The sequence below is a fragment of the Clostridium beijerinckii genome (genome assembly GCA_003129525.1).
In the GTDB taxonomy this organism is placed as follows: domain Bacteria; phylum Bacillota; class Clostridia; order Clostridiales; family Clostridiaceae; genus Clostridium; species Clostridium beijerinckii_D.
On sequence record CP029329.1, the window covers coordinates 1,205,172 to 1,262,842 of the forward strand.

Below are 57,671 nucleotides of genomic sequence, written 5' to 3' on the forward strand. Positions count from 1 at the left end.
CAGGAAGAGAAGCAGCTATAAGATCCTTACAAGCAGCAGGACTAGAGGTAACTTTAATTAAAGATGTTACTCCAATACCACATAATGGTTGTAGACCACCAAAGAGAAGAAGAGTCTAATTATAACTGTAATAGGAGGTGTAATTTAATGGCTAGATATACTGGCGCTACATGTAGATTATGTAGAAGAGAAGGTATGAAACTTTTCCTTAAGGGCGATAGATGTTTTACAGATAAATGTGCTTTTGTTAGAAGAAGCTATGCACCAGGACAACATGGAGCAAGTAAAAAGAAAATATCAAACTATGGAATTCAATTAAGAGAAAAGCAAAAAGCAAAAAGAATTTATGGAATATTAGAAAGCCAATTCAGTGCATATTATGAAAAAGCTGACCATATTCAAGGTATAACAGGTGAAAACTTACTTAGACTATTAGAAATGAGACTTGATAACGTAGTTTATAGATTAGGTTACGGTGCATCAAGAAATGAAGCTAGACAATTAGTAACTCATGGACATTTCTTAGTAAATGGCAGAAAAGTTGACATTTGTTCATACAAGGTTTCAATTAATGATGTTATTACTGTATGTGAAAAGAGCAAATCAAGTGAAAAGTTTAAAACTTTTATGGAAAATCCAAAAACTTTACCAAAATGGTTAGAAGCTAATGTTGATAATTATGAAGGAAAAGTAGTTGCAGAGCCATCAAGAGAAGATATAGATGTGCCTGTTAACGAAACACTTATTGTTGAGTTATACAGTAAATAATATATTTATATTTGTTAGAGAAATTTATCACAATATATGCAAATATAGAATCAGTTGCCCTCATAATAAGGTTGCCATTTATAAAATAAGGAGGGTTTGTCAATGTTAGAAATCGAAAAGCCGATAATAGAATGCATAGAAGCTAATGAAGATGGTACGTATGGTAAATATGTTGTTGAACCACTTGAAAGAGGATATGGTATTACATTAGGGAATGCTTTAAGAAGAATATTATTATCATCTCTTCCAGGAACTGCAACAACTTCTGTCAAAATCGATGGAGTACTTCATGAGTTTTCTACTGTTCAAGGAGTTAAAGAAGATGTTACTGAATTAATTCTTAACGTGAAATCATTAGCTCTAAAAATGAATGGTGAAGGTCCAAAAGTTATTTATATTGATGCTAAAGGACCAGGTGAAATTACTGGAGCTGATATAAAGACTGATGGAGATGTTGAAGTTGTTAATAAGGATTTACATATTGCAACTTTAGACAACGATGGAAGACTTTATATGGAATTAACAGTTAACAAGGGAAGAGGATATGTTACTCAAAATAAAAATAAGAGTGATGAGTTACCAATTTCAGCAATAGCAGTTGATTCTATTTATACACCAGTAAAAAGAGTTAATTTTACTGTTGACAACACAAGAGTTGGTCAAATTACTGATTATGATAAATTAACTTTAGAAATTTGGACTAATGGTACTGTGAAAATAGATGAAGCTATTAGTTTGTCAGCAAAAATACTTATTGAACATTTTAAGTTATTTATGTCATTGACAGATAACACCAATGATGTTGAAATAATGATAGAAAAAGAAGATGATAAGAAAGAAAAAGTCCTAGAGATGACTGTAGAAGAACTTGATTTATCAGTTAGATCATATAACTGTTTAAAAAGAGCGGGAATTAATACAGTTCAAGAACTTGCCACAAAATCTATGGATGATATGATGAAGGTAAGGAATCTAGGAAAGAAATCTTTAGAAGAAGTTGAAAGAAAGCTTAAAGAGTTAGGCTTATGTCTAACTCTATACGAGGAGTAAGGAGGTAAATCCATGGCAGGTTATCGTAAACTAGGTCTTCCAACAGACCAAAGAAAAGCTATGCTAAGAAATCTTGTTACTAGTCTTTTAAAACATGGTAAAATAGAAACAACTGATACAAGAGCTAAAGAAACTAGATCAATAGCAGAAAAAATGATTACTCTTGGAAAAAGAGGAGATCTTCATGCTAGAAGACAAGTTCTATCTTTTGTTCAAGAAGAATTAGTTGTTAAGAATTTATTTGATAATGTAGCTCCAAAGTACGCTGATAGAAATGGCGGATACACAAGAATAATTAAAAAAGGTCCTCGAAGAGGGGACGGAGCAGAGATAGTAATACTTGAATTAGTATAATACTAATGGGGATTAAGTTTAGACTTAATCCCCATTTTAACATAAAAAATTAAACTATTACCATTAAGTTAATATATTATAGAGCGGTTTTTTAAAATATTGATAAAAGTACATACTGTTTATTGAATAAATAAGATTTTCAGATATAATAGTATAATGTATATATAGTTATAGTTATTATTAAAAACATTTGTATAATATATTAACAATAAAACATTATGGAGGTATACTATGAATGATGCAATGATAAAGTGCACGGATGTATATTTTAAATATATAAGAAACTCAGAAGGAGTTAGTGAAGAAAAATATGCAGTGAAAGATGTTAATCTAGAAGTGAAAAAGGGAGAGTTTTTAGTTATATTAGGTCATAATGGTTCAGGTAAATCAACAATAGCTAAACATATGAATGCATTAGTATTACCAACGGCAGGTACAGTAGTAGTAGATGGACTTAATACTAGTGATCCAGAGAATGTATGGAATATTAGATCTAAAGCAGGAATGGTATTTCAAAACCCAGATAATCAACTAGTTGCTACTATAGTTGAAGAAGATGTAGCTTTTGGACCTGAAAATTTGGGTGTTGAACCATCAGAAATTCGTAGAAGAGTTGATGAAAGCTTAGAAAAAGTAGGAATGAGTAAGTATAAGAGACATGCACCTCATCTTTTATCAGGTGGACAAAAACAGAGAATTGCTATAGCAGGAATGCTTGCAATTCAACCACAATGTATAATTTTTGATGAACCAACAGCAATGCTAGATCCATCTGGAAGAAGAGATGTTTTAAAAACTATAAAAGACCTTAATGAAAATTTTGGAATGACTATTGTATTAATAACACATTATATGGACGAAGCAGCTCAAGCTGATAGAATTATAGTAATGGATGAAGGAAGCATTAAAATGGAAGGTACACCTAGGGAAATATTTCCGCAAGTGGAGCGTATGAAAAAGATAGGACTAGATGTTCCGCAAGTTACTGAATTAGCTTATGAATTAAAAAGGGCAGGATTGGATATAAATGAAAAAATATTAAATGTAGATGAGATGGTGAATGAGTTATGTCAATTAAGATAGAAAATTTAACACATATATATATGCCCAAAAGCCCATTTGAAAAAATTGCATTAGATAATGTGTCTTTAGATATAAAAGATGGAGAATTTATTGCTTTAATTGGGCACACTGGTTCAGGCAAATCAACTTTAATTCAACATTTTAATGGATTATTAGAAGCTACTAGTGGGAAAATAATTGTTGATGGAGTAGATATTACTGATAAAAAGGCTAAATTAACTAACATACGTAAGAAGGTTGGTTTGGTATTTCAGTATCCGGAATATCAAATTTTTGAAGAGACTATAGCTAAGGACATCGAGTTTGGGCCTAGAAATTTAGGTCTTTCTGATAAGGAAATTCATAATAGAGTTATTAAATCTATGGAAATGGTTGGATTAGATTATGAAACTTATAAGGACAAATCACCATTTGACTTAAGTGGTGGACAAAAGAGAAGAGTTGCGATTGCAGGTGTTGTAGCAATGCAACCTACAACATTAATACTGGATGAGCCCACAGCAGGGCTAGATCCTAAAGGTAGGGATGACATATTAGATCAAATAAGTAAGCTACATAAAGACTATAATATGACTATAGTTATAGTTAGTCATAGCATGGAGGATGTTGCAAAGATTGCAGAAAGGATTATCGTAATGAATGATGGAAAAGTTGCATTGCAGGGAACTCCATCAGAAGTTTTTAAAGAAGTAGACATGTTAGAGAAAATAGGATTGGGTGTACCACAAGTAACATATTTACTTCGAGAGTTAAGAAAAAAAGGTTTTGATCTTTCAGACAATATATTTACAATAGAAGAGGCGAAGAAAGAAATTTTGTCTATTCTAAAGATAAATAAGGAAAAGGGGGAATAGACAAAACTATGTTGAAGAATATTACAATAGGACAGTATTTACCAGGAGATTCCTTTATTCATAAGTTAGATCCTAGAACGAAAATTCTAATATCAATACTCTTTATTGCATGTCTATTTATTATAAATAAATTTGTTGGATACACAATTATTATTGCATTTTTGCTTGTAGTAATATTTATAGCCAAAATTCCACTTAGATTTATTTTTAATGGATTAAAGCCAGTTTTTTTATTGGTAGTGTTAACAGCGGCTTTGAATATATTTATGATTACTGGTGCAGAGGGCACAGAAGTTTTGAGGATAGGATTTCTAAAAGTGTATCCAGAAGGGTTAAGTATTGCAGCTTTTATGGCTATTAGGTTAATTTTGTTGATAATAGGAACATCATTGTTAACATTAACTACGTCTCCTATTGAATTGACAGATGGAATTGAAAGATTACTTAAGCCAATTGGAAGGGAAATAGCTCATGAGTTAGCTATGATGATGACAATAGCACTAAGATTTATTCCTACATTAATAGATGAAACCGATAAGATAATGAAAGCTCAAAAGGCTAGGGGCGCTGATTTTGAATCAGGTGGAGTTATAAAGAAAGCTAAAAGTTTAGTACCAATATTAGTGCCTTTATTTATAAGTTCATTTAGAAGAGCTGATGAACTTGCTATGGCAATGGAAGCAAGGGGTTATAGAGGTGGCTCTGGAAGAACTAGAATGAAAGTATTAATGTTTTCATCTAAGGATGTAATTGCTTTTGTTGTATTTGGTGTATTAGTTGTATGGTGTTTAGTCGTTAGATTTGTATTAAGTTAAGATTAAGAGGATATAAATGAGAAATATAAAATTAATAATTGAATTTGATGGAAGTAATTTTTCTGGATGGCAAAGGCAACCTATAGGAAGAACTGTTCAAAGCGTAATAGAAATAGCAATATTTAAGGCTACAGGAGAAAATATTATAATTAATGGAAGTTCTAGGACTGATGCGGGGGTACATGCAAGAGGACTGGTTGCAAGCTTTTTTACTAATAGTACTATACCAGGAGATAAATTTAGAGAGGCTATAAATACAAGATTACCTGAGGATGTATCTATTATTAAATCCGAAGAGGTTGATAAAAATTTTCATGCCAGGTATTCTTCAAAGGGAAAAACATATTCTTATACTATTGTTAATAGATATGAAAGATTGTCTTTAGGTCATCAATATTTATATCATTGTAGATATAAATTAGATGTTGATGAAATGAGAAAAGCTTGCAAGTATTTTATAGGTAAGCATGATTTTAAAGCATTTATGTCTCCGGGAAGCTCTATAAAAACAACTACACGAAATATTGAAGAATTGTATATAGAACAAAAGAGGGATAGAATAAAAATATTTATAACAGCTGATGGCTTTTTATACAATATGGTCAGAATAATAGTGGGAACTTTAATTAAAGTTGGAAATGGAAAATTGAAAGCTGAAGAGATAGAAAGCATAATAATAGAAGGCAATAGAAAAAGAGCAGGTATGTGTATATCACCAAATGGTTTAATATTAGAAAAAGTTTTTTATTAAATGGCAAAAAAATGTTGACACGCCCGTATGCGTGTATTATAATAAGTTTGTTTGTTAAAACATTTATGTATATAAGATCCACTAACCTCGGGTCTTGATATAAAAGAAATTTACCTTTAAAAGGTAAGGAAATAATGTAAGTTCAAGGAGGGAAACAGATGAAATCATACATTGCTAAAGCAAGTGAAATCGAAAGAAAATGGTATGTAGTTGATGCAGATGGTAAGACACTAGGTAGAGTTGCTAGCCAAATTGCTTCAATTTTAAGAGGTAAGAATAAACCAATATTTACACCTAATGTTGATTGCGGAGACTTCGTTATTGTAATCAATGCAGAAAAAGTTGTTTTAACTGGTAAGAAGTTAGATCAAAAATTAATGAGAAAACATAGTTTTTATCCAGGTGGATTAAAAGAAACTCCTTATAGAGTAGTATTAGACAAGAAACCTGAATTCGCTTTTGAAGAAGCTGTAAGAAGAATGCTTCCAAATGGTGTATTAGGAAGACAAATGTTAAAGAAATTAAACGTATATAGAGGCGCAGAACATAATCATGCAGCTCAAAAACCAGAAGTACTTGAGTTAAAGTACTAATACTATCTCGGGAGGAGGAATAAAAAATGGCAAAAGTTCAATATATGGGAACTGGAAGAAGAAAAAAATCAGTTGCAAGAGTAAGACTTGTACCAGGAAATGGTAATGTAGTTATAAATAAAAGAGAAATAGAAAACTTTTTTGGTTTAGAAACATTAAGAGTTATCGTAAACCAACCATTAGTTTTAACTGCAACTAAGGATAAGTTTGACGTGTTAGTAAATGTTCACGGTGGTGGATTTACAGGTCAAGCAGGAGCTATCAGACATGGTATAGCTAGAGCATTAGTTAAATCAGATGAAGCTTTAAAATCAGAATTAAAGAAGGCAGGTTTCTTAACTAGAGATCCAAGAATGACAGAAAGAAAGAAATACGGTCTTAAAAAAGCAAGAAGAGCTCCACAATTCTCAAAGAGATAGTATTTGGAGTACAAGAAAACCCACAAACTTATTGTTTGTGGGTTTTCTTTTTATATATGTATAATAAATCAAGTTATAGCAACAGTTAAAGGAATTATAAAATATTACTATTATTTTTTTACACCTATTTTTACACCATATAGAAATTTTACACCAGGATATAAAAAAATATAAAAATATTAAAGTTTGCAAAAATTAGGGTACTTAGGGTACTTTTTTAAAAAAACATTGATATGACTGAATTAGTACCGATTGAGTACCCTAAAAACATTAGAGTACTTAGAGTACTTAGGGTACTGGAATATATTTAAGCAAAAAAAAGAGGACTTATTTAGCCCTCATAGATACATACAGATCATTTAATTTTGATGCAGCCATAATCTTCATATCTTCAAGTACATGAGTGTATATATCTAAAGTAATAGATATATCGCTATGACCTAATAATTTTTGTACAGTCTTTGGAACTTCTCCAAGTTCAAATAGCCTTGTAGCATAAGTATGTCTTAAATCATGGAATTTTCTATTATTGATTATTTTAGTTTTATCAGTTTCAGCAGTATTAATATTATCTATTATTTTATTCATTCTTTTTCTTACACTACTACTATCTAAATATTTACCATATGAAGTACAGAATACTAAATTATTATCAGTATACAAATTAGCAAGCTTAAATTTTTTTTCTAGTTGCTTTAATCTATACTGTTTTAGTTGTTCAGACAGAGCAGAAGGAATTGAAACACGTCTGACACTATTTACAGTCTTTGGGGTTTGTATTATTGTCTTTAAAGGTTCACGTCCTTCTCTTGATACATCAGCCACACTTTTGACAGTCTTATTAACATCAATGTAACATTCTTCAAAATAAATATCTTCCCATGTAAGAGCAAATAATTCACCTTGCCGCATACCAGTATTTAGAGCCGTAAGAAATAACATTTCTAACTGATTATCCTTAATAGATGAAATAAACATTTGTTGTTCATCTAATGTAAATGGTTGAACTTTACCAGCTTTAGTTAATTTAGTTTGTTGATCTTCTTTAGGTAATACAATAGCACCAGTAAAATCTTTAATTAAAATATTATTGTTATAAGCATACTTTATGCAAGGGGCTATTAATTTATTTAATGTGGCTACACAATTTACAGATGATCCGCTTTTAATCAGTTCGTTGTAATAGCCTTGAATGTCAGTTAATGCTATATCTTTAATTTTAATTTTTGATAAAGAACTATCTTTTATATAGTTTCTATATATACTCTCATATCTTTCTTTGGTAGAAGGTTTTACAATTGAAAATTTTACATCAAAAAGCCAGTTAGCAAAAAAGGTTTCAAAAAAGTCTTTATTATTAACAATATTATTTTCAAGTTCATTTCTAATAGTTCTTATCTTTTGATCAAGTTCCTTAACAGTTGGAGCATATACATCTTTAGGCTTATTTAAATTTTTGTGCCTTAATCTAAAATAATAATATTCTTTACCATTGATGGTTCTTTTAAGATAATTAGTCTTAGCCATTTATTCACCTTCTTGTAAAGTTTTTGAAAGTTCAAGATTGTTATTGCTAAAATCGTCAAATATTGATATATCATTTTTTTTTGAACAAATCAATTGAATACTGTTATAAATGTCACGCTTTAAATCTCTTTGTTCTATTTTAGACAGTTCTTTATAATTTATATTAAATTCTTTTTTAAAGGCTCTAGTCTGAACTAAATAATGAACATAGTGTTTAAAATCATTACAATTGTTATCAACAGTCATGAAAGCTTCATATTCTATTGTATTTATTCTATCTATTGTAACTTCTTCTTCTGAATTATAGTGTTTTTCTGTAAGATCCATCATAGGAATATTTAATTTTTCACTTATGTCACAAATTGTAGTAAATGGAGCATCAACATTTCCAGCTTCGTATTTTCGTATAGTACTTTCACTTTTACCTATTATTTTGCCTAAAGCGGCTTGAGTAAGTTTTTTTTGTTTTCTGACCCTTTTTAAATTTTCGGAAAAATAAGAGTATGCCATAATATCACCTCATATAAAATAATATCACAACCGGTAATTAAAATACAATATAAAATAAAAAAATATTGACAGAGGTAATATAAAGGAATATAATCAAGAAAACAGGTAACTATATTACCGAAAAATAAGGGCGGTCAGATAGGGGGGAAGTAAAAATAAATAATTAGCAAGTTTTTAGTAAATAGAATGGAGGGATAACAAATGAATAATACAACAGTAGAAAAAATTGTGATTAGTCCTAAAGAAGCAATGCAATATTTAGGGTGCGGAAGAAATACAATGTATGAAGTTTTATTGAAGGATAAGAACTTCCCAAAATTTAAGATAGGAAGTAAATTTTATATCAATAAAGATAAGCTCCAAGAATGGGCAAATAAACAATGCAGATAAAAGTAGGTGATTAAGTGGACAAGGAAAATTTCATATCAATAAGTAAAGACATATTTCCAATAGTTCCACTGTTTGATAACTCAAAAATACCAAATGTGAAATGGAGCGATAGGAATTGTCAAATAAAAACAAAAGAAGAATTTAAAAATATATCATCAAGAGCATACAAAAAAGAAGTAACAGGTTTTTCTCTTTTAACTGGTAAAGATAGCAATATTATTGTTATAGATATTGATAAAAATCATGGTGATGGATCAGTTGACGGTGAAGAAAGTTTTAATGAATTGATAAAAGATTTATCAGAAGAAGATAAACAAAAGATAAAAGATACATTTACAGTTAAAACACCAAATGGTGGAAGTCATTTATATTTTAAATATAAAGAAGGATTAAAAAACAAAGCCGATTATTTACCTGGTGTTGACATAAGAACTGATGGAGGAATAATTGTATTACCTGGCAGTAAAGCCAAAGTTAAAGATGAAATTAGAGAATACAAACTATTAAATGATACAAATATTAATGAAATGCCAAAACCATTATTTGATAAGTTTATACAATTAGGACAACCAGTTAAAAAAAAAGCAACTCAAGTTGTAGGTCCAGCTGCAAGTTCTACTTATAAAGAAGGTGTTAGAAACCAGGAACTATTTAAAGAAGTTATTGGAATAGTAAGCAAATCAAGTATAAGAGATATTACAACAATTACATCAATAGCAAAAGGGTTAAATTTACTTAAATGTAATCTACCGTTAGATGATGAAGAAGTTGAAAATATTATTGGAAGTATATCACAAAGATTGAACCCTTCTTATTGTGATGAAAAAGGAAATATTAATAATTACTCATTATCTGAGTATATAATTCAAGATCAACCTAGTTATACAAAAGGTAACTTATGGTTTATGTATGATAATAAAAAAGGTTTTTATAAATATATGGAGTTTAGAGAAGTTCAAAGAATGTATTTCAAATATGCAATAAATGATAAAGATAAAACTATTATAAAATCAAAGAATTTTGCAGAATTATTAATGCTAAGTAGTGAAGACGCAAGAGAAATACATGACGAAAAAAGATATATTAATTGCTTAAATGGAGTTATTGATATTGGAAATAATACAATGTTGCCACATGATCCTAAGTACAAAACAGAAGTACAGTTCAAAGCTAATTTAATAACAGAGCCAACCAAGTACAAAGAATTATTTGATAAATCAGAGTTTAAGAAATTCTTAAATAGTACCTTAGATGAAGGAAGTATAAAAACACTTCAAGAATCATGGGGGCTTATGTTATCGCCACACGCTAGAGAAGTTCAAAATTGTTTTATATATAAGGGTGAAGGTAGTAATGGAAAATCCGTAACATTTGATATTCAAGAAGCTTTAATTGAAGATGATAATCATATTTGTAGTATTGGATTAGGTGATTTTGGAGAAACATTTGCAATATCAGTTGCAGAAGGAAAACACGTTAATATAGTTCGTGATGATGAATTAAGTGGGAAAACTGTTAGCAAAGCTTTTAAATCAATGTGTTGTGGTGAACCAGTTACAGTTAATCGAAAAAATAAAGATCTAGTTAGATTAGGATTTAACATGACAATGTTTTTTGGATTGAATAGACTACCAAGTGCAGCAGATAAGTCAACAGGATTTTTTAGAAGACCTATAATTATTCCGTTTAATAATTCCTTTGGTACAGATAAGGAAGTTTCAGAAGGTACAAGAGATAAAGTTAAAGATCCTAAAATTGCAGAGAGGATAATTGAGAATGAATTAGATATAGTTTTTACATTTGCTTATGTGGGACTTAATAGAGTTAAAAAAAATAATTGGAAAGTAACAGTAAGTAAAGCAGCAGAACATGAAATGGAAGAATACAGAGAAGAAGTTGATTCCGCATATGCTTTCTTTAAAGAAAAGATAACAAAAGTTCATAAGAAAAATATTAAAATTTCTAAAGGTGAAGTTTACAAAACTTATAATGATTGGTGTATATCAAATAGTATAATGCCAATGAATAAAACTCACTTTGGTAGGCAGCTATCTAGTTTTGGAGTTAAGCACATAAAGAGTAATAGTGTAGGTTATTACTTAGATATTGAAGTTGATGATCTGATATTAATTGAAGATAAACGAGGAATATTTAAATAAAAAAAGTAGCATTCCAAAAGGAACACCACAAATACTCACAATATTAGTGTATCTCTTTTGGAGTAAAATTGCAAGGACTTAAAGCATACCAAAATTAATTTATGGAGGGATACACAATGATTAATATTCAAGAATTAAAAAAGCAACTCCAAGAAGGCACATTCTATTATCATAAGTTCGGATTATTAGTTAAAGGCAAAGTAAACATTGTATTACAAGAAAGTGAGGACACTTTAAATGTTAATTTTGTCGGTGGAAATGTAGATGTATATATAGATAAGATTGAACCAGTTAAAAGACCAGGAAACATTATAGCAAAGTTTGAATGGTGTTATTTATTAAAAAATTATTATCATGATGTAATTGGGTATATAGGATTAAAAAAGGAGGATTAATTAATGAATTCAGTATTTGAGATAGATTTAGAGTTAATAAGGTTATTGGAAAAGTTAAAAGAGAGGTGTATAAATAATGATAAAACTACAAATGAGATATAAGACAGAAGAAGAAAAAGCTAAAATACTTGAAATGTTATCAACTGGAGTAACAATTAAAAAAATAAGTGATCCATATAAAAGCGGTCAATATTATAGAGTTTATTTAGATGTTGAATAATTAAAATAATGGAGGAATGTAAAAAATGAAAAGAGAAATAGAATTATTAATTAAAGGTGCTAATATAGAAATAATTAAGGTGTTAAGAGATTTTAATGACACTATGAATGCAACATTAGGTGATACAGTTACTATTACATCAAATACAGGCGTAATCACAAGAAAAGCAACATTGCGAGATACAATAGAATTTTATCAAGATGAATGGTGTAGGGTTTTAGAGAAATTAAATGAATTAGGAATTGAAATTTAAAAATATATCATTAAACCATTGAAAATGGTATGTTTAAACGTTTTTATATGGTATAATATAGGTATAGAAAATTAAATATTTAAGTACCCCATCATATGATGGAAAGCATTAAGAATTTTAATGGCTGCGGGAATATTTAGGAAAGCTCAATTTTGAGCCAACCTATTTATAACCGTAGCCTTTTTATTTTATTTAAGGAAGTGAAAAAGTGAATTTAATAGATAAATTATTCAAAAAGAATAAAGATCCAGCAAGTACAGAACACGTTGAAGTTATGAACGGAAGTGCAGCTATATTTACACCATTTAGCGGTAACGCATATGAAAGTGATATTTATAGAGCAGCAGTTGATTCAATAGCAAGAAATGCAGCAAAGCTTAAACCAGTTCACGTTGTAACAATAGCTGGTCAGAGAAAAGATGGAGATAGTTCACTTAATAGAATATTACAAGTTAGACCGAACCCGTATATGAGTGCATATGACCTTATATATAAGCTAGTTACACATTATTATCTATACAATAACGCATTCGCATATTTACAAAAAGATGATAAGGGCAATTTAACAGGTATATACCCATTAAGCCCCTTGAACATGGAATATATAACAGACCTAACAGGCATATTATATTGCAGATTCTTATTTATGGGTGGTAAGCAATTCATAGTGCCATTTACAGAAGTATTCACGATAAGAAGATTCTTTAATTCTAATGATTTACTAGGAGATACCAACACCGCAATATTACCAACTTTAGACCTGGCACATACACAAAGCGAAGGAATTGAAAACTCAATTAAATCTAGTGCAAGTATAAGAGGGCTATTAAAATATAATCAAATATTAAGCCCCGAAAACCTAAAGAAGGAAAAAGAAGCGTTTATATCTGATTATTTAACTATAAGCAATAATGGTGGAATTGTTGCATTAGATAGCAAGCTGGAATATGTGCCATTAGATTTAAAACCAACAATTATTAATGATAAGCAGATACTATCAATAAAGCAGAAGATATATGAGTATTTAGGAATATCAGAAAATATCGTAAATAGCACATATACAGAAAATGAATGGGCTGCATTTTATGAAAGTATTATTGAACCTTTAGGAGTGCAATTCTCATTGGAACTCACAGAGAAGTTATTTACACCAAGAGAACAAGCTTTTGGAAATTCTATTTTATTAGAAGCTAACAGGCTACAATTTGCAAGCAATACAACTAAAACACAGATATTAAAGGAATTAATGCCATTAGGATTATTTACAGTTAACCAGGCATTAGAAATATTAAACTTACCAAGCGTTGAAGATGGTGACAGAAGGGTACAAACCTTAAATGTTGCTAGTACGGATATAGTAGACAATTATCAGATGAAAGACAAGGGTGAAAATGATGGATAATTTAAAAGATACTATAAGCGAGTTAGAAGAAGAACTTAATGAGGTTAACAAAGATAAAGGAGGTCCCAAAAATGAAGGAAGTCAGAAATGCACAGATTCAGAGCAATGATGAACTTGAACTAATAGGAACACCTATTGTATTTGATGAAGTAACAACAATCAATGATCCTAACGGAAGTTATAACGAGATAATCAAGCGTGGTGCGTTAGATGGGGCAGATTTAACCGACATACGCCTATTATATAACCATGATACAAATAAAATACCATTAGCAAGAGTACCCAAGACAATGCAATTTAATGTTGATGATAAAGGGCTACATATGAGAGCAACTTTACCAGGTACAGAAGAAGCAAAGTCAGTACATACGGCAGTAAGTAGGGGTGATTTAACTGGCATGAGTTTTGCTTTTAAAGTTCCAAAAGGTGGCAGCCTTTATGATCCTAAAACAAACACCAGGACAATAACAAAGATAGAAAAAGTATATGAATGTAGTGTAGTTCCATATCCAGCATATCAAACTACATCTATTGAAGCTAGAAACCAAATAACAGAAGTTCAAAAGCTGGAATCACAAAAAGACCAAATAAAAATAAAAATAAATAAATTATTATTGAAGGAGTGTTAAAACATGAAATTTACAACAGTAGCAGAAGCATTTAATTATTATAGAAACTTTTCTTTAGAAGGTATTGAAACAAGAGCAGCACAAATCAAAGGGACAATTGACAATGATCCAAACGCAGATGTTATGTCAATGAATATCGAAATTGAAGGATTAAACCAAGCAAAACAAAACATTCAACAAAAGAAACCAGGAGCACTAGCAGAAGGTGAAGCACCAGCACAAAGAAGTCAATTCAATCCAATAACAGGAATGAATTTTAATGGTGATGTAGAAGCCCCAAAAGGTGATGTATTCGCAAGTAACGAGTACAGAAGTGCATTCTTTAAGAATATGTTAGGGCAAAAGCTAACAGATCCCGAAGAAAGAACATATAAAAGAGCAATGGAAATTGTAGATACTGAAAAGAGAGCAGACGCATTTAGTACAACAACAAGTGCAGCCGCAGTACTGCCAACTCAAACATTGAACGAAGTTATTTCAAAAGCACGAACAATGGGAGGATTAATTGCAAGTTGTAGAAACTTCAATATTCCAACTAATTTATCAGTACCTATTGGAACACCAAGCACAAAAGCAGCATGGCACGTTGAAGGTGCAGCAGTTGCAAGTGAAGCAGCAGCAACAACAAGCGTATCATTTGCAGCATATGAAATTGTAAAAGTAATGTCAATGAGTGCAGCAGCTAAGAAAATGACAATATTAGCATTTGAAAGTTATATTACAGATGAATTAACAAATTGTGTAATGGAAACAATAGCAGATTCATTAGTAAATGGAACTGGAACAACACAAGGAACTGGATTATTAACAGGAGTTGTATGGAGTGCTTCAAATAGCTTTACATTTGCAAAAGCTGGTAATGTAGCTTATACAGACTTCACAAAAATGGTCGGAATGTTAAAGAGAGGTTATGGGGCTGGAGCAAAATTCGCAATGAATAATTCAACACTTTATAACCAAGTTTATAGCTTAGTTGATTTAAATAAAAGACCAATATTTATTGCAGACCCTAAGAATGAAGAAATAGGTTATATCCTAGGAAAACCAGTTGTAATTGATGATAATATTGCAGATGATGTTATATTATTAGGAAACTTTAATTATATGGGTTACAACATACCACAAGGAATAATAATCGAAACTTCAAGAGATAGCAGCTTTAAGAGTGGCTTAATTGATTATAGAGCATTAGCAATTGCAGATACAAAACCATTAGTTACAGAAGCATTTATAAAACTATCAAGAGCAACCGCATAATAAATAACAATAAGGGTGTAGCGAAAGTTATGCCCTTTAATTAAAAGGAAGTGATTACATGATAATAACATTAGAAGAAACAAAGAACCTATTAAGAGTTGACTTTTCAGAAGATGATAATTTAATACAAAACTTAATTGATACAATACCACAATACCTGGAGAATAAGACAGGCAAGGCATGGAACACAGAGCCTATCAATCCATTAGTTAAAACATTAGCTGGATTCTTATTACAGAGTTGGTATGAAGGAAGTACAGGAGCATTAGACAAAGTTATTGATAATATAATTGCAACACTAACACCAATGGCGAGGATATAAGGCAATGGCGAAGGAATATGCAAAGAGTTTCTATGAGAGTTCAGCGTGGAAGAAATGTCGAAAAGGATTTATGCAAAGTAAACATTATATATGTGAAAGGTGCGGAGGTAGTGCATACATAACACATCATAAGCAACATATAACACCAACAAATATAAATAATTTAAATATTATTTTAAATTGGGATAACCTTCAAGCCTTATGTTTAGATTGTCATAATGTAGTACATGGAAACAATGCAACAGTTAATGGAATAAGTTTTGATAACGAAGGAAATTTAATTTACACCGCCCCAGGTCAAGAAAAATGAGTGAGGTGGCTGGAACCGATGATGGACAACTAGAAACCCCTCTATGTAAATTTTATATTAAGGGTGGGATAAACAAAGTCCCACAACACAAAAGAAAGAGGTGATTTTATGGCAATAGCAATTTCAAAAGATATGAAGCAACTAAAAACATTACTAAAGCAGATACCAAAAGATAGACAACCAATAGCAGAAAGTATTTATAATGAACTTTCATTTATGCAAAAGACATTGAATAGCTTGAAAAAACAAGTTGAAGAAGAAGGTGCAGTTTCAATGTTTAAGCAAGGCAGACAGGAGTTTTTAAGAGAACACCCAGCACTCAAAGGATATAATACAACAGTTCAAAGATATAGCCTATTATATAAGCAATTAGTAGATTTATTACCACCAGTTGAAGTACCAAAAGAAACAGATCCTTTGCTGGAGTTCATAAAAGAATAATGAATTATGTTATTGAATATTTTGAAGCAATAAAAGCTGGTGAATGTATTGTATCAAAAAGAGTATATAAACAATATGAAAAGTTAGTAAATGAGATTAATAATCCAGGTAAATATATTTTTGATGAAGCCAAAGCCTTAAAGCCTATTAAATTTATTGAAACATTCTGTAAACATAGTAAGGGAGAATGGGCAACAAAACCAGTTCTATTGGAGTTATTCCAAAAAGCTTATATATCAGCCTTATTCGGTTTCATAGACAAGAATACAGGATTAAGAAGATATAAGGAAAGTATGTTTTATGTGGCACGTAAGAACGGAAAAAGTACAATGTTAAGTGGTATAGCTGCATATATGTTAGTTGCAGATGGAGAACCTGGAGCAGAAATATATTCATGTGCTACAAAGAAAGACCAGGCAAAGTTGGTATTTGATGAAACCTTAAATATGATAAAACAAAGCCCTTACCTATCGAAGCATATCAAGAAAAGAAAAACTGATTTATATTTCCCACTAACAATGAGTAAGTTCCAGCCATTGGGTAAAAATTCTGATACATTAGACGGATTAAACGCCCATTGTGTAATTATTGATGAATTACATGGAGTTAAAGACCGTAACCTATATGAGGTTATGAAGCAATCACAATCAGCAAGAAGGCAACCGCTATTACTTATGATAACAACCGCTGGAACTATTAGAGAATGTATATTTGACGATATGTATGATTATGCGTGTAATATCGTTGATGGGAATTTTGAAGATGAAACATTTCTTCCTATATTATATGAATTAGATAAAAAAGAAGAATGGCTTGAACCTGGAGCATGGGCGAAAGCTAATCCAGCACTAGGAACAATTAAAAAATTAGATGATTTAGAGAGAAAAGTTGAAAAGGCGAAGAATAGCCCTAAAGATTTAACTGGAGTATTAACAAAAGATTTTAATATAAGAGATACAATTTCAAGTGCATGGTTGACATTTGAGGACCTTAACAATGAAGAAACTTTTAATATTGAAGATTTTAAGAATTGTTATGCAATAGGTGGTGCAGATTTATCAATCACAACAGACTTAACTTGTGCAACTCTTTTATTAATAGATAAGGTTACTCAAAAAAGATATATTCATCAAATGTACTGGCTACCAAGTGATAATTTTGAACAGAGAGTAAAGCTAGAAAAGATACCATATGATATATGGCTTAAACGTGGATTGATAAGGCTATGTAGTGGCAATTCAATTAATTATAGTGATGTTACCGCATGGTTTGTTGAAATGCTTAACAATTATGGTATAACGCCATTATGGATATATTACGATAGTTATTCCGCTAAGTATTGGGTTGAAGAAATGGAACAGAACGGATTTAAGATGGTTAGAGCAATCCAGGGTGCAAGAACTCTATCACTACCAATGCAGCAGCTAGGGGCAGACCTAAAGGCAAATAAAATTAATTATAATAATAATCCTATTCTTAAATGGTGCTTAACTAATACAGGTATTCAAGAAGATAGGAACGGAAATATTGTACCTATTAAGAACCAGGCAGCAAAGCAGAGAATAGATGGACTTGCTTCAATGTTGGATTCATATGTCGGATTATATGAACACTTTGAAGAATTTATTAGAGCATTATAAAGGAGTGAAAACAAATGGGTAAGTATAGAAAAGATAAAAAGATAAGCATAATTAAATTGACAAGCTATCAAGATGAAATTGGAAACGATATTGAAGAAGAAGCACCAGTTCCAGGGTGTGAAAATATATGGGCTTATTATAGACATATATCTGGTACAGAATATTTTGCAGCAGCAACAACTAATACAAAAGTCGAGGTTACATTTCAAATAAACTGGAGAACTGGAATTGATACAAGCATGAAAATTTTATATAACAATAAAACATACTGTATAACTCATATTGATGATTTTGAAGGCAAAAAGACAGATTTAAAAATATATGCTTATAAAATTAATTAGGAGGTAAAATGATGAATATAGATGAGTTGGAAGAAAATTTAAGCGAATCATTAAATCAATTCTCAATGGAAATGCAAAATAAAATTGATAATGCAGTAGATGATTCATTAAATAAAAATGATATAGATGATTTAGCAAGGGAAGTCTTTTATACATTAAATGATTTTAAAGATAACATAATCAAATATTTAAATGATAATAAATAAATCAAAAGAAACATCTATAGGAATATAGGTGTTTTTTATTAGATGTTTTGTAATTCATAGGAGGAATTTACCAACTTGTGTATAATTGTATTATATGGAAGGGGATAAAATTATGATAGATAAAAAAACAGTTAAAATTATTAGTGTGGTTTTTGCAATATTATTGTTATTGTCAGTTGCATATAATTTTCCTAAAAAGGTTACTACGGAGAAAGAAATTAGCTATAACGAATTTATTAATCTATTAGATAAAAGTGAAATTTCACAAGTTGTAATAAATGAAGAGAATATTAAAATAATCCCCAAAAATAATTCGGAGTATAAGAACAAAATTTTATTTACAGCGAATATCAATGATGGGAAGTTAGTGTCAAAGCTTCAAGATTTACAGGTGAATTATAGCAGTGTAGAAAAAGCTAATGAAAATCCTTACTTAATTATATTTCTTATATTTATAGCTTTAGCAATATTTATATATATTGCTCATGTAACTAAATTTTTAAAACATAAAAGCAAATAGCTAAATAAATTATATTTTAGAACTCTAGTAATAGGGTTCTTTTATTATATAAAAAGGAGTTTAACTTTTTATGTAGAATATTGTATTTTATGAAAAGGAGGTTGTTTGCATGAGTGCTCAAGATGTTGCAACTATTATTTCCGCTGGAGGTGCAGTTATATCTGCGATAACTGCATTTGTTGCAGTTAAGTATCAAATAAAAAGTCAACAAGATTTAAATAGCGAAAAACAAAAGATTTCGCAAGCTAAATTTTGTTGTATAGGTTATAGGTCAAGTGGAAAAACAATTTATTTTGAAATTATAAATCAAAATTCGTATCCAGTAAGTGATATAAATGTTTCTTGGCGTGGAGAAGAAAAGCCAATATGTAACGTATATTATCCAAAATCACCTAATGATAAGTATGACTTTGAAGTTAGTTTGAATTTTAGCGAGTGCGATAATATTGTTTTAAACAACTTTATTAAAATCACATATAAGAATATTTATGATAATGAATTTATTGCTAAAAAGAAAATTAAATTTCCAATAAATGTACCAAATGAAAGTATAGATTGGGGAAACAAAATGTTTATTAATGAGTAAAATAAAGAAGGTATTCATCTATAAGGTGAGTGCCTTTTATTATATTAAATTCAGTACCCTAAGTACCCTGACAGTACCCTAAAAAAGTTAGAGTACTTATAAGCTAAAGCGTTGATATTACTTACTTTATACTATTTTAGTACCCTAAGTACCCTAAAAAATGATATTTTAAAAAATAGAATATATATAAATTAGAATATAAGAAAAGTGTAAAGATATAAATTTACACCGTTTTTTACACCGTATAAAATAACAATAGATAAAAATAAAAGTATTTGAATAATAAACAAATTACAATATAAGAGCGTTTGAGCATACTATAAAAAAGCATAAATTCAATAAGTACAAACTTATTGTTTGTGGGTTTTTTTATATATAAAAAAATATAAAAAAACACTATCATTATTTATGAGTGATACATATCGTTATTATTCAATTATGTATAATTACTTTTATAAATGATTACAAAGCTCTAATTAATTATAAAAGTATATAATTATGAAAAATGCTTTATTTGAAAATAATTAAATTTAAAATACTAATATTAGTATAATCAATCTGAATAATTAAAATTATATAGCAAACAATATTTTATATAATCTAAAATAATTGGAGGTATTAATTTAATGAAAATCAAAAAAGTCTTAATGCTATTTTGCATATTTTGTTTAATGTTTGGAATGCCAATAAGAGCTAATTCAGATGAAAATAATACTAAAAGCATAATACTAATAGATCCAGGCCATGGAGGCATTGATGGGGGAGCAAGATCAAAAAATGGAACCATAGAAAAAGATATAAATTTATTAATAGCTACAAAATTGAAAAAGGAATTAGAAGATGCAGGTCACACTGTGAATATGACAAGAGAAAAAGACTTACAGCTAGATTCTAAGAAAGTTAAGGATTTAAATGCAAGGTGTCAGATGAAAAAAGATACTAAATGTGATGTGTTTATTTCTATACACCAAAATATATTTCCACAAGCAAGCTGCTTTGGAGCTCAAGTTTGGTATGCATCTAATGATAATAGTAAACTTTTGGCAGATGAAATTCAAAATTCAATAAAGGAAACAGTGGATGATAAAAACAAGAGAGTTCCTAAAGCTGCAAAAGAGCAATATAGAATATTAAGAGATGGATATGAGGGGGCATGTGTTCTTGTAGAATGCGGTTTTCTATCAAATTATGAAGAAGAGCAAAAATTAAAAAGTGATGAACACCAAGATAAACTTGTTAAAGGTATAATGAATGGTGTTAATAAGTATTTTGAGAACAAAAACATTAATAGTTCTAATTAACAATAATAGGACCAACTTTTATACTATTTTCAAATGAGTTAGGGGAATAGTATGTTTGATTTATTAGTAAAAATAAATTATATAATATTAAAAATATTAGAAAAATAACTAAAAAATAAATTATTATTGTAATAAATTTATTTGAACTTTTATCATTCATATTCATACCTCTCAATATCTAATGTGCTTATATTTAAGTATAGTAATGAAAAATTGTAATTATGAAAGCCTAAAGTCAAAAAGTAAAAATAATTTTAAGTGGATTGGATAATAGGAAAAAGTTTATTAATAGATTCTATAATTTAAAAATTGATAGAGTATGATTTTTTTATGAGAAAATAAATACATTTATTTAGGGTTGTAAATAACAAGAAATAATTTTAAACTTATATGTAGTAATAAGAAGAAAATATATAAGCATAGAATTTAATTGATAATAATTGTTTCTATTCTTGTATTAAGTAATAAATGGAGGAGTTATTAGGATGAGGGAAGTAAATGTTGAAATCATTAGAGATGCAGTGAGGAATTTATCTATTGAGGCAAATTATTTTTTAGGCTCAGATATTAAAGAGGCATTACAAAAATCTAAGGAAGAAGAAACATGGAGATTAGCAGCTGAGGTTTTAGATAAGATAATTATTAATTCTGAAATTGCTAATAATGAAGAAATGCCTATGTGTCAGGATACAGGTATGGCATGCGTGTTTATTGAAATAGGACAAGATGTACATTTAGTTGGGGGTAAACTCGAAGATGCTATCAATGAAGGTGTACGAAGAGGTTATAAGGAAGGCTTTTTAAGAAAATCAGTTGTAGAGGATCCCATTAGAAGAATAAACACAAATGATAATACGCCAGCTATAATTTATTATGACATAGTAGATGGTGATAAGGTTAAAATAACTTTAGCACCAAAGGGATTCGGATCAGAAAACATGAGTAAAATAGGCATGCTTAAACCTTCAGATGGTTTAGACGGTGTTAAGAAATTTGTAATAGATACTGTTAAAGCAGCTGGGCCTAATCCATGTCCACCTATGGTTGTAGGTGTTGGAATTGGAGGAACTTTTGATAAGGCTGCTTATTTAGCTAAAAAAGCATTACTTAGACCTGTTAATATAAGGAATAAAGATGAATTCTACAAGGAGCTAGAAGTGGAATTGTTAGAGAGGATAAATCAATTAGGTATTGGACCACAAGGATTTGGTGGAAAGACTACCGCTTTGGGATTGAATATAGAAACGTACCCAACACATATTGCAGGATTACCTGTAGCAGTAAATATAAATTGTCATGCCACTAGGCATAAAGAAACTATAATATAAAGTAAAAAGTGGCTTTAGATGGAATTTTATGATTTACTAAAGGTCAGTTCAAATCATATCTTGGAGGGATACCATGTCTAGGGTAGTACTGCTATTATATATTCCACATTAATATAAAAATATACAACTAAAAGTGAAAGTCCTAATTTTGTATTTAGTTATCAAAACATTGATACCGTAGAATATTTGACTTTGTGTGACTCACTTTCTTGTTTAAATCGGATAGAGATTTATATTGGCTAAACATCAGAAAATTAAAACTTATCAAATAAAAATTTTATATTAAAATTAAATTCAGTTCAACTTACACATATTATTAAAGTTGATGTTATCTGAAATTATGGAATTATTAATTCTAAAGTGATGATATGAAAAGAATAGAATGACGAGATATTAGATAGGGAAATAAAATATTGGAGGAAAAATTGAATGGAAATTAAATTACATACACCGCTTACAGAAGATAAAATATTAAATTTAAAAGCTGGGGATAGTGTTTTATTAAGTGGAGTTATTTATTCTGCGAGGGATGCTGCTCATAAAAGATTGATAGATTTGCTACAAGAAGGAAAAGAACTACCTTTAAATATAAAGGATGAAATAATATATTATGTTGGACCATCTCCAGCAAAACCAGGGAATGTAATAGGGTCAGCGGGACCTACAACGAGTTATAGAATGGATGCATATGCACCAACATTAATGGAGCTTGGCTTAAAAGGGATGATAGGTAAGGGCGCAAGGAATGAAGAAGTAATTGATGCAATTAAAAGCAATAAAGCAGTCTATTTTGGTGCTATTGGGGGTGCGGCTGCATTAATAGGAAAAAGTGTTATTAAATCTGAAATAATTGCATATGAAGATTTAGGTGCTGAGGCCATAAGAAAAATGGAAGTTAAAGATATGCCATTAGTTGTTATTATAGATGCACAAGGAAATAATCTTTATGAAATTGGACAACAAGAATATTTAAATTCAGTTAGATAGAATATTTAAGCATCAAAGTTCTATTAATTAACAAGGAGAAATATATGAATAGAATTAAATTGCCAGGAAAAGAAAATAACAAGAAAATACTATTAATAGTTCTAGTTATAGCAGCAATAGGAATATTATCTTATGAAGGTTGGAGAAATATAAATAATAAAAACATCAAAAGCGAAAATAATGAACAAAAAGAAATGGTAAAACCTATAAATTCAGAAGAAACATATATTAACAATACAACTAATACAGAAACAGAAAAATCTGATGGCAATAATTATAAAACTAATAATAATGAGAAGATTAAAAAAAATGAAAAAGAAAAGAATTATACAGCTAGAGAAAATGAGTTATATAATGAGGCATATGGATTATTTTTTTCATATGAATATGATAATGCAATTAGCAAAGCTGATACACTTATAAGTGAGTTCCCAAGCAATGCTATGGGATATAACATAAGAGGTATTGCGAAATCTTACAATGGAGATTATGATGGTGGCATGAAGGATATAGACACCGCATTAAATATTGATGAAAATTATGGCTATGCAAAGTTTAATAAAGCACTTACATATGAATTATATGAAAATATGGATGCAGCATTAGAATGGTATAATAAAGCTTTAGAAATCGAGGATTATGTATGGAGCTATTATGGTATAGCATCTATTTATGGAAGAAGAGGGGATGTAGCTAATACAATGACATACTTAAACAAGGCAATAAAAATAGATTCAGGTGTTAAAGAGGTAGCAAAAAAAGAACATGATTTTGATCCGGTTAAGAATTCAGAAGAATTTAAAATGGCAATATATAATTAAGTTCACAAAGTTTAATATTATACTATAAAAAGTGAAATCTAGGAGGATGTAGTATGTTTAATGTATTAGTAGCTGATGACGAAAAGGAAATAAGAGATGCAATTGAAATATATTTAAGAGGAGAAAACTTAAAAGTATTTAAGGCGGAAGATGGATTAGAAGCTTTAGATATTCTTGAGAAGGAAAAGATACATTTAATTATATTAGATATAATGATGCCTAGACTTGATGGAATAAGGACTTGTTTAAAAGTTAGAGAAAAGCAGAATTTGCCTATAATAATGCTATCTGCAAAAGGTGAAGATTCGGATAAAATATTGGGATTAAATGTAGGTGCAGATGATTATATAACGAAGCCATTTAATCATTTGGAATTAGTGGCAAGAGTTAAATCGCAATTACGACGATATGAAAAACCATTAAGTGTTGAGGAAGGCAAAGATATAATTAAAGTTAAAGATTTGGTCATAGATACTATTGCTAAAAAAATTACTTTAAGAGGAGAAGAGGTTAAAGTAACAGCTACAGAATATAAAATACTATATTTATTGGCTTCAAATTCAGGAAAGGTATTTTCTATAAAAGAAATATATGAAAATGTATGGGAAGAGATATTTTATAAGAGTGAAAATACTGTAACTGTACATATTAGAAGAATAAGAGAAAAGATTGAAATAAACACAAAAGAGCCTGAATATATTAAGGTGGTGTGGGGAATTGGATATAAGATTGAAAAGGAAGATTAAAATATATTTTAGTAGTATCTACTTAATTGATATAGTAGTCATAGCTTTAATAACAGCAATTTTATTTTCAATATTAGGAGATTATATACAAATAAATAAAGTACAGCATGATTTAACTGCATATGATATTAGAAATAATGCATTAGAGCTAATGTTAGTATGTACTATATATATAAGTTTCATTATGAAAATCATTCTTGTAATAAAAAGAAATCCTAAATCACCTAAAATTCAATCTAATCTAATTAATAATATAATTTTTGTAATAAAAAATGGATTTCATTATAAAGAAACAAGGAACACATTATTAATATCCATAGCATTAGTACTTATAATATTAATTACATATTTGTATTTTCTTGCAACAGGTGGATATGAAAATAATATATTTGTTAGATTTTTTCAGACGTATCCATTTAAAGGAAGTGTATTTATTATAATAATTTTATTTTTAACTTTGATGTATGCATTAAAAAAGACTTTGGATATAGTTGTTGTAAATGATGCACTTAGAAAAGTTAATGAGGGTAATTTGCAAGAAGATATTAAACTTGATGGTTCTCCAGCAATAAAAGAATTAGTTAAAAATATTAATTTGATAAAAGCTGGATATAAAGAGATTTTAGAAAATGGTATGCATAACGAGAAATTAAAAACTGAATTAATATCAAATGTATCTCATGACTTAAAAACACCATTAACATCAATAATAAATTATGTAAATATATTAAAGAGTAAAGATATAACAGAGGAAGAAAAAGCAGAATATCTATTAATATTAGAAAAGAAATCTTTAAAATTGAAAGTTCTAATTGAAGATTTATTTGAAATGTCAAAGATTAATAGTGGTAAGATTAAATTAAACAGAGATTTAATTGATATATTATCATTAATACACCAGGGGTTAGGTGAATATAGTACGTTATACGAGGAAAAAAATATTTCTTTTAAAGTTACAACTGAAGAAGATGCAATATATATGGAACTTGATGGAAAACTTATGTCTAGAGCATTAGAAAATATAATAATTAATGCTTTAAAATACTCATTAAATAACACTCGAGTTTATATTAATATTAAATTAGAAGACGAGTGTGTAAAAATTGGAGTAAAAAATGTTGCGAATTATGAAATGGATTTTAATGAAGAGGAAATGTTTGAAAGATTTGCAAGGGGCGACAAATCTAGAAATTCAAAAGTTGAAGGTTCAGGACTAGGTCTTGCAATAACTAAGAGTATAGTTGAACTTCATGGTGGAGAAGTTAAGATAAAAAAAGAAGGCGATATGTTTAAAATTTATTTAATACTTCCTATAAAAAAGGAATAAAACATATTAATAAATAAAAGTTATCAATTAGTTAGTTAATCTGTGAGAAATCGAAGATTAACTACTTTTTATATATAAATCTATAAATTTTGGTATTTTACAATTATTCTAGTAGGAATTATAATATACAATATATTGTATAAAAATTTTAATTCATATACAAAAAACACAAGATATAGTGGGGGAAATAAGATGTCGGACTTGAATCAATTATGTGAAGATGCAATTTCTAGAATTAGAGATAAAGAAGGAATTTATACTAAAGAAAGATTATTAACTGCTTTTGACAATATTATAAGAGATGGCATGAGTAGCAGTGAAATAAGAAAATCATTAATTCAAATTTCATTGGAGTTAACTACAGATATGGAACCAAATTGGCAATATGCTGCGGCTAAGATGTATACTTACGAGCTGTATGATAAGATTAGAGATATTAGAAACTTAAATACAAATGAAGATTTATATAAGAACTATTATGAGTTCATTAAAGATTTAACAGAGAAACATCTTTATGGAGAATATATTTTGGAGAATTATTCTCAAAATGATATTTTAGAATTAGAAAAAGAGATAAAAGTTGAAAGAGACTTTTTATTTAATTATAGTGGAATAAATCTTTTAACAAATAGATATTTGGTTCAAGATTATAATAGAAATCCTATAGAACTTCCACAACAAATGTTTATGGGAATAGCTATGCATCTTGCAATTCCAGAAAAAAAAGAAAATAGGGTATATTGGGCAAAGAGGTTTTATAATGTTTTAAGCTCATTAAAAGCAACTATGGCAACACCAACTATGTCTAATGCAAGAAAGCCATTTTATCAATTAAGTTCATGTTTTGTAGATTCAGTAGAAGATAGTTTAGATGGAATTTATAAATCTCTTGATAATTTTGCTAAAGTATCTAAACTTGGCGGTGGAATGGGGATTTACATGGGAAAAATTAGAGCATTAGGTTCTTCAATTAGAGGATTTAAAGGAGCATCAGGTGGAATAATACCATGGGTCAAACTATTTAATGATACTGCAATAGCTGTAGATCAATTAGGCGTTAGAAATGGTTCTGTTGCCATATGGATTGACGCATGGCATAAGGATATTCCTGAATTTCTTCAAATAAAGACTAATAATGGAGATGATAGAAAAAAGGCTCATGATGTATTTCCAGGTCTTTGTTATCCAGATTTATTTTGGAGACTTGCAGAAAACAATATAGATGCTAATTGGTATATGATGTGTCCGCATGAAATTAAATCTGTTAAAGGATATGCATTAGAAGATTTTTATGGTGAAGAATGGGAAGAAAAATATTATGAATGTGTAAATGATGAAAGAATAGAAAAAAGAATAATGTCAATAAAAGATTTAGTAAGATTAATTATAAAGAGTGCAGCTGAAACAGGAGCACCATTTGCTTTTTATAGAGATACTGCTAACAAAATGAACCCTAATAAACATAAAGGGATGATATATTCTTCAAATCTATGTAGCGAAATAATGCAAAATATGAGTCCTATGCAAATACAAAAGAGTGAAATTTTAAAAGGTAAAGATAGTTATACTGTAGTTGAAAAAGTAATACCTGGAGATTTTGTTGTCTGCAATCTTTCATCAATTTTACTTGGGAATATAGATGTAATAAATGATGAAGAAATGGAATATGTTATAGAAACTCAGATTAGAGCTATGGATAATGTTATTGATTTAAATTATTATTCTGTTCCTTTTGCAGAGATCACAAATAAGAGATACAGAGCAATAGGACTTGGAACAAGTGGATATCATCATATGCTTGCTAATAATAAAATACATTGGACTGAAGACAAGCATAAAACATTTGTAGATAAAGTCTACGAAAAGATTAATTATTATGCAATAAAATCTAGTATGAAAATATCAAAGGAAAAAGGAAATTATGAATTATTTAAAGGTTCTGATTGGGATAATGGTAATTATTTTGAATTAAGAAATTATAAAGATAATAAATGGAATGAGCTAAGAGATGAAGTACATGAATTTGGAATGAGAAATGGTTATTTAATAGCAGTTGCACCAAATGGCTCAACAGCAACTATAGCAGGAACTTCAGAAGGAATTGATCCTGTTATGGCTAGATTTTATTTAGATGAAAAGAAGGGAAGCATAATTCCTAAGACAGCACCAAATCTTTCGGAAGATAATTATTGGTATTATAATTCAGCATATAATATAGAACAATCTTGGTCAGTTAAAATGAATGGAATACGTCAAAGGCATATAGATCAAGGCCAATCCTTTAATTTGTATATAACAAATAATTATACTATGAGACAAATAATGAACTTATATATAGAAGCATGTAAAAGTGGTGTTAAGTCAATTTATTATGTTAGATCAAAATCACTTGAAGTGACTGAATGTGAAAATTGTTCAGCGTAAGTGAGTCGGGTTTCATAAAAAAGAAAACCCAAAGTTATGGTCTAAATCTTATATTAAGATAGTAGAACCTATACATAGTGAAAGCAAATAATTGAGAGTTGAAATTTCACATTTGGTTCTTCGAGCTTAGTTAACTCGTGCATATGAATTAACTTACTTAAAGAATGATTTGGTGTGGCTCATTTGCCAAATGAACTCATGTGAGTCATATTCTAAAATGTTATAAAGAATAGGAGAATAAAAATGAAGATGAGTAAAAAACCTCTTTTTAATGAATTTGGAGATAGAGATATTAATAAAAAGAGAATTATAAATGGTAATACTACAAATTTAAATGATTTTAATAATATGAAATACAGTTGGGTTTCAGATTGGTATAGACAAGGCATGAATAACTTTTGGATTCCTGAAGAAGTTAATCTTTCACAGGATTTAAAGGATTACCAAAATTTATTAGACGAAGAAAGAATCGCATATGATAAGATATTATCATTTTTAATATTTTTAGACTCTATTCAAACAGCTAATTTAAGTAATGTAAATAATTATATAACAGCAAGCGAAATTAACCTTTGTTTGACAATTCAAAGCTTTCAAGAAGCAGTACATTCACAAAGTTATAGTTATATGCTTGATAGTATATGTTCACCAGAAAAAAGAAATGAAATACTTTATCAATGGAAAGATGATGAGATACTTTTAAATAGAAATAAATTCATAGGAGATTTATATAATGAATTTATAAATGAACCTACAACACACAATTTATTAAAGACACTTATGGCTAACTATATTTTAGAAGGTATATATTTTTACTCTGGGTTTATGTTTTTTTATAATCTAGAGAGAAATGGTAAGATGCCAGGTTCAGCACAAGAAATCAGATATATAAATAGAGATGAAAATACTCATCTTTGGCTGTTTAGAAATATTATAAAAGAATTACAAAATGAAAATCCTGAATTATTTACACAAGAAGTAAAAGATGAATTAAGAGAAATGATGAAGAATGGTGTAGAGCAAGAAATTTTGTGGGGACATTATGTTATAGGAGATAAAATACAGGGTATAAATAAAAAGTTAATAGAAGATTATATAAAATATTTAGGAAATAAAAGATTAAAAGAAATAAACTTAGAACTATTATTTGATGAGTATAATGAAAATCCAGCTTTATGGGTAGATAATTTATCAAATGCAAATTCTCTTAAAACAGATTTTTTTGAGGCAAGATCTACAGCCTATGCAAAGTCGGCAAGTTTAGTTGATGATTTATAAATTAAATTCACTATATACTAAAATAATAGGAATAAAATGGATGATAAGCACATATTGTTATAAAATATTACTAAAAATTCATATAAAGTAAATTGAAATATGAGTATAAAAGCTCGTATATAATTACTTTAAACGAAATTTGTTAAAAAAGTCACAAAATGCGGTTAAAATTTAAAAAGAGTTATGATATAATAGAGAGAGTTAGTTTTTATAATAACATTTAAGTATATATTAAGACATAAAAAAACAATTATAACAATAAATTTACAATCAAGGAGGAGTTCCATATTATGAAAAAAGGTATTGCTGCTTCTAAAGGATATGCAATAGGAAAAGTATTTTTACAAGAAAACGAAGAAATCGTTATAAATGACGCAAAAATTGCAGATATAGGTGCAGAAAAAGAAAAAATGCAAAAAGCATTAGATGATTCTAAAGCACAATTAGAGATTATTAAAGTTAAAGCAGAAAAAGAGATGGGTGCAGAAAAAGCAGCTGTATTTGAAGCACATATTACGTTAATAGATGATCCGGAATTTACTGGAGCAATGATGAGTGAAATTGAAAATAACAGCTTAAATGGCTTAAAGGCAATTGAAAGTGTGACAGATTCTTTTGTTGCTATATTCGAATCTATGGATAATGAATACATGAGAGAAAGAGCTGCTGATATCAAAGACGTATCTAAGAGAATACTATCAAATTTTGCAGGTAAAGGCGGAGATTCTTTCGCAATAACTGAAAATAATACAATAGTTGTGGCTCACGATTTAACTCCATCTGACACAGCAGGATTAGATAGAACTAAGGTTGTAGGTTTTATTACCAATATTGGTGGAAGAACTTCACATGCAGCTATAATGGCTAGAACTTTAGAAATTCCGGCTGTACTTGGATTAGGTGATATAACTACATGTGTTAAAACTGGAGATATGATTATACTTGATGGACTAACTGGAGATGTAATTATAAATCCTTCAGAAGACGTAGTAGCAGAATATAAAGCTAAAAAAGAGAAATTCCAAGCTGAACAAGAAGAATTAAAGAAATTAATAGATGTTAAAACAACTACTAAATCAGGCAGAAGAATTGAAGTTTGTGGAAATATCGGTAAACCAGAAGACGTTCTTGCTATTTTAGCAAATGGTGGCGATGGTGTAGGATTATTTAGAACAGAATTCTTGTACATGGATAGAGATAGTGCACCAACAGAAGATGAACAATTTGAAAGTTATAAATTTGCTCTTGAAAAAATGGATGGTAAGCAAGTTGTTATAAGAACATTAGATATCGGTGGAGATAAGACTCTTCCATATTTACCATTACCAGAGGAAATGAATCCATTCTTAGGCTATAGAGCAATAAGACTTTGTTTAGATAGAAAAGATATATTTAAGGTTCAATTAAGAGCATTACTTAGAGCTTCTATTTATGGAAACCTTGCAGTTATGTTCCCAATGATTTCAGGATTACAAGAATTTGAACAAGCAAAAGAAGTTGTTGATGAATGTAAGGCTGAATTAAAAGCTGAAGGAAAAGAATATTCAGAAAAGATCCAATGGGGTATCATGGTTGAAATTCCAGCAGCAGCAGTTTATGCTGACGAATTAGCTAAATATGTTGATTTCTTCTCAATTGGAACAAATGATTTAATCCAATATACTTTGGCTGCTGACAGAATGAGCGAAAAAGTTTCATATCTTTATAATCCAATGCACCCAGCTGTGCTTAGATTAATAAAGATGACTATAGATGGAGCTCATAAGCATGGAAAATGGGTTGGAATGTGTGGAGAAATGGCTGGAGATGAAGCTGCTATCCCTACATTGGTTGAATATGGATTAGATGAATTCTCAATGAGTGCTTCATCAATATTAAATGCTAAGAAAATAATGTTAGAACAAGAATAAACATAAGAATTTTTATATAAGGCATATTAAAGAAAATAACAAGCCAAAGAGGCACATTTATATTTGACTTGTTATTTTAAGAAATGTACCTAAAGTTGGGCTGTCTCAAAGTTATTTGAGACAGCCTTTTCATTTATAGACAATTTTAAGAAATGTAAAATTAAGTTGAGAAATTATAATTGCTTTTATTTTAATATTTAGTTGGAAGGATTATAGAAGATATAATATACTATAGATAAGAAATACTTGATTTTAAGATTAATAAGGGGACATTTATGAATAAAAAAGCTGAAAAGGCTTATGACAAAGCTATGGATTATTATGAAAAGGGGAAAATTAATAAGGCACTAGAAACATGTGAAGAGGTACTATTAGAAGGACTAGACAATCCAGTTGTATTAAACTTTAAAGGGTTATTATTATATCAAAAAGGAAACTTAAATGAGGCAATTACAGTATGGAAAATAAATGAAGATTTTAATAATGATGATATTGCAAAAAATTATATAAAAGATGCTATAGCTGATGAAAGGCGATTAGATTTATATAAACAAGGGGAACAAGCATTAAAACAATTTAAAATAGATAATGCACTTGAATTATTTAAGATATGTTCAGAAAGTGATTTTAATGCAATTAAGGTAAATACAGGGATTGCTATATGTTATCAAAAAAAAGGTGACTTATATAAAGCTAAAGAATATGCAGATAAGGCTTTGAGCATAGATCAAAATGCAATTACAGCTAAAATTATAAAAAAAGAATTAAAAGAAGATGGAGTAGATTTAGGTTCTCAAAATTCTTCAAAAGGCCTTCTGATAGGAATAACAATTTTATTTTTAGTTTTGACAATTGCTGCTGGCGGATATTTAATTGTGTCAAAAGTTAAGTCGAAAAACTTAGCTAATAATATAGGAGAAACAAAAAACAATGAAGTTCTAGAAAAAGAAAGTAGTACAGTAGATGACAGCAAAGAAATTGAAGTTCAAGAAACATCAAAAGTAAATTCAGAGACTACTTCAGAAGAAATAGTTGAAAAATATCCTAAAAGTACAAACTTTGATAAAGATAAGTTAAAAACATTAATGAAAAGTAACGATTTAGCTGGAGTGTATGAACAATTAAAAAATGTTAAAGCAGAATCAATAAACAGTGAAGATAATGAATTATATAATGAAGCTGTCGATTTAATGAAAAGTGAAGGAGTATCAAAATTCTATGAATATGGTTTGTGGTATTTTAATCAAAGTAATTATTTAGATGCTCAAATTTCATTTGATAAGGCGTATACATATTGTGAAGGAAATAGCCTAAAAGAACATATTGTTTTTTATAGAGCAAGTGCTACATACAAACAACAAGATAATCAAACTGCATTAGCACAATATGAGGAGTATTATAATCAATATCCTAAGGGTATTTATATTCAAGAAGTACTATATCAATTAACATTATTAAGTAATTCCGTTGATAAGGAAAAAAGTAAAGCTTATGCAAATACATTAGTAAATAATTTTCCTAATTCAATTTATATAAATGATAACATTGTAAGTATATTAAGAAGTTAAATAATTGAAGGTTGTCATATACATATCATAGGTCGTGGAGGAAAAAGCGGATATAATACAAGAACACCTGAAATTCAGTTGTCTAGCCTAATAGAAGCAGGGATTACAACAGTTGTTGGATGTTATAGGAACTGACGGTATATGAAGAAGTTTAAAATCATTAATAGCTAATGTGAATAAAGCATTGAGATAAGAATGTAGCTTAAATATTAAAGTTTAAGGATAAAGGAACCAGAGAATGTGGAAAAGATGCAGAGTTGGTCATGATGGATGAAAGTTCCTTGAAGATAAATATGTTTTTTGCTTAAGAAAAGAAGATGGTTGAAGATGGGAAAGCTATTATAAAGGAATTTTTGAATTACAAAATAAAAAAAAGCGTTATATAAAAAACATTTTAATTAAACGCTATATCTATTTTACATTAAGCCCATTCAACAAAATTACAAGACAAAATATATATTATATATTTGACTTGTAATTTTTTCCTTGTACCTAATGTTTAAAGTTAATCTTTTACTTTGAAGAAAGTATGATGCCCTATAATTGTTTGATTAATTTTGTGTGTTTCTTTCATCCAATTACATGTTGCTATAGTTGGATTATAGAAAAACAAAGCATCGTTTGTCGGGTCAGCACCTCTAATTGCATCATATACTGCATCATAGCAATCTTGATTTGCAGTAGCATTTATTTTACTGTTTTTAACACAAGAAAAAGCATTTTTTTGGAATATAACTTCTTGTATAGTATTTGGGAAATGAGGATCAATAGTACGATTTAATACCACAGAAGCTACAGCTACCTTTCCAGCATATGGCTCACCAATACTTTCAGCAGAAACAAGTTTTGCCATTAAAGCTATATCTTCGCCCGTTATATATAATTGTTGAGTAGAATGATTAAAAACTTCTAAAATCTCATCATGTTTTTCATTGGATTGTAAAATATACTCTATATTAGTATTTGAATAATCTTCATTAATTTCTTGATTTAAAGAAACACTCTTAGTTTCACAATATGTTTCGTCTAAAACTACGGCAAAAGCTGGATTAATATTAATAACGGAAAGATATAGTATTAAAGCAATTACAAAAATACTACATATCTTTTTCATAAAAAACCTCCTTTGGTCTAGTGCAACAAATAATATTATTACCAAACAAAGTAATTATATACACTATTTATTTGTATAATCTTTTATAGGGTTTTCTAACCATTAAAATATAATAGATAATAATTAATAAGATTAAGCATATTCAAAAAAAGTAACAATTTAATATATATTAATAAAAAATTATTATAAAAATAATAGAAAAGTAATAAAATAATAATTGTCTTTGTATCTAAGAACATAGTATTTGTTGTATAATTTTAATTAAGAGAAGAGAGGTGAAAAATTTGCGTGAACTTTTATCAATGCTAGGAACAAGCTTTTCTAATATGTCATTATGGTCTATATTAGATATTTTAGTGGTATCATACATATTTTATAAAGTGTATATTTTAATAAGAGAAACAAGAGCAGAACAATTATTAAAAGGGATAGCACTAATTATAGTACTTATTCCAATTAGTTATTTATTAAGATTAGATATGTTATATTTTATATTAAATAAGACATTAACTATCGGGGTATTATCTGTAATTATTATTTTTCAACCTGAGATTAGAAGGGCTTTAGAACATTTAGGAAGAAGCGCTTTTGATGATAAGCATTATCCTAATAATAAAGAAGAATTAGATATAACTATTAGTGAAATTGCAATTTCAGTTCAAAATTTATCAGAGACTAGAACTGGAGCATTAATTGTAATAGAACAAAGTACAGGACTCAATGAATTGATTGGTGCAGGTACATTATTAGATGCAAATGTAACCTCAAACCTTTTAGAAAATATATTTGTAGTGAATACTCCACTTCATGATGGGGCAACAATAATAAGAAATAATAGAATTTTAGCATCAGGTTGTGTTCTACCACTAACTGATAATAATACGATTAATAAAAAATTAGGAACTAGGCATAGAGCTGCAATAGGACTATCAGAAGTATCAGATGCATTAATCATAATTGTATCAGAGGAAACAGGTGTTGTATCATTAGCTGTCAACGGAAGAATAACAAGAGGTTATGACAAAGAAAAATTGCGAAATATATTAATAAAAATAATAGAAAATAGAAATGAGAAGAAAGTAAAAACAGCAGGAGAGAAGGTGAAGTCATGGATAAAAGTGAAAACAGAACGTTAATTGTTAAGATTATTTGTATACTGTTGTCGTTTGGTTTATGGCTATATGTCTCAAATGTTGAAAATCCACTTAGGACTTATGAATTGAAGAATATTCCAGTAGAATTAACAAATGAGAATTCTTTAACTGATTCTAAATTTGTAATTGCAAATAAACAACAATTTACAGTAGATTTAAAACTGGAAGGGTCATCAAGTGAAGTGGCAAAGGTTAAAAAAGAAGATTTTAGGATTATAGCTGATATGTCAGCTTATGCATTAAAGAATGGAGAAAATACTATACCAGTTCAAATAGTAAGTTATCCTGAAAAGATTGATATTAAAAATAATAGCTTTTTAGGAATAAAGGTTAACTTAGAAGAATTAGTTGAAAAGGCAATTACAATAAAATCTAAAGTAAAAGTTAATTATAAAGAACATATTTATGAAAAAGAACAAACAATAAGTCCAAAGACGGTGACTGTAACAGGTGGAAGGAGTTCTGTTGAAAGAATTAGTGAAGCTATTTTAACTGGAGAAGAAAAAGATATAGATAAAAATAAGGAGAGCCAATATGATATAAAGTTTGTGGATTCAGTGGGGAATGAAGTTAATAATATTAAGTCAGACAGTGAAACCGCAAAATTATCAATTGTAGTAACTAATGGGAAGTTTGTACCTATAAACTTAAAAACTAAAGGAACTATTTCGCAAGGATTTATCTTAGAAGGTTATGAACTAAGTAAAAATAATGTAAATATATTAGGAGAAGGTCAAAACTTAGATAAAATAGAATCAATAGACACTGAAGTTGTGGACATGTCATCGCTACAAGCAGATAGTGAAATGGAAGTTAAGCTTAATTTGCCAGAAGGTATTTCAGTTGAAAATCGAGAAAATACTATTAAGGTTAAGTTTAAAGTAATAAAAGAAGAAACCACAACTAAAAATGTAATATGTAATGTACAGTATGAAAATTTAAATGAAGCATTTTCGTTAGATTCTTCAAATTCAACAACCAATATTATAGTAACAGGTAATCAAACAGATTTAGATAAGATAAGTTCCAAAAATATAAATGTTATATTAGATTTGATCAATGTAAAAGAAGAAGGAACATTTAATTATACACCACAGGCAACACTTGTTAATGGAAATAATGTAACAATATCAGATGTTGGAAGTGTCAATATAGTGGTTAAAAAGAAAGGTTAGAGATAGGAGGTAAAATAGTCGCAGTATTGACAATGCTGTGGCTATTTTGTGATATAATTCTTTTAGATTAGTTTAAAACAACTTCATATGGGTAATAAATAGTTTATAAGGTTTAAGAAAATGAAATTGTAAAATAGTATTATTTGAAGGGATAGGGTGAAAAGCTTTGGCTATAAGAATAAATAATATAAATTTAAGTATAGATGATGATTTGGATGCTTTAGAGAATAAGATATGCAAGAAATTAAATATATCTAAAGAGAATATTAATAAGTTTAATATAATAAAGAAAAGTATAGATGCGAGAAAAAAGAATGATATAAAATTCAATTATTCTGTTGATGTAATCTGTGATAAAGAGGAAGATATACTTTCCAAAATACATGATAAAGATATAAAAATTGAAGAAATTAAAGAAGTTGAACTAATAAAACAAGGAACACAAGAACTTAAATGTAGGCCTATAGTAGTGGGATTTGGCCCATCAGGAATTTTTGCAGCATTAACTTTAGCAAGACAGGGTTATAAACCGATTGTGTATGAACGCGGAGAAAATGTAGATAATAGAACACAAACTGTGGAAAAGTTTTGGAATAGTGGAGAATTAAATGTTGAATCAAATGTTCAATTTGGTGAAGGCGGAGCAGGTACATTTTCTGATGGAAAGTTAACCACAAGAATTAAAGACCAAAGATGCACATTTGTATTAGATGAATTAATAAAGGCAGGAGCTCCACCAGAAATTAAATATGAAAGTAAGGCTCATGTGGGAACTGATCTTTTAAAGGATGTAGTTAAGAATATAAGAGAAGAGATAAAGAGTCTTGGAGGAGAAGTTAATTTCAACTCTAAATTAGAAAAGATAACACATGAAGAGGGTAAATTAAAAAGTATAATTGTTAATGGACAAGAAATTCCATGTATAGCTTTAGTGCTTTCTATAGGGCATAGCTCAAGAGATACATATGAGATGTTATGCAAAGAAAAAGTTTCTATGGAAGCCAAGGCATTTGCTATAGGAGTAAGAATTGAGCATCCTCAAGAATTGATAAATATTAGTCAATATGGATCTAATCATAAACATCCTAAATTGCATGCTGCGGACTATAGATTAACTTATCAAAGTGAAAAATTAAAAAGGGGAGTATATTCATTTTGTATGTGCCCTGGTGGAGTAGTAGTTGCAGCAGCATCAGAAGATGGAAGACTTGTATCTAATGGGATGAGTTATCATGCACGAAACTTAGAAAATGCAAATTCTGCATTAGTAGTAACTGTTTCACCAGAAGATTTCGAAGGAGATTCACCTTTAAGAGGAATGGAATTCCAAAGGAAGTATGAAGGCTTAGCATTTAAATTAGGTGGAGGCAATTATAAAGCTCCAGTACAATTAGTAGGAGATTTTATGAAAGACAGACCGTCAACTAAATTAGGAAAGGTCACTCCAAGTTATACTGCAGGATATGAATTTAAAGAATTAAAGAATTGTTTACCAAAGTATGTTATAGAAGCACTTAAAGAAGGAATTGAAAGTTTTGATAAGAAAATAAAAGGATATGCAAGGGAAGATGCAGTGTTAACCGGTATAGAAACTAGAACATCAGCACCAATTAGAATTCATAGAGACAAGACTCTTGAGAGTATAAATGTATGCGGACTTTATCCGGCAGGCGAAGGTGCAGGATTTGCTGGAGGGATAATTTCGGCATCAGTTGATGGGATAAAGGTTGCTGAACATATAATTGAAAAGTTTGATTTACCTAAGTAAGTATGTGAAACAAAATAACAAGTTATAGATTCAATTTTATTAAAAAAGGGTAAGAAAGTAAAGTTAACTCTCATTAGGAGAGTAGATAAACTTACTTTCTTGTTATTTTTGAATATGCGTAAAAGAATATAAATGTATAAATATTCTTTATGAAGTTAAAAATTAGTTAAATGATGAAAAAAAGTTTTCTGAAAATTCAACATTTGCAGTTATTTTTTGTTACAATAAGAATAGAAAAGATATTGTTTAATTTGGATTGATATAAATTTAACAAAATATCAAATTAATCATAAATAAAAAAATATTATTAAGGTAAGAGGTGCAAAAAAATGAGTAAAAACTTTGAAGATTTAGTATCAATATTAAAGGGAGTTCCAACAAAGAAAGTAGCAGTAGCAGTAGCACAAGATGAACCAGTACTAGAAGCAATAAAGGAAGCTACAGAAAACAATATAGCTCAAGCAATATTAGTTGGAGATAAACAACAAATACAAGAAATAGCAAAAAAAATAGACTTAGACTTATCAAATTACGAAATAATGGATATTAAAGATCCAAAGAAGGCTACTTTAGAAGCAGTAAAATTAGTTTCAAGTGGTCATGCTGATATGTTGATGAAGGGATTAGTAGACACTGCTACATTCTTAAGAAGCGTATTAAACAAAGAATTTGGATTAAGAACAGGAAAATTAATGTCACATGTTGCTGTTTTTGAAATAGAAAACTTAGACAGATTATTATTTTTAACTGATGCAGCATTTAATACATATCCAGAGCTTAAAGACAAAGTTGGAATGATAAATAATGCAGTTGTGGTTGCACATGCATGTGGAATAGAAGTTCCTAAAGTAGCATCTATATGCCCAGTTGAAGTGGTAAACACAAATATGCCATCAACAGTTGATGCTGCATTATTAGCGAAAATGAGTGATAGAGGACAATTTAAAGGATGTATAGTTGATGGACCTTTTGCTTTAGATAATGCAGTATCAGAAGAAGCAGCTCACCATAAGGGAGTTACAGGTACAGTAGCAGGCAAGGCAGATATATTATTATTACCAAACATAGAAACAGCAAATGTAATGTATAAAACATTAACATATTTCTCAAAATCAAAAAATGGTGGACTTCTAGTAGGGACATCAGCACCAGTAATCTTAACTTCAAGAGCAGATTCATTTGAAACAAAAGTTAACTCAATTGCTCTTGCAGCATTAGTTGCAGCAAAAAATAAATAGCATCAATTTATAATTAACAATGCATAAGGAGGAACAATTTTAATATAGAGTTCTTTTGTATTTTGCATTGTTAATTGTTTATCTAAATTAAGGAGGATTCAGAATGTCATACAAGTTATTAATTATTAATCCAGGTTCAACATCAACAAAGATTGGTGTTTATGAAAATGAAAAAGAATTATTTGAAGAAACATTAAGACATACAAATGAAGAGATAAAAAGATATGACACAATATATGATCAATTTGAATTTAGAAAAGAACTTATATTAAATATTCTTAAAGAGAAGAATTTTGATATAAAGACTTTAAGTGCTATTGTTGGTAGAGGCGGAATGCTTAAGCCAGTAGAAGGTGGAACATATTCAGTTAATGATGCAATGGTAGAAGATTTAAAAGTTGGAGTTCAAGGACCTCATGCTTCAAATCTTGGTGGAATAATTGCTAAATCAATTGGAGATGAATTAAATATACCTTCATTTATAGTAGATCCAGTTGTTACAGATGAATTAGCAGATGTAGCTAGATTATCAGGAGTACCAGAATTACCAAGAAAAAGTAAGTTCCATGCTTTAAATCAAAAAGCAGTAGCTAAGAGATATGGAAAAGAAAGTAAAAAAGGATACGAAAATTTAAATCTTGTAGTTGTACATATGGGTGGAGGAGTTTCAGTTGGAGCTCATAATCATGGAAAAGTTGTTGATGTAAACAATGCTTTAGATGGGGATGGTCCATTTTCACCAGAAAGAGCAGGATCAGTTCCAATTGGTGATTTAATTAAAATGTGCTTTAGCGGAAAATATAGTGAATCAGAAGTATATGTTAAGACAGTTGGAAAAGGTGGATTTGTTGGATACCTAGATACAAATGATGTAAAAGGTGTTATAGATAAGATGGAAGCAGGAGATAAGGAATGTGAAGTAGTATATAAAGCATTTGTTTATCAAATAGCAAAATCAATTGGAGAGATGTCAGTGGTATTAGAAGGAAAAATTGATCAAATTATATTTACTGGCGGAATTGCATACTCTCCAACACTTGTTCCAGATCTTATAACAAAAGTTGAATGGATAGCTCCAGTTACAGTTTATCCAGGTGAAGATGAATTGTTAGCTTTAGCTCAAGGTGCTATAAGAGTACTTGATGGAGAAGAAGAAGCTAAAATATATTAAAAACGACTCAACTTAATAATATATTTAATTATTATAAGAGAACTGAATCCAGATGGAGGAAGTTCTCTTTTTTCTTAGAGATAAAGATATCTCGTTTGATTTAGTATTCTTAATTAAGATATATAATTAAAATGGCTATATTCTACAGAATATTACCATATATATGGATTTACATATATATTCTTCAGAATATTCAAATATAAAAAAGTGTAATAGCACAATCAAGAACTTTTTACTGATAAAATATGGGGTGGAAGCATATGAGATTAAAAAGGTATGAAAAAATGAATCAATTTATATCATTAATCTATAAGCAAATGATATAATAATCGTATTAATATTTTATAAAAAGTATAGATAGAGATAATCTAGTCAATAGTAAGAATAGTTGGGGTAAATTATGGATAGATTTAATTGTATTTTGAATGACGAAAAATATATGTATTATTTAAAAAGAAATAAGAATTTTGAAAAGGACAGAAAGTTTTGTAAACATAATTTAAAACATTTTTTAGATGTAGCAAGGATTGCTCAGTCGATAAATCTAGAAGAGAATTTGAGCTTTGAAAAGGAAACTATATATACAACTGCAATTTTACATGATATAGGTAAATCATTTCAGTATGAAAATGGTACACCACATGAAATAGCTTCATGGGAAATTGCAAAAGATTTCTTAGAGAAGTATAAATTCAATAAAGAAGAAATTGAATTTATAAGACAAGGGATATTAGGACATAGAGATAAGACAAGTGAAGGATTTTCAGCACTTATATATAGAGCAGATAAACTTTCTAGACTATGTATTAGTTGTAAGTCTAAAAATGAATGTAACTGGAGCGATGAAAAGAAAAACACAAAAATATATTATTAGGGAGTTTTGGATATAATGGAAATAGGAAACAAAGAATTTAAAATCGGAGAAAGAACATATATTATGGGAATATTGAATTTTACTCCAGATTCCTTTTCTGATGGGGGAATATTTAATAATATAGATGTAGCTATAAGCCATGTAAAAAAAATGATAGATGATGGAGCCGACATAATAGATGTAGGGGGAGAATCTACAAGACCAGGCTATACATTAATAAGTGTTGAAGAAGAGATAAGCAGAATTATTCCTATAATAAAAGCTATAAAAGAAAATTTTGATATTCCAATATCTATAGATACATATAAAGCAAGGGTAGCTGAAAAGGCATTAGAAGCTGGAGCTGACCTTATTAATGATATATGGGGATTTAAAAAAGAAAAAGATATGGCAAAGGTTGCAGCAAAATATAATGTACCTTGTTGTTTAATGCATAATAGAGATAATGAAGACTACAAAAATTTAATTGAAGACATATTAGATGATTTAAGAGAAAGTATAAAAATAGCTAAAGAGGCTGGAGTAAAAGATGAAAACATAATATTAGATCCTGGCATAGGCTTTGCTAAAAGTTATGAACAAAATTTAGAAACTATGAATAATTTAGAAAAGTTTAAGGAACTTGGATATCCAATACTACTAGGAACATCAAGAAAGCGAATGATAGGACTTACTTTAGATTTACCGGTAGAAGAAAGAATAGAAGGCACTGTTGCTACAACGGTTGTTGGAATAATGAAAGATGCTTGTGACTTTGTAAGAGTTCATGATGTGTTAGAAAATTCAAGAGCTGCAAAGATGACGGATGCAATTGTAAGAAGATAGGATGGATGGATTTTGGATAAAATGTATATAAGAGAGTTGGAGTTATTTGGTTTTCATGGAGTTTTTGAAGAAGAAAAAAGACTTGGCCAAAAGTTTATATTGTCTTTGGAATTGGAATTAGACTTAAAGTTAGCAGGGAGAACTAGAGATTTAACGAAATCAGTACATTATGGTGAACTGTGTGAAAAAGTAGATAAAGAATTTGTAAGAGAAAGCTATGAACTTATAGAAACTGTAGCCTTAAATTTAGCAGACTTTATTCTTAATGAATATAAAATAATAAGAGGCATTAAAGTATTTTTAAAAAAACCTTGGGCACCAGTAAGAAAACACTTAGATACTGTGGAAATAATGGTTGAAAGAAGAAGGCATAAAGCCTATATAGGTCTAGGATCTAATATTGGTGATAAAGAGAAGTATTTAAAAGAAGCAATAAATAAAATATCAATAGAAAAAAATATTGAAATAGGAAAACAGTCTTCATTTATTACAACAAAGCCATGGGGATATTTGGACCAAGAAGATTTCCTAAATGCAGTTATAGAAATAGAAACAATACTAGAACCAGAAGAACTTATGGACTTATTACTTAGAATTGAAGAAGAACTAGATAGAGAAAGAACAATAAAGTGGGGACCTAGAACTATTGATTTAGATATAATTATGTATGATGATTTAATTTCTTCTAATGAAAAAGTGATTCTTCCGCATCCGAGAATGCATGAAAGAGAATTTGTATTAAAATCATTAAATGAAATAGCACCATATCTTATGCATCCTGTGCTTAATAAGAGAGTCTTTACTTTGTTAGGAGAACTTGACTTAAATAATTAAAAATACATTAAAAAAGATTGAGTGTAAAATAATTTGGTAAGGTAGGAGTATTTTTATGAGAAGTTCACTAAAGTTTACAAATAAATTGAATATGTTATCTGAAATGGAATGTGAATCTAAGTTTCAAATATTGGAATATGAGAATTTAGATGGAGCAATTGATGTTGAAACTGCCTTTGGACTTAATATAATTAGGCAAAGTGGAATAAAGTTAAAACAAATAAGAATAATATTGGATGATAGTTCAGTAAAGCTTGAACCAAATTCTTTAAGCTATATGAAGGGTAATATAGAAATAAGTAATAAATCAGGCGGATTATTAGGATTTGGGAAAAAGATAATATCAAGTAAGCTAATGGGGGAAACTGCATTTAAACCTAATTATAGTGGTACTGGAGAAATATTCTTAGAACCATCTTTTGGACACTTTGCATTGATAGAACTAGAAGATGATGAAATAATAGTAAGCGATAATATGTTCTATGCATGTGAAGACGGAATAGAAATTAATGCAACAATGCAAAAAAATGTTTCATCTGCATTCTTAGGAAGTGAAGGTTTGTATCAAACTAGAATTGAAGGAAGCGGAATAGTTGCACTTAAAGTTCCAGTTCCAGAAAGTGAAATATTTAAATGTATATTAATTAATGATATATTAAAAGTAGATGGAAATTTTGTGATTTTAAGAACAGGAAATATTGAATTTTCCGTAGAAAAATCATCTAAATCTATTGTTGGAACAGCACTTAGTGGAGAAGGAATGGTTAATGTATATAGAGGTACAGGCGAAGTATGGTTAATGCCGACAAAAAATGTATATAAAGAGTTAAAAATGAAAGGATTAAAGAATTCACAGCCTGAAATAGATACAGATATATAGTTTTCCTAATTTAAAATAAGCATTATTATTTACTTTACGTAGATAATGTAAATATGTTTACAGCTTCCATATATTAAAGTTGTAAACAGAAATATAGATGGGTATAATTAGATATTAGGCACATCCGAAAAAATATACACATATAAAAAAGCATGAAGCACAATTAAAAACATTTTATGAATAAAAAAGTGCGAATAATTCTCTTTCATGTGCTTAAATAATTATACGATGAGGTGATAAAGTGAGTTCTTTAGAGTCAAAAATTAAAAGTAAAGAATTGGATTTGTTTTTCAAAGCAATTTTAGAACTTAAAGATATAGAGGAATGCTATAAATTTTTTGAAGATGTAGCAACTATAAATGAAATTAAATCATTAGCTCAAAGATTACATGTAGCAAATTTACTTAAGCATAAAAAGACTTATTCAGAAATAGCTGAAATAACAGGTGCTAGTACAGCAACTATCAGTAGAGTTAATAGATGTTTAAATTATGGAAGTGATGGCTATAATCTAGTACTAGAAAGATTAGAGGCTGAAAAAATAGATTAATATCAAGTTTCACTTATCCAGGAGCGTGCAGCTGTTAGCTCTATTGGGAGCGTTACGGATGCTAGCTATTGGATAAATACTAATTAAAAAATAATGAATCCTAATATAATGATTTTAGAAGTAGTAGATTTTTAATAAAAACAGAAGATTGTAAATCGTTATGAAAAATACTATACTAGTTAAGATGAAACACCTATAAAAGCTAAAAATAACATTGTCTTTTATAGGTGATTAAAAATATTATAGTAATTGAGTACTATAACAGAATAAAAAAGTGAGGTAAAATTATGGGTAGAATGTTTGGAACTGATGGAGTTAGAGGTGTTGCAAATACAGAATTAACAGCAAGGATTGCATATGACCTTGGAAGAGCTGGAGCATATGTATTAACAGAAGGAGCTCATAAGCCTAAAATATTAGTTGCAAAAGACACAAGAATATCAGGAGATATGTTAGAATCAGCATTAATAGCAGGAATATTATCAGTTGGAGCTGAGGCCGTAGTACTTGGAGTAGTACCAACACCAGCCGTTGCATATTTAACAAGAAAATATGGAGCTGATGCAGGAGTTATGATATCTGCATCACATAATCCGGTGGAATATAACGGAATTAAATTTTTCAATGATAAAGGATACAAGCTTTCAGATGAATTAGAAGATGACATTCAAAATGTTATTGAAAATGATTTTGAAGGAGTTCCAAATACAATTGGTACAGACTTGGGAAGAGAAATAATTGAAGTATCAGCATTAGACGACTATATAGAATTTGCAGAAAGTACAATACCTTATAGTTTGAAGGGTTTAAAAATAGCTTTAGATTGTGCAAATGGAGCTTCATATCAATCATCAGTAAAGGCATTTAGAGACTTAGGTGCTGATGTTTTTGTAATTAATGATAATCCAGATGGAACAAATATAAATGAAAATTGTGGATCAACACATCCTGAAGAATTAATGGAATATGTAGTTAAAAAAGGTTGTGATTTAGGGTTTGCATTTGATGGCGATGCAGATAGATGCTTAGCTATTGATGAAAAAGGTAATTTAATAAATGGTGACTTTATATTAATGTTATGTGCAAAGTATTTAAAAGACCTTGGAAAGCTAAAAGATGACACTTTAGTTGTAACTGTAATGAGTAATCTTGGCTTAGATATTACATGTAAAAAAGAAGGAATCAATCTTGTTAAAACTAGTGTTGGAGATAGATATGTTTTAGAAGAAATGGTTAAAGATAAATATGTTTTAGGTGGAGAACAATCAGGTCATGTTATATTCTTAGATTATAATTCAACTGGAGATGGATTAGTTACAGCACTTCAAATTGCAGGAATAGTTAAGAAAAAGGAAACTCCTTTATCAGAATTATGCTCAATAATGAAAGAACTTCCACAAGTATTAGCTAATGCAACAATACCAAATGATAAGAAAGATTTATATTTAACAGATGATGAAATACAAGGTGAAATAAAGAAGATAGAAGAAGCCTTAAATGGTGTAGGAAGAGTTCTTATCAGACCTTCTGGAACAGAACCATTAGTTAGAGTTATGCTTGAAGGTGAAAATCAAGAAGAAATAGATAAGATGGCTCATGATCTAGCAAATCTGATTGAAAAGAAATATAATTAAGATTATTTTATTAAATATTTAAAGAATTTATTTTATGGAGGAGAAGAAAATGGAAGGTGAATCAGCCCAGACAACTAATATTATTACGCAAATTTTATTTTTAGTTGTATTAACGTTAATCAATGCATTCTTTTCATCAGCGGAAATGTCAATTGTTTCAGTAAACAAAAATAAAATGAAAATGTTGGCAAGTGAAGGGAATAAAAAAGCAAAAGTGCTTTGTAAATTGATCGAAGAACCAACAAAATTCCTATCAACAGTTCAAGTAGGGATAACACTCGCAGGATTCTTTGCAAGTGCTTCAGCTGCTACAGGAATTTCAGAACAATTAGGCGGATTTTTTATTAGTATAAATGTACCATATGGATACCAAGTTGCATTTGTAGGGGTTACAATTGTATTATCATATTTCACATTAGTATTTGGAGAATTGGTTCCAAAGAGAATAGCTTTAAGAAAAACTGAATATATAGCTATGGCATCTCTTAGACCAATAATGATTATTTCTAAAATTGCTGCTCCATTTATAAAAATATTATCACTATCGACATCTTTAATAGTAAAGCTTATGGGGTTGGATAATGAAAATTTAGAAGACATAGTAACAAAAGAAGAGCTTAAGTCATATATAGAATCAGGAGAAGAACATGGTGCTATAAATGAAAGAGAAAAAGAAATGATAGAAGGAATATTTGAATTTGATAATAAAAAAGTTGAAAAAGTTATGACACCTAGGACAGAAGTGTATTGCATAAATATTAACGAACCATTAAGTTCTTATTTAGATGAATTATTGGAGATGAGATATTCAAGAATTCCAGTATATGAAGATGATATAGACAATGTAATAGGTATTCTATATATGAAGGATTTTATAATTGAAGCTAAGAATAAAGGTTTCAATAATGTAAATGTCAAAGATATATTAAAGGAACCATACTTTGTTCATGAAGGTAAGAATGTACAAGAATTATTTAAATTACTACAAATATCACAACGTCATATAGCAGTTATAATCGATGAATATGGGGGCTTTTCTGGCATTATAACTATTGAAGACCTCATTGAAGAAATAATGGGAGAAATTAATGATGAAGATGATAGTGGAGAAGAACGTATTAAGAAAGTTGCAGAAAATACTTTCTTAGTAGATGGTTTAACTACTTTAGAAGAATTAAATGATGAATTGGATATAGATATTGAATTGGATGATATTGATACTATAAGTGGATTTCTTATTAATTTAATTGGAAATATTCCATCAAAAAATGATGACAAGATAGTAGAATATAATGATATAACTTTTAAAATAGATAAATTAGGCGAGAAGAGAATCGAAAAGATTCTTATAAAGTTAAAAGATAGAGATTAAATTAATATAAAAAGATGGCATTGCATTTGATTCAAGTGCAATGTCATCTTTTTTATGCATAGGGATATTGAGGTAAAACTCGAGTATGTATCGAAGTACAAGATTATAATTTACTTATAAATTTTATGAATAATAAATCATTCACAAGGGGATAAATAGATTTATATAAAAATAATGTTTTTACAAAAGGAGACAATATATATGGAGAAGGAAGTTTACAATGATTATTTATTAATAATGCCAAGTGGTAATTGTAAGGGGTTTAATGACTTAGAAGGAGCAAAAGCATATATAAATGTATATTATGAAAGAAGATTTGATGATACTCTTCATGAAGATGGATATAATGATGCTACAGAAATAGGGGGAGACGAATATAGATTGAATGTATTCACACAAATGGGAGTTGAAGAAGGAGGGAAATGTGAAGTATATAGAACGGAAGACTTTATTGAAGGAATTAAAGCAGAACTAGTTTTTGATGAAGAGAAAGAAGAAGTAATCTCAAAGCTATCAGAAGCAAAAATAGATTTTAATGTATATGAGTATGGATTAGATAAAGTTTTAGCAAATGTTGAAGAGATTAATGTTATGGAAGCTTATGGAGATAAAGTTAGGGGATAAGTTGTAGATACTAATTGTTATAAGGGGTCAAAAAGGACATGATTAAATTATCAAGCAATGCTAGTTGAATAATTAATATATTTAAATAAACAATAAAACTATTGATAAATGTGCAAAAAAGCAAGCATATAAATAACAAATAGTTAATTTTAGTATATTTTAAATAAGCAAAAAAACAATAATGTAAAATATATTTCTAAAGCGTTGACAATAGTAAAAACGGAGCGTAAAATCTACATTAACAGGAAAACTTAATAGGTCCTTTAGTTATTAAATGCTGAGATGGAGAAAATTATTTAGCAGACAAGTTGCAGAGAGTCGATGGTTGGTGAGAATCGATACTTTAGCTTTAGAATTATCACTCCTGAGCAGAATCCAGAAAAAGAAAGAGAATTTCTTGAGTAAAAGATATCCGGTGTGCATCCGTTATATGCAAGGGTTTGTTAGAACCTAGTGATATTATATAAGGCGGAGTATTATCCCACTTCTTATGATTCATATCATTAAGGGTGGATTTTTTTAACTATTTTTAAGGGGGAGAGGCAATGGATAAGCATGTATTATCGGCATTGGTAAGAAATTCATCTGGAGTTTTAAGCCGAGTTAGTGGGTTGTTTTCAAGAAGAGGATATAACATTGACAGTTTAACTGTTGGTAGAACTGAAGATCCTTCAATTTCAAGAATGACTATCACACTTATGGGAGATGAGAATGTATTAGAGCAAGTAAAAAAGCAATTAAACAAGTTAGAAGATGTAGTAAGAGTTGTTTATTTTAAAGCTAATGATTCAGTTTATAGAGAGCTAGTACTGATTAAAGTGAAAGCAAATGCTGAAAATAGAGCAGCTATAAATGAAACTGTAAAGATATTCAGAAGTAAGATAATTGACTTATCCACTGATACTTTAACAATAGAATTAACTGGGGATGAAGATAAAATATCAGCATTAATAAACTTAATGGAAGAGTGTGGAATAGAAGAATTAGTTAGAACAGGTGTAACAGCACTTCAAAGAGGCGAAAAAACTATAAAGAATTCTGTTGAAAGTTATTAATATAAGCTGAGTTCATAAATATGGGCAATAAGGCAATGTAAAAGGGAAAGGGGGAGAAGAATGTATGGCTCAGAATGTGGTGAAGATATTTGATTCTACTCTTAGAGATGGAGCTCAAGGTCAAGGAATTTCTTTCTCATTAGAAGATAAGATTAAAATAGTGAAAGCTCTAGATGAGATGCAAATTGATTATATTGAAGCTGGCAACCCTGGATCAAATCCTAAAGATATGGAATTTTTCAAAAGGCTTAAGGATGTAAGACTTAAGACTGCGAAGATAGTAGCATTTGGATCAACGAGAAAACCTAATGTAAATGTAGAAGATGATAAAAATTTAAAAGATTTATTATTATCAGGATCAGATACGATTGTTATATTCGGAAAAGCATGGGACTTTCAAGTTACAGATATTATAAAAACATCATTAGATGAAAATATTGAAATGATAAAGGATACAATTAAGTATTTGTGCAAGAAAGGAAAAGAAGTAATTTTTGATGCAGAACATTTTTATGATGGATACAAGGCAAATAAAGATTACGCAATGTCAACTTTAAAAGCAGCAGAACAAGCTGGAGCACAAGTAGTGATTTTATGTGATACTAATGGAGGAACATTACCTCAAGAAATACATGATATAACTAAAACTGTAAAAGACCAAATAGACATAGAATTAGGAATTCATAGCCATGATGATATGGGAATGGCAGTTGCAAATTCAATAATGGCAGTAGAGGCTGGAGCAAAACAAATCCAAGGAACATTTATTGGAATTGGAGAAAGATGTGGAAATGCAAATTTGAGTGCAATAATACCAATATTGAAATTAAAACTTGGATTTGAAGTGTTAAGCAACAGTGAACTGGTAAATCTGACAAAATCAGCTAGGTATATTGCAGAAATTTGTAACATTACATTAACTGATCAAACTCCTTTTGTAGGCAGTTCATCATTTGCACATAAGGGCGGTATGCATATAGATGCGGTAACTAAAGCACCGAAATCATATGAGCATGTAAATCCAGAATTAGTTGGTAATAAGAGAAGATTTCTAGTTTCTGAAGTTAGTGGAAAAAGCACAATATTACAAGAAATAAAAAAGATATTTCCTAATGTTTCTAAAGATGATAATTCAGTTCAAAAAATCACAGACAGATTAAAAGAATTAGAATATGAAGGGTATCAATTTGAAGGGGCAGAAGGAACGGTTGAATTAGTTATAAGAAAAATTATTGGTAAATATAAACCATTCTTTAAATTAAATCATTTTAAAATTATTGGGGAACAGCCATATGGCACTGAAAATTTCACTTCAACAGCAGTAATAAATATCACTGTGGATGGAAGAAATGAAATGACAGCAGCAGAAGGAGAAGGGCCAGTAAATGCACTAGATAAGGCAATTAGAAAAGCACTTGAAGTATTTTATCCAGAAATCAAACAAGCACGACTTGTAGATTATAAGGTTAGAGTGTTAGATTCAGAAAGTGCAACAGAAGCAAAAGTAAGAGTTTTAATTGAATCAACAGATGGAATTGAGAATTGGAGTACTGTTGGGGTATCCAGAGATGTAATTCAAGCTAGTTGGATAGCACTAGTAGATTCAATAGAATATAAATTAATAAAAGATATTGAAAGAAAAGTAAAAGCATATTTTTAAGGGGGATTAAAACATGGGAATGACAATGACGCAAAAAATATTAGCGGCTCATGCAGGATTAGAAACTGTAAAGGCAGGACAATTAATCGAAGCAAATCTTGACTTAGTTTTAGGAAATGATATTACAACTCCAGTAGCTGTAAATGAATTTAAAAAATTTGGAACAGATAAGGTATTTAGTAAAAGCCAAATTGCAATAGTTCCAGATCACTTTACTCCTAATAAGGATATAAAGGCAGCAGAACAAGTTAAGTATATTAGAGAATTTGCTCAAAAGATGGAGATAGAAAACTTCTTTGAAGTTGGAGAAATGGGAATTGAACATTGTTTATTACCAGAAAAGGGATTAGTTGTTGCAGGGGATGTTGTTATAGGGGCTGACTCACATACTTGTACATATGGAGCTTTAGGAGCATTTTCAACAGGTATTGGATCAACTGACATGGCAGCTGGTATGGCTACAGGACAATGTTGGTTTAAAGTACCATCAGCATTGAAGTTTGTTCTTAAAAACAAACCTGCCAAATGGGTAAGTGGAAAAGATATAATATTACACATAATTGGAATGATTGGTGTGGATGGAGCATTATACAAATCAATGGAATTTGTAGGTGAAGGCTTAGAATATCTTTCAATTGATGATAGATTCACAATGGCTAATATGGCAATAGAAGCTGGTGGAAAGAATGGAATTTTCCCCGTAGATGATAAAACTATTGAATATTTAAAAGATCATGCAACTAGAGAATGGACTGTTTATGAAGCTGATGAAGATGCAGAATATGATGAAATATTTGAAATTGACCTAAGTACATTAAGACCAACAGTTTCATTTCCACATTTACCAGACAATACAAGAACAATTGATAATGTTGGTGATGTAGTGCTTGACCAAGTAGTAATTGGATCATGTACAAACGGTAGAATTTCAGATTTAAGAATAGCTAGAGATATTCTTAAAGGAAAAAGAGTTAAAAGGGGAATTAGATGTATAGTTATTCCGGGAACTCAAAAGATTTACTTACAAGCTTTAGAAGAGGGAATAATCAAGGATTTAGTTGAAGCTGGAGCAGTATTCTCAACACCAACTTGCGGACCATGTTTGGGTGGACATATGGGAATATTAGCAAAAGGAGAAAGAGCATTATCAACAACAAATAGAAATTTTGTAGGAAGAATGGGACATGTTGAATCAGAAGTATATCTTGCGAGTCCAGCTGTAGCAGCAGCATCTGCATTAACTGGAAAAATAACTGACCCAGAATTAGTCTAGGAGGTATTAGTAATGAGTGTAAAAGGTAAAGTATTCAAATATGGAGATAATGTAGATACAGATGTAATAATTCCAGCAAGATATTTAAACACATCAGATGCTAAAGAACTTGCTGCACATTGTATGGAAGATATAGATATAGATTTTGTAAAGAATGTAAAAGACGGAGATATAATTGTTGCAAATAAAAACTTCGGCTGTGGTTCTTCAAGAGAACACGCACCACTTGCAATTAAAACAGCTGGAATTAGTTGTGTTATAGCATCAACCTTTGCAAGAATATTCTATAGAAATTCAATTAATATTGGATTACCAATTTTAGAATGTGATGAGGCTGTAAAAAATATTACTGCAGGAGATGAATTAGAAGTTGATTTTTCAACAGGTATTATAAAAAATTTAACTAAGAACCAAGAGTATCAAGGAGAAGCATTCCCAGAATTTATGCAAAAAATCATCGATAATGATGGGTTGATTGGATATATAGGAAGCAAAAAGTAGAGAAATAATTAATAAGCAATAAGAATTAGGCAATGATAAAGAGGGGGATTTTTATAATGAAATATAATATAGCTGTAATACCAGGAGACGGAATAGGACCAGAAGTCGTAGAAGAAACTATAAAGGTTTTGAAAGTTATTGGGGATAAGTTTGGACATAAATTTGAATATGAATATGTATTAGCTGGTGGATGTGCTATAGATAAAGAAGGTACACCACTTCCAGAAGCAACATTAGAAGCTTGTAAAAAAAGCGATGCAGTTTTACTTGGAGCTGTGGGTGGTCCTAAATGGGATGATCCTACTGCAAAAATAAGACCAGAACAAGCATTGTTAGGATTAAGAGGTGCATTAAATCTTTATTGTAATTTAAGACCAGCAGTTTTATATGCTCCATTAAAAAATGAATCACCACTTAAAGATAGCATTGTTAAAGATGGAATAGATATTTGCATAGTAAGAGAATTAACTGGCGGTATTTATTTTGGAGAAAGAGGAATAGAAGTTATTGATGGCATAAAGAGCGCATATGATACTGAAAGATATAATGAAAATGAAATAACTAGAATTGTTAAAATCGGATTTGAAACAGCAATGAAGAGAAACAAGAAGCTTACAAGTGTTGATAAAGCGAATATATTAGAAAGTTCAAGACTTTGGAGAAGCATAGTTAATGAAATGGCTAACGATTATCCAGAAGTTGAAGTAAATCATTTATATGTTGATAACACTGCAATGCAATTAGTTAAAGATCCAAATCAATTTGATGTTATTGTAACTTCAAATATTTTTGGTGATATATTATCAGATGAAGCTAGTATGGTTACAGGTTCGATTGGAATGTTACCATCAGCATCACTTGGAGATGGTACTCTTGGAATGTATGAACCAATCCATGGAAGTGCTCCTGATATAGCAGGACAAGGAATTGCTAATCCTTTAGCAACCATTCTTTCGGCAGCAATGATGTTAAGATATAGTTTTTCATTAGAAGAAGAAGCTAAATCAATTGAAAATGCAGTTCTTGCAGTTCTTGAAGATGGATATAGAACTGGAGATATAATGACTGAAGGTAAGAAAAAAGTTGGAACAGTTGAAATGGGAAATTTAGTTCGTGAAAAATTATAAAGATTAAAATAAATTCAATAGATGATTTACAAGTGACAATTGACAATGCAGGAACAAAAGATTCCGAAGGAATCTTATCTGAAATTGTTAATTGTTAATTGAAAAATGAAAGGGAGTAGTAAGAAATGAGAAGTGACGCAATAAAAAAAGGTCCTACTAAGGCACCACAAAGATCATTATTAAAAGCATCTGGATTAACTGATGAAGAAATACAAAGACCTTTAATAGGTATTGTTAGTTCACAAAATGATATTATTCCAGGTCATATAAATCTAGATAAAATTGTTGAAGCTGTTAAAAAGGGTGTATTAATGTCTGGGGGAACACCTTTAGTATTTCCAGCAATAGGAGTTTGTGATGGTCTAGCTATGGGGCATGAAGGTATGAAATATTCTTTGGTTACTAGAGAGCTTATAGCAGACTCAACAGAGTGTATGGTAAAAGCACATGCTTTTGATGCGTTAGTATTTATACCAAACTGTGATAAAGTTGTTCCAGGAATGGTAATGGCAGCACTTAGACTTAATATACCTTCTGTTTTTGTTAGTGGTGGACCAATGCTTTCGGGAAGATTTAATGATAAGCCAGTATCACTTTCAACTATGTTTGAAGCAGTTGGTGCTTATGAAAATGGTTCAATGCTTGCAGGTGACTTACATAAATTAGAAGAAAGTGCATGTCCATCGTGTGGATCATGTTCAGGAATGTTTACTGCAAATTCAATGAATTGTTTATGTGAAGTATTGGGACTTGGATTACCTGGAAATGGTACAATTCCAGCTGTATACTCAGAAAGAATAAGACTTGCTAAAACAGCAGGTATGGCTGTAATGGAATTGTTGAAGAATGACATTAAGCCAAGAGATATAGTAAATGAAAGAAGCATTAAAAATGCATTAACAGTTGATATGGCACTTGGATGTTCTAGCAATAGTGTGCTTCATTTAACAGCAATTTGCAATGAAGCAAAAGTTGACATGAACTTAGATATTATAAACGATATATCTGCAAATACACCAAATCTTTGCAAATTGTCACCAGCATCAGATACTCCAATTGAAGCTTTATATGAAGCAGGAGGAGTTAGTGCTGTGATGACTGAACTTTCAAAGAAGAATCTTTTGGATTTAGATTGTATAACAGTTACAGGAAAGTCTCAAAAAGAAAATATAGCAGGGATAGAACCAAAGAACCATGATGTAATTAAATCAATAGATGCACCACATAGTCAAACTGGTGGAATTGCAATTCTTAAAGGGAATTTAGCGAAAGATGGAGCTGTTGTTAAAAGATCAGCGGTGGTTCCTGAAATGTTAAAACATGAAGGTCCTGCAAAAGTATTTAATTCTGAGGAAGAAGCAATAGAGTCAATCTTTGGTAAGAAGATAAAAGCTGGGGATGTAATTGTAATAAGATATGAAGGCCCTAAGGGTGGTCCTGGAATGAGAGAAATGCTTTCATCAACAGCAGCTGTAGCAGGTATGGGATTAGATAAATCAGTTGCATTAATTACAGACGGTAGATTTAGTGGAGCAACTAGAGGCGCTGCAATAGGTCATGTATCGCCAGAAGCAGCAGATAATGGTGTTATTGGATTAGTTGAAGACGGTGATATTATTTCAATTGATATCAATAATTCAAAACTTGAATTGTTGGTTTCTGATGAAGTATTAGAAGATAGAAGAAAGAATTTAAAGCCTGTAGAACCAAAGGTTAAAGATGGATATTTAGCTAGATATGCTAAGCTAGTTAGTTCTGCAAGTGAAGGGGCAATACTTAAATAGCAATATAGAAATCATTTTATAAGCAAAGGAGTGAATAAAATGTTATTGACGGGGGCTGAAATTTTAATAAAGTCGTTACTAGATGAAGGGGTAGAGACTATATTTGGGTATCCAGGTGGAGCAGTATTAAATATATATGATGAATTATATAAATATAAGGATAAACTTCACCACGTTTTAACTTGTCATGAGCAAGGTGCATCTCATGCAGCTGATGGATATGCAAGAGCAACTGGTAAAGTGGGAGTTTGTCTTGCAACATCAGGACCAGGGGCAACAAATTTAGTAACAGGGATTGCTACTGCATATATGGACTCAATTCCTATGGTAGCTATAACAGGAAACGTAGCAAAATCATTGCTTGGAAAAGATAGTTTTCAAGAGGTTGATATAACTGGAATTACAATGCCTATAACAAAACATAATTATATTGTAAGAGATGTTAATGATCTTCAAAATATAATTAGAGAAGCTTTTTATATAGCTGAAGAGGGCAGACCAGGACCAGTATTAATAGATATTCCAAAGGATATTACTGCAGATAAAACTAAGTATACAAAATTAATTCCTAAAGAAGTGGTTAGAAAGTCAGAATACATTACAGATAATGCAATACAGGAAGCAATAGAGCTAATAAATCAAAGTAAAAAACCATTTATATTTGCAGGTGGTGGTGTTGGTATATCTGAAGCAACATTAGAATTAATAAGATTTGCTGAAAAGATAAATGCACCTGTATCAACATCACTTATGTGTATGGCGGAATTTCCTAATGATCATGAATTATATACTGGTATGATAGGAATGCATGGAACAAAAGCATCAAATATCGCTGCAACTAGATGCGATTTATTAATAACACTTGGAGCTAGATTTAGTGATAGGGTTATAAGCAATCAAAATCATATTAAGAATGCAAAAATATTACAAATAGATGTTGATCCAGCAGAAATAAATAAAAACATAAAGGTTGATACTTGTATTGTAGGTGATTTAAAGGTAGCTTTAGATAAATTGATGCCACTAATTCAAGAAAAGAAAAATGAAGAGTGGCTTAGTACAATAAACAAATTAAAAGAAGATAAAAGGATATTATCAGAGTGTGAGACAACTCCAGAATTATTTTTTGATAAACTAAATGAATTAAATGATAGAAGTTTTATAATATCAACTGAAGTTGGGCAACATCAAATGTGGGCAGCACAATATTTTAAATTTAAAGATCCAAAAACCTTTATAACATCAGGTGGTCTTGGAACTATGGGATATGGTCTTGGAGCTGCAATTGGGGCTCAAATTGGTAGACCGGATAAAAGGGTATTTAATATTGCTGGAGATGGTAGCTTTGGAATGAATTGCAATGAATTAGTTACTGCAGTTAAAAATAAGATTCCATTAATACAAGTTGTTATGAACAATAATTGCTTAGGAATGGTTAGACAATGGCAAACTCTCTTTTACGAGGAAAGGTATTCCGAAACAACATTAGATAGACCAACAGATTATGTTAAGCTTGCTGAAGCTTTCGGAGCTAAAGGATTTAGAATAACTAAAGTAGAAGAAATAGACGATA

Annotated in this window: 58 protein-coding genes and 1 pseudogene (2 of these 59 cut by a window edge); 56 read left to right on the forward strand and 3 right to left on the reverse strand. The window is 29.6% G+C overall.

Features of this window, described 5'->3' with window-relative positions:
* From DIC82_05200 to DIC82_05245, 10 genes are all read left to right on the forward strand, one after another.
* Positions 1-119: the 3' end of a 30S ribosomal protein S11 gene (locus DIC82_05200; GenBank protein ID AWK50463.1), read on the forward strand. The gene continues 280 nt to the left of window position 1, outside the view; 119 of the gene's 399 nt are visible here — the last part of the coding sequence; its start codon lies off the left edge, out of view; it ends in the stop codon at positions 117-119.
* A 28-nt stretch (positions 120-147) separates the two neighbouring features.
* Complete coding sequence (locus DIC82_05205) at positions 148-768, forward strand: 30S ribosomal protein S4 (GenBank protein AWK50464.1); 621 nt, start codon at positions 148-150, stop codon at positions 766-768.
* A gap of 102 nt (positions 769-870) precedes the next feature.
* Positions 871-1,818, forward strand: a complete 948-nt coding sequence (locus tag DIC82_05210) for a DNA-directed RNA polymerase subunit alpha (protein AWK50465.1) — start codon at positions 871-873, stop codon at positions 1,816-1,818.
* A 12-nt stretch (positions 1,819-1,830) separates the two neighbouring features.
* Complete coding sequence (locus DIC82_05215) at positions 1,831-2,172, forward strand: 50S ribosomal protein L17 (GenBank protein AWK50466.1); 342 nt, start codon at positions 1,831-1,833, stop codon at positions 2,170-2,172.
* A 231-nt stretch (positions 2,173-2,403) separates the two neighbouring features.
* Positions 2,404-3,255 (forward strand): energy-coupling factor transporter ATPase, encoded by an 852-nt coding sequence (locus tag DIC82_05220; protein ID AWK50467.1) that lies wholly within the window; start codon positions 2,404-2,406, stop codon positions 3,253-3,255.
* Positions 3,240-4,109 carry an energy-coupling factor transporter ATPase gene (locus DIC82_05225; protein ID AWK50468.1) on the forward strand — a complete coding sequence of 290 codons (870 nt, stop codon included), beginning with the start codon at positions 3,240-3,242 and terminating at the stop codon, positions 4,107-4,109. The genes DIC82_05220 and DIC82_05225 overlap by 16 nt, the downstream gene beginning before the upstream one ends.
* A gap of 8 nt (positions 4,110-4,117) precedes the next feature.
* On the forward strand, positions 4,118-4,924 hold the full coding sequence (locus DIC82_05230; protein AWK50469.1) for a transporter: 807 nt from the start codon (positions 4,118-4,120) through the stop codon (positions 4,922-4,924).
* Between the two features lie 16 nt (positions 4,925-4,940).
* Positions 4,941-5,675 (forward strand): tRNA pseudouridine(38-40) synthase TruA, encoded by a 735-nt coding sequence (locus DIC82_05235; protein AWK50470.1) that lies wholly within the window; start codon positions 4,941-4,943, stop codon positions 5,673-5,675.
* A gap of 158 nt (positions 5,676-5,833) precedes the next feature.
* On the forward strand, positions 5,834-6,268 hold the full coding sequence (locus DIC82_05240; GenBank protein AWK50471.1) for a 50S ribosomal protein L13: 435 nt from the start codon (positions 5,834-5,836) through the stop codon (positions 6,266-6,268).
* Positions 6,269-6,294: 26 nt separating this feature from the next.
* Positions 6,295-6,687 (forward strand): 30S ribosomal protein S9, encoded by a 393-nt coding sequence (locus DIC82_05245; protein AWK50472.1) that lies wholly within the window; start codon positions 6,295-6,297, stop codon positions 6,685-6,687.
* 327 nt (positions 6,688-7,014) lie between these two features.
* Here the strand turns inward: DIC82_05245 and DIC82_05250 are convergent, their stop codons facing one another.
* Together DIC82_05250 and DIC82_05255 are read right to left on the reverse strand one after the other, a co-directional pair.
* Positions 7,015-8,214 carry a site-specific integrase gene (locus DIC82_05250; GenBank protein ID AWK50473.1) on the reverse strand — a complete coding sequence of 400 codons (1,200 nt, stop codon included), beginning with the start codon at positions 8,212-8,214 and terminating at the stop codon, positions 7,015-7,017.
* A complete protein-coding gene (locus DIC82_05255) occupies positions 8,215-8,724 on the reverse strand; it encodes a hypothetical protein (protein AWK50474.1) in 510 nt (169 codons plus the stop codon). It lies immediately after the preceding gene.
* Between the two features lie 201 nt (positions 8,725-8,925).
* On the opposite strand from DIC82_05255, the gene DIC82_05260 reads away from it, so the two are divergent.
* The 26 genes and pseudogenes from DIC82_05260 (at position 8,926) to DIC82_05385 (ending at position 33,627) form a co-directional block, all read left to right on the forward strand.
* The gene (locus DIC82_05260) at positions 8,926-9,114 is read left to right on the forward strand and encodes a DNA-binding protein (protein ID AWK50475.1); all 189 of its coding nucleotides are present in this window, start codon (positions 8,926-8,928) and stop codon (positions 9,112-9,114) included.
* A 14-nt stretch (positions 9,115-9,128) separates the two neighbouring features.
* Positions 9,129-11,273, forward strand: coding sequence for a DNA primase (locus DIC82_05265; GenBank protein ID AWK50476.1), 2,145 nt, complete (start codon positions 9,129-9,131; stop codon positions 11,271-11,273).
* A gap of 119 nt (positions 11,274-11,392) precedes the next feature.
* Positions 11,393-11,668 carry a hypothetical protein gene (locus DIC82_05270; protein ID AWK53038.1) on the forward strand — a complete coding sequence of 92 codons (276 nt, stop codon included), beginning with the start codon at positions 11,393-11,395 and terminating at the stop codon, positions 11,666-11,668.
* 245 nt (positions 11,669-11,913) lie between these two features.
* A complete protein-coding gene (locus DIC82_05275; GenBank protein AWK50477.1) occupies positions 11,914-12,141 on the forward strand; it encodes a hypothetical protein in 228 nt (75 codons plus the stop codon).
* A 208-nt stretch (positions 12,142-12,349) separates the two neighbouring features.
* The gene (locus DIC82_05280) at positions 12,350-13,543 is read left to right on the forward strand and encodes a phage portal protein (GenBank protein AWK50478.1); all 1,194 of its coding nucleotides are present in this window, start codon (positions 12,350-12,352) and stop codon (positions 13,541-13,543) included.
* 71 nt (positions 13,544-13,614) lie between these two features.
* Positions 13,615-14,172: an HK97 family phage prohead protease gene (locus DIC82_05285; protein AWK50479.1), complete on the forward strand. Its 558-nt coding sequence runs from the start codon at positions 13,615-13,617 to the stop codon at positions 14,170-14,172.
* Between the two features lie 3 nt (positions 14,173-14,175).
* Positions 14,176-15,429: a phage major capsid protein gene (locus DIC82_05290; protein AWK50480.1), complete on the forward strand. Its 1,254-nt coding sequence runs from the start codon at positions 14,176-14,178 to the stop codon at positions 15,427-15,429.
* A gap of 58 nt (positions 15,430-15,487) precedes the next feature.
* The gene (locus tag DIC82_05295; protein AWK50481.1) at positions 15,488-15,751 is read left to right on the forward strand and encodes a DNA packaging protein; all 264 of its coding nucleotides are present in this window, start codon (positions 15,488-15,490) and stop codon (positions 15,749-15,751) included.
* Between the two features lie 4 nt (positions 15,752-15,755).
* Entirely contained in the window at positions 15,756-16,061 is a 306-nt protein-coding gene (locus tag DIC82_05300) for an HNH endonuclease (protein ID AWK50482.1), read from the forward strand.
* Between the two features lie 108 nt (positions 16,062-16,169).
* Positions 16,170-16,502 (forward strand): hypothetical protein, encoded by a 333-nt coding sequence (locus DIC82_05305; protein AWK50483.1) that lies wholly within the window; start codon positions 16,170-16,172, stop codon positions 16,500-16,502.
* Positions 16,499-18,142: a terminase large subunit gene (locus tag DIC82_05310; GenBank protein AWK50484.1), complete on the forward strand. Its 1,644-nt coding sequence runs from the start codon at positions 16,499-16,501 to the stop codon at positions 18,140-18,142. The genes DIC82_05305 and DIC82_05310 overlap by 4 nt, the downstream gene beginning before the upstream one ends.
* Positions 18,143-18,156: 14 nt before the next feature.
* Entirely contained in the window at positions 18,157-18,483 is a 327-nt protein-coding gene (locus tag DIC82_05315) for a head-tail adaptor protein (protein AWK50485.1), read from the forward strand.
* An 11-nt stretch (positions 18,484-18,494) separates the two neighbouring features.
* Positions 18,495-18,689 carry a hypothetical protein gene (locus tag DIC82_05320; protein AWK50486.1) on the forward strand — a complete coding sequence of 65 codons (195 nt, stop codon included), beginning with the start codon at positions 18,495-18,497 and terminating at the stop codon, positions 18,687-18,689.
* Between the two features lie 94 nt (positions 18,690-18,783).
* The gene (locus DIC82_05325) at positions 18,784-19,209 is read left to right on the forward strand and encodes a hypothetical protein (GenBank protein ID AWK50487.1); all 426 of its coding nucleotides are present in this window, start codon (positions 18,784-18,786) and stop codon (positions 19,207-19,209) included.
* Positions 19,210-19,318: 109 nt separating this feature from the next.
* A complete protein-coding gene (locus DIC82_05330; GenBank protein ID AWK50488.1) occupies positions 19,319-19,795 on the forward strand; it encodes a hypothetical protein in 477 nt (158 codons plus the stop codon).
* 626 nt (positions 19,796-20,421) lie between these two features.
* Positions 20,422-21,096, forward strand: coding sequence for an N-acetylmuramoyl-L-alanine amidase CwlD (locus DIC82_05335; protein AWK50489.1), 675 nt, complete (start codon positions 20,422-20,424; stop codon positions 21,094-21,096).
* A gap of 485 nt (positions 21,097-21,581) precedes the next feature.
* Entirely contained in the window at positions 21,582-22,424 is an 843-nt protein-coding gene (locus DIC82_05340; protein ID AWK50490.1) for a fumarate hydratase, read from the forward strand.
* A gap of 429 nt (positions 22,425-22,853) precedes the next feature.
* Positions 22,854-23,411, forward strand: a complete 558-nt coding sequence (locus tag DIC82_05345) for a Fe-S-containing hydro-lyase (GenBank protein ID AWK50491.1) — start codon at positions 22,854-22,856, stop codon at positions 23,409-23,411.
* Between the two features lie 44 nt (positions 23,412-23,455).
* A complete protein-coding gene (locus DIC82_05350; protein AWK50492.1) occupies positions 23,456-24,232 on the forward strand; it encodes a hypothetical protein in 777 nt (258 codons plus the stop codon).
* Between the two features lie 53 nt (positions 24,233-24,285).
* Positions 24,286-24,978, forward strand: coding sequence for a DNA-binding response regulator (locus DIC82_05355; protein AWK50493.1), 693 nt, complete (start codon positions 24,286-24,288; stop codon positions 24,976-24,978).
* Positions 24,950-26,305, forward strand: a complete 1,356-nt coding sequence (locus DIC82_05360) for a sensor histidine kinase (protein ID AWK50494.1) — start codon at positions 24,950-24,952, stop codon at positions 26,303-26,305. The genes DIC82_05355 and DIC82_05360 overlap by 29 nt, the downstream gene beginning before the upstream one ends.
* A 192-nt stretch (positions 26,306-26,497) precedes the next feature.
* Positions 26,498-28,729, forward strand: coding sequence for a ribonucleoside-diphosphate reductase subunit alpha (locus tag DIC82_05365; GenBank protein AWK50495.1), 2,232 nt, complete (start codon positions 26,498-26,500; stop codon positions 28,727-28,729).
* 243 nt (positions 28,730-28,972) lie between these two features.
* Positions 28,973-30,007: a ribonucleotide-diphosphate reductase subunit beta gene (locus tag DIC82_05370; GenBank protein ID AWK50496.1), complete on the forward strand. Its 1,035-nt coding sequence runs from the start codon at positions 28,973-28,975 to the stop codon at positions 30,005-30,007.
* 290 nt (positions 30,008-30,297) lie between these two features.
* Entirely contained in the window at positions 30,298-31,917 is a 1,620-nt protein-coding gene (ptsP, locus tag DIC82_05375) for a phosphoenolpyruvate--protein phosphotransferase (protein ID AWK50497.1), read from the forward strand.
* 275 nt (positions 31,918-32,192) lie between these two features.
* Positions 32,193-33,485 (forward strand): hypothetical protein, encoded by a 1,293-nt coding sequence (locus DIC82_05380; GenBank protein ID AWK50498.1) that lies wholly within the window; start codon positions 32,193-32,195, stop codon positions 33,483-33,485.
* Positions 33,486-33,488: 3 nt separating this feature from the next.
* Positions 33,489-33,627: pseudogene (locus tag DIC82_05385) on the forward strand (beta-aspartyl-peptidase).
* 363 nt (positions 33,628-33,990) lie between these two features.
* On the opposite strand, the gene DIC82_05390 reads toward DIC82_05385, so the two are convergent.
* The gene (locus DIC82_05390) at positions 33,991-34,599 is read right to left on the reverse strand and encodes a cell wall hydrolase (GenBank protein ID AWK50499.1); all 609 of its coding nucleotides are present in this window, start codon (positions 34,597-34,599) and stop codon (positions 33,991-33,993) included.
* Positions 34,600-34,883: 284 nt separating this feature from the next.
* Between DIC82_05390 and DIC82_05395 the strand changes: the two genes are divergently transcribed.
* The 20 genes from DIC82_05395 to ilvB all read left to right on the forward strand — a co-directional run.
* Positions 34,884-35,735, forward strand: a complete 852-nt coding sequence (locus DIC82_05395) for a TIGR00159 family protein (GenBank protein ID AWK50500.1) — start codon at positions 34,884-34,886, stop codon at positions 35,733-35,735.
* Positions 35,708-36,928, forward strand: a complete 1,221-nt coding sequence (locus DIC82_05400) for a hypothetical protein (GenBank protein ID AWK50501.1) — start codon at positions 35,708-35,710, stop codon at positions 36,926-36,928. Before DIC82_05395 ends, DIC82_05400 begins: the two co-directional genes overlap by 28 nt.
* 166 nt (positions 36,929-37,094) lie before the next feature.
* Positions 37,095-38,696 carry a hypothetical protein gene (locus DIC82_05405; protein AWK50502.1) on the forward strand — a complete coding sequence of 534 codons (1,602 nt, stop codon included), beginning with the start codon at positions 37,095-37,097 and terminating at the stop codon, positions 38,694-38,696.
* A 329-nt stretch (positions 38,697-39,025) separates the two neighbouring features.
* Positions 39,026-39,934, forward strand: coding sequence for a phosphate butyryltransferase (ptb, locus tag DIC82_05410; GenBank protein ID AWK50503.1), 909 nt, complete (start codon positions 39,026-39,028; stop codon positions 39,932-39,934).
* A 103-nt stretch (positions 39,935-40,037) separates the two neighbouring features.
* Positions 40,038-41,105 (forward strand): butyrate kinase, encoded by a 1,068-nt coding sequence (gene buk / locus DIC82_05415; protein ID AWK50504.1) that lies wholly within the window; start codon positions 40,038-40,040, stop codon positions 41,103-41,105.
* Between the two features lie 400 nt (positions 41,106-41,505).
* Positions 41,506-41,979 carry a hypothetical protein gene (locus tag DIC82_05420; protein ID AWK50505.1) on the forward strand — a complete coding sequence of 158 codons (474 nt, stop codon included), beginning with the start codon at positions 41,506-41,508 and terminating at the stop codon, positions 41,977-41,979.
* Between the two features lie 15 nt (positions 41,980-41,994).
* Entirely contained in the window at positions 41,995-42,804 is an 810-nt protein-coding gene (gene folP, locus DIC82_05425; GenBank protein ID AWK50506.1) for a dihydropteroate synthase, read from the forward strand.
* 12 nt (positions 42,805-42,816) lie between these two features.
* The gene (locus DIC82_05430) at positions 42,817-43,638 is read left to right on the forward strand and encodes a 2-amino-4-hydroxy-6-hydroxymethyldihydropteridine pyrophosphokinase (protein AWK50507.1); all 822 of its coding nucleotides are present in this window, start codon (positions 42,817-42,819) and stop codon (positions 43,636-43,638) included.
* 55 nt (positions 43,639-43,693) lie between these two features.
* A complete protein-coding gene (locus tag DIC82_05435) occupies positions 43,694-44,518 on the forward strand; it encodes a transcriptional regulator (protein AWK50508.1) in 825 nt (274 codons plus the stop codon).
* A gap of 241 nt (positions 44,519-44,759) precedes the next feature.
* Positions 44,760-45,068 (forward strand): TrpR-like protein YerC/YecD, encoded by a 309-nt coding sequence (locus tag DIC82_05440; GenBank protein AWK50509.1) that lies wholly within the window; start codon positions 44,760-44,762, stop codon positions 45,066-45,068.
* Between the two features lie 287 nt (positions 45,069-45,355).
* On the forward strand, positions 45,356-46,702 hold the full coding sequence (locus DIC82_05445; protein ID AWK50510.1) for a phosphoglucosamine mutase: 1,347 nt from the start codon (positions 45,356-45,358) through the stop codon (positions 46,700-46,702).
* A 49-nt stretch (positions 46,703-46,751) separates the two neighbouring features.
* Positions 46,752-48,074, forward strand: coding sequence for a hemolysin (locus DIC82_05450; GenBank protein ID AWK50511.1), 1,323 nt, complete (start codon positions 46,752-46,754; stop codon positions 48,072-48,074).
* Positions 48,075-48,275: 201 nt separating this feature from the next.
* Entirely contained in the window at positions 48,276-48,698 is a 423-nt protein-coding gene (locus DIC82_05455) for a hypothetical protein (GenBank protein ID AWK50512.1), read from the forward strand.
* 545 nt (positions 48,699-49,243) lie between these two features.
* The gene (locus tag DIC82_05460; GenBank protein ID AWK50513.1) at positions 49,244-49,753 is read left to right on the forward strand and encodes an acetolactate synthase small subunit; all 510 of its coding nucleotides are present in this window, start codon (positions 49,244-49,246) and stop codon (positions 49,751-49,753) included.
* Between the two features lie 64 nt (positions 49,754-49,817).
* The gene (locus DIC82_05465) at positions 49,818-51,413 is read left to right on the forward strand and encodes a citramalate synthase (protein ID AWK50514.1); all 1,596 of its coding nucleotides are present in this window, start codon (positions 49,818-49,820) and stop codon (positions 51,411-51,413) included.
* Positions 51,414-51,426: 13 nt separating this feature from the next.
* Positions 51,427-52,686, forward strand: a complete 1,260-nt coding sequence (gene leuC, locus DIC82_05470) for a 3-isopropylmalate dehydratase large subunit (protein ID AWK50515.1) — start codon at positions 51,427-51,429, stop codon at positions 52,684-52,686.
* A 12-nt stretch (positions 52,687-52,698) separates the two neighbouring features.
* A complete protein-coding gene (gene leuD / locus DIC82_05475) occupies positions 52,699-53,187 on the forward strand; it encodes a 3-isopropylmalate dehydratase small subunit (GenBank protein AWK50516.1) in 489 nt (162 codons plus the stop codon).
* Positions 53,188-53,243: 56 nt separating this feature from the next.
* Positions 53,244-54,314: a 3-isopropylmalate dehydrogenase gene (gene leuB, locus DIC82_05480; GenBank protein ID AWK50517.1), complete on the forward strand. Its 1,071-nt coding sequence runs from the start codon at positions 53,244-53,246 to the stop codon at positions 54,312-54,314.
* Between the two features lie 125 nt (positions 54,315-54,439).
* Positions 54,440-56,098, forward strand: coding sequence for a dihydroxy-acid dehydratase (gene ilvD / locus DIC82_05485; GenBank protein ID AWK50518.1), 1,659 nt, complete (start codon positions 54,440-54,442; stop codon positions 56,096-56,098).
* Between the two features lie 39 nt (positions 56,099-56,137).
* A protein-coding gene (ilvB, locus tag DIC82_05490; protein ID AWK50519.1) for a biosynthetic-type acetolactate synthase large subunit crosses the window boundary here: on the forward strand, positions 56,138-57,671 show its 5' portion. Its footprint extends 140 nt past the window's final position; only the first 1,534 of its 1,674 coding nucleotides appear in the window; the start codon lies at positions 56,138-56,140; its stop codon lies off the right edge, out of view.

What these genes read in the sequence shown, in the direction of transcription:
- DIC82_05205 (AWK50464.1), top strand. Translation starts at nt 148, where the DNA reads ATGGCTAGATATACTGGCGCTACATGTAGATTATGTAGAAGAGAAGGT.
- DIC82_05210 (AWK50465.1), top strand. Translation starts at nt 871, where the DNA reads ATGTTAGAAATCGAAAAGCCGATAATAGAATGCATAGAAGCTAATGAA.
- DIC82_05215 (AWK50466.1), top strand. Translation starts at nt 1,831, where the DNA reads ATGGCAGGTTATCGTAAACTAGGTCTTCCAACAGACCAAAGAAAAGCT.
- DIC82_05220 (AWK50467.1), top strand. Translation starts at nt 2,404, where the DNA reads ATGAATGATGCAATGATAAAGTGCACGGATGTATATTTTAAATATATA.
- DIC82_05225 (AWK50468.1), top strand. Translation starts at nt 3,240, where the DNA reads ATGTCAATTAAGATAGAAAATTTAACACATATATATATGCCCAAAAGC.
- DIC82_05230 (AWK50469.1), top strand. Translation starts at nt 4,118, where the DNA reads ATGTTGAAGAATATTACAATAGGACAGTATTTACCAGGAGATTCCTTT.
- DIC82_05235 (AWK50470.1), top strand. Translation starts at nt 4,941, where the DNA reads ATGAGAAATATAAAATTAATAATTGAATTTGATGGAAGTAATTTTTCT.
- DIC82_05240 (AWK50471.1), top strand. Translation starts at nt 5,834, where the DNA reads ATGAAATCATACATTGCTAAAGCAAGTGAAATCGAAAGAAAATGGTAT.
- DIC82_05245 (AWK50472.1), top strand. Translation starts at nt 6,295, where the DNA reads ATGGCAAAAGTTCAATATATGGGAACTGGAAGAAGAAAAAAATCAGTT.
- DIC82_05250 (AWK50473.1), bottom strand. Translation starts at nt 8,214, where the DNA reads ATGGCTAAGACTAATTATCTTAAAAGAACCATCAATGGTAAAGAATAT.
- DIC82_05255 (AWK50474.1), bottom strand. Translation starts at nt 8,724, where the DNA reads ATGGCATACTCTTATTTTTCCGAAAATTTAAAAAGGGTCAGAAAACAA.
- DIC82_05260 (AWK50475.1), top strand. Translation starts at nt 8,926, where the DNA reads ATGAATAATACAACAGTAGAAAAAATTGTGATTAGTCCTAAAGAAGCA.
- DIC82_05275 (AWK50477.1), top strand. Translation starts at nt 11,914, where the DNA reads ATGAAAAGAGAAATAGAATTATTAATTAAAGGTGCTAATATAGAAATA.
- DIC82_05285 (AWK50479.1), top strand. Translation starts at nt 13,615, where the DNA reads ATGAAGGAAGTCAGAAATGCACAGATTCAGAGCAATGATGAACTTGAA.
- DIC82_05290 (AWK50480.1), top strand. Translation starts at nt 14,176, where the DNA reads ATGAAATTTACAACAGTAGCAGAAGCATTTAATTATTATAGAAACTTT.
- DIC82_05295 (AWK50481.1), top strand. Translation starts at nt 15,488, where the DNA reads ATGATAATAACATTAGAAGAAACAAAGAACCTATTAAGAGTTGACTTT.
- DIC82_05300 (AWK50482.1), top strand. Translation starts at nt 15,756, where the DNA reads ATGGCGAAGGAATATGCAAAGAGTTTCTATGAGAGTTCAGCGTGGAAG.
- DIC82_05305 (AWK50483.1), top strand. Translation starts at nt 16,170, where the DNA reads ATGGCAATAGCAATTTCAAAAGATATGAAGCAACTAAAAACATTACTA.
- DIC82_05315 (AWK50485.1), top strand. Translation starts at nt 18,157, where the DNA reads ATGGGTAAGTATAGAAAAGATAAAAAGATAAGCATAATTAAATTGACA.
- DIC82_05320 (AWK50486.1), top strand. Translation starts at nt 18,495, where the DNA reads ATGAATATAGATGAGTTGGAAGAAAATTTAAGCGAATCATTAAATCAA.
- DIC82_05325 (AWK50487.1), top strand. Translation starts at nt 18,784, where the DNA reads ATGGAAGGGGATAAAATTATGATAGATAAAAAAACAGTTAAAATTATT.
- DIC82_05330 (AWK50488.1), top strand. Translation starts at nt 19,319, where the DNA reads ATGAGTGCTCAAGATGTTGCAACTATTATTTCCGCTGGAGGTGCAGTT.
- DIC82_05335 (AWK50489.1), top strand. Translation starts at nt 20,422, where the DNA reads ATGAAAATCAAAAAAGTCTTAATGCTATTTTGCATATTTTGTTTAATG.
- DIC82_05340 (AWK50490.1), top strand. Translation starts at nt 21,582, where the DNA reads ATGAGGGAAGTAAATGTTGAAATCATTAGAGATGCAGTGAGGAATTTA.
- DIC82_05345 (AWK50491.1), top strand. Translation starts at nt 22,854, where the DNA reads ATGGAAATTAAATTACATACACCGCTTACAGAAGATAAAATATTAAAT.
- DIC82_05350 (AWK50492.1), top strand. Translation starts at nt 23,456, where the DNA reads ATGAATAGAATTAAATTGCCAGGAAAAGAAAATAACAAGAAAATACTA.
- DIC82_05355 (AWK50493.1), top strand. Translation starts at nt 24,286, where the DNA reads ATGTTTAATGTATTAGTAGCTGATGACGAAAAGGAAATAAGAGATGCA.
- DIC82_05365 (AWK50495.1), top strand. Translation starts at nt 26,498, where the DNA reads ATGTCGGACTTGAATCAATTATGTGAAGATGCAATTTCTAGAATTAGA.
- DIC82_05370 (AWK50496.1), top strand. Translation starts at nt 28,973, where the DNA reads ATGAAGATGAGTAAAAAACCTCTTTTTAATGAATTTGGAGATAGAGAT.
- ptsP (AWK50497.1), top strand. Translation starts at nt 30,298, where the DNA reads ATGAAAAAAGGTATTGCTGCTTCTAAAGGATATGCAATAGGAAAAGTA.
- DIC82_05380 (AWK50498.1), top strand. Translation starts at nt 32,193, where the DNA reads ATGAATAAAAAAGCTGAAAAGGCTTATGACAAAGCTATGGATTATTAT.
- DIC82_05390 (AWK50499.1), bottom strand. Translation starts at nt 34,599, where the DNA reads ATGAAAAAGATATGTAGTATTTTTGTAATTGCTTTAATACTATATCTT.
- DIC82_05400 (AWK50501.1), top strand. Translation starts at nt 35,708, where the DNA reads ATGGATAAAAGTGAAAACAGAACGTTAATTGTTAAGATTATTTGTATA.
- ptb (AWK50503.1), top strand. Translation starts at nt 39,026, where the DNA reads ATGAGTAAAAACTTTGAAGATTTAGTATCAATATTAAAGGGAGTTCCA.
- buk (AWK50504.1), top strand. Translation starts at nt 40,038, where the DNA reads ATGTCATACAAGTTATTAATTATTAATCCAGGTTCAACATCAACAAAG.
- DIC82_05420 (AWK50505.1), top strand. Translation starts at nt 41,506, where the DNA reads ATGGATAGATTTAATTGTATTTTGAATGACGAAAAATATATGTATTAT.
- folP (AWK50506.1), top strand. Translation starts at nt 41,995, where the DNA reads ATGGAAATAGGAAACAAAGAATTTAAAATCGGAGAAAGAACATATATT.
- DIC82_05435 (AWK50508.1), top strand. Translation starts at nt 43,694, where the DNA reads ATGAGAAGTTCACTAAAGTTTACAAATAAATTGAATATGTTATCTGAA.
- DIC82_05445 (AWK50510.1), top strand. Translation starts at nt 45,356, where the DNA reads ATGGGTAGAATGTTTGGAACTGATGGAGTTAGAGGTGTTGCAAATACA.
- DIC82_05450 (AWK50511.1), top strand. Translation starts at nt 46,752, where the DNA reads ATGGAAGGTGAATCAGCCCAGACAACTAATATTATTACGCAAATTTTA.
- DIC82_05455 (AWK50512.1), top strand. Translation starts at nt 48,276, where the DNA reads ATGGAGAAGGAAGTTTACAATGATTATTTATTAATAATGCCAAGTGGT.
- DIC82_05460 (AWK50513.1), top strand. Translation starts at nt 49,244, where the DNA reads ATGGATAAGCATGTATTATCGGCATTGGTAAGAAATTCATCTGGAGTT.
- DIC82_05465 (AWK50514.1), top strand. Translation starts at nt 49,818, where the DNA reads ATGGCTCAGAATGTGGTGAAGATATTTGATTCTACTCTTAGAGATGGA.
- leuC (AWK50515.1), top strand. Translation starts at nt 51,427, where the DNA reads ATGGGAATGACAATGACGCAAAAAATATTAGCGGCTCATGCAGGATTA.
- leuD (AWK50516.1), top strand. Translation starts at nt 52,699, where the DNA reads ATGAGTGTAAAAGGTAAAGTATTCAAATATGGAGATAATGTAGATACA.
- leuB (AWK50517.1), top strand. Translation starts at nt 53,244, where the DNA reads ATGAAATATAATATAGCTGTAATACCAGGAGACGGAATAGGACCAGAA.
- ilvD (AWK50518.1), top strand. Translation starts at nt 54,440, where the DNA reads ATGAGAAGTGACGCAATAAAAAAAGGTCCTACTAAGGCACCACAAAGA.